Raw genomic sequence first — 57671 nt, forward strand, 5'->3', positions numbered from 1 at the left:
GCACATACCCAGCTATCGCTGGCTTTCCTACATAACATACTCTAAAAGTAATTGATAATCAGATTTATAGACTTTGTCAAAGTTTTGGGACTTTGACAAAGTTTATGATGCAAAAGCGATTTGTGCGAGCCGTACGGGCATTGCTAATTTACTAATTTACTAATTTGCTAATTCTCTAATTATATACACTTCTTGGCTGTTGTAAAACAATTGATAGAGTAGCTGGGTATTGCTGTAGAACATTAAATCTTGATAGGTTTCCAAATGTTCATCTCCGTTTTTTAAACAGTACAATGGCTGGTAGTCAATCGAGCCAAACATAGGGTTATTGCGCGAAATGAGGAGGTGAAAAACCACTCCTTTTGCTACTAAATCTATGTATAAACCTCGGTTATTTTCAGTTACATAAAGTGGATGTATGCTGTGATGCTTGCAGGTTGTTTCTTTGGTAAATCGCGCGCTAAAGTCACCGATAAGCGGGTTGTTTTCACCTTTAGAACGTTCGTTTTCAGGTATTTTTTGATAGGTATACTCGTTGGGTGACAGGTAAAAATACTGCCATCGTTCATTTCTGTAGAAGAATACTTTTTCTTTAGATTTTGAGGTGTTTAGCTCATCACTTTGGTCGGATTCCTGACTGCGAATCTCATAAATATAGTAGTAATCGGCGGTATTTTGCACTTCGTTGAAGAAGGTTCTCCGCTGTTTATCTGTCCACTGTGGTGAATGGTTTACTATAGTTATGGGTTTGAGTTGTGTATCGCCATCGATTGCCCACGAGAGGCTTTGGTTATCGTTGAGATTCACATAATGGCTACCCAAGAAAGCGTATTCAAAATCGCATTGGTTCGTTAGTTGCAGGCTATCGATGAGTATTCCTTGACGGTTAAACTTGTAGAAATGAGGGTAATAGACGTTTTGCATCAATACCAACTGGGCGTGTTCGTTTAGAAAGAGGAAGTTGTATTCCAAGTTCTTATCGGGATTAGGGGAGAGCAGGGATAGTGTTTTGCCGTTTTTGCGGTAGGGCGTATGAGTTTGTAGTGAGAGGTAGTTGTCGTACTTTTTAGGAGTCATCATAACAGAATAGACGTTTTCTAATTCGTTTTGAAGTGCCAATAACAAAAATAAAACGAGCCCTACCAGTATGCCTGCTAAGAGCCATTGGCGCGCCCAACGGTAGTAAAAGCTGTAGTAAAAAAGAAATAAGAATGAGAGTGCAACACTGCACAATACAGCACAAACGACCGCAACAAATGTATCAAACTCACTTTTTATCCAGAACGCAACAGCTACGCATACCACCATCACGCTGATGATGATAATGAGGTATTTTAGTGCTTTTTTATAAGGAGGGGTGTTCATATCAATACTAAATTTCAGGTTACAAAGGTAAAAAATAGTTTGCAAAATAGCAAGAATTGGTTCTTCAATAAAGGTAATTTTACTGATTTTTATGTAACCATTTTACCCATTTCTATTATTTTGAATTTGTTAAGGTACTACGTCATTAGTACGTCACATTTTTGTAAGAGTTTTATTTATAGTGAGTTATAAAAGTGTGTAAATGAATACTTTTTACGCGTATAAGTTATAATTGGCTATTTTTAAGCTTGCAATCTGTTAAAATAGTATTAAAAAGCAGCTGTGAATTGTTAAAATTGTTAAAAACACTACTATTTCACTACTTCAATGATGTGATAAAGTTAACATATCTTAAATTAATTTGGAGGGTTTATTTTCCCGTTTGTACCTTTGCACCAGATAAATAACCCACGCATAGTGCGTAATTTAATAAAAAGAAATAATATGAGAAAAAGAATTTTTGCTTTAATGGCATTTGTATCTTTAAGCCTTGCCTACGTAGGCTGTAAATCGGATGCCGATGACGGGGTAGGTGAAAAACCACGCCCAAGTACTGAAAACAGCTTCTATTTTAGAAATGGTAGAACTCACACCATTCATATAGAAGAAGGTTCCACCCGTTCTGTAACCATTGATGGTGCTACCAATAATTTTAATTTCGAAAGCCCTTCTACAGCTTTAACTGTAACTAAATACACCGATCCTCAACCTCATTTGGTAATTCACGCCTATGACAATGAGAGCGGTAGTCACGATATCCGCATTACGGATACCGACCCAGCTACTAATGCAGCTAAAACAGCTACCCTTACGGTTGTGATTGTAGAAAGAGATCGCGGATGGAGAGGTAACACCCTCACTATCGAAAATATAGATGGCGACCTTACTGAGGCAAACTCTAAAGATGAAGTAGAAGTTGAAGCCCCTGTGGGTTATGAGTATCAAGCGAGTAGTAAGGCTCCTGCCGCTGTGTTTGATACCCGTGTAACGATCACAGGCTCTGGCAACAAAGTGAAGGTGAAAGCTACAAACCACTACGATGAAAGTACGCCACTTACTTTCAAATTTACCAAAGCAGGTGAAGAAGATAAAACTGTGGTCATTAAAAAAGTAACCAAGTTCTGGGCTATAAACGGTACCACTGTAACTGGACTTTCTAATGCTACTTATGTTACCAAACGCAGTTTTGATATGCTTACAGTGCCTCCTAAAGTGCCTTATAAAGCAACTACAATCACTGAAGGAGGTTTTACCGCAAATATTTCACAAGTTCAAAATGATAATTATCTGTATGGTAATGCTAAAATTACCAAAATAGACCTAAATAATGTAACACAGGTAAGTTCTAAAGCTTTCTACGGCTCACAAAACTTAGAAACTGTGATTGCTAATAAAGTAGAGAAAATAGGAAGTTCAGCTTTTAGAGGTACTAAAGTAAGCAAATTTAATCTACCAGAATTAAAAGAATTGGCGTATGATTCATATGAAAGCTACCATGGTTCGGGATATATAAGTGATTTACACATAGGACAAGTATTTCCTTCTACTACTACCCATATCATTATAGGGTCTAAACTTACTAAAATAGGAGCTTGGGCTTTGTTGTTTACTGAAAATTCATTGAGAGAATTGCGTATAGGAGTAACAACCCCCAGCCAATTGACTGTTGCATCAGGTACTCTTAGGTATGGAAATAATTTTGGGACGTATGCTTATGCACAAAGTCCTATTGGTAATACAAATAATGCGACCTTGTATGTGCCAACAGCAGCTGTGGGAGACTGGAAGATACGCCAAACTTGGATAGCAACCAGTTTTGGAGATAGAATAAGAGGCTATTAATAGCTGTTTTTAAGGAACTCTGAGAATCTCGGAAAAACTCTGAGAATCTTGGAAAAACTCTGAGAAACCCTGAGGAACTCAGAAAAAAACCTTTGAGAATAAAAACAATTAAAAAAATCACAAGAAATGAACAAAATTAAAATATATACCATTGCTGCCATTACAGCGCTCAGTGCGAGTGCTGTAACAGCACAAGATAACTATCGCCCTTGGCTCGTAGGGGCGGGCGTGAGCACTGTAGACTTTAAGGTGCCCGAAAGAAGCGTAATGAAAGACTGGTTTGGGTATCCCGATATGAATATCGGCTTCCGCCTCAACGCCGCTCGCTACATCAAAAAAGGTATTACTGCCGAAGCGGGTTTTGCATACGCTAGCATTAAGAAAGACCAAAATTACTTCCCTGATGTAGAGGAAACTAAACTCGAAAACGCCAAAACTTACTGGGCGTTTGACGTACGCGGTCGTTATCACCTCAACCGTTTATGGGATGCGCTTCCTTGGCTCGACCCTTATCCACAAGTGGGTGTGGGCGTTGCTTCAGTAGATAGCGAAAGCAAATTTAAGTTTATCGCGGGTCTTGGGGTGAACTTCTGGTTTACAGATGTAGTGGGCGCCAATGTGAACACTGCCTACAACGTAGGGGGTGGCACTGGTCACGACTACTACCAATGGGGCGCTGGTGTAGTGCTTAAATTGCCTCTTACCGCTCGCGAAAACCCTATCGTAGACCACGTAGAACGCACCAAGGAACCTAAAGTAAAAGAGAAAAAAGACCGCAAACGCGTATCGGCAAACAAAGCGATTACTCGTGTAGAAACTCCTGAAGAACGCGAAGAGCGTACCAAACGCGTGGTAAAACAGATAAACCTTTATGCAAAGACTATCTTGTTTGACACCGATAAATCGGTAGTAAAACCACAAGCTGAGTTTATCTTGGACAATATTGCGGTGATTATGAACGAAAACCCCGATTTCAACTTCGTAGTAGAAGGGCATACTGATAACACAGGTACTCCTGAGCACAACCTCAAACTCTCACAAGATCGCGCTGATGCTATCAAGCAATACCTTTCACGCCACGGTGTGAGCAAAAAACGCCTCGAGGCTAAAGGTTATGGGCAAACTCGCCCTATTGAGAGCAACGATACTGAACGCGGTAAAGAGATTAACCGACGTGTAGAAATCAATGTTATCAAAGAACAACAATAGTTAGTGATGAAAAGTACCTTCCATATTCTCTTTTTTTGAATACTTGTTAAAATTAGAGGGTTCTTCACAATGCAATCATCATAAATGTTTTTTAATAAGGTAATTATATTTGCTTTTTGGAGAACTATGGGAGGGCTTTTTTTAATTAACAATTGACAATTAACAATTGACAATTAACAATTGGCAATTGACAGTTGGCTGAAAAGTTTTTTTCATAGGTGGCTTATTCACCACAAAATCTCATTTTAATTATACAATAATTGAAAGGCTCGGCGATGGGAATTGCTGAGTCTTTTTTTTGTAAAAAGTTCGATATTTAAGAAGCAGTGAAATATTTTTAATCTCCCACGAATTTCACGAATTTTCACAAAATAAGGACTATAAAGGACTCTTTACTTTACATTATCTCACGAATTTTCACCTGACGGTGAATTATAATGCTCTATTATTCCGAACTGAGATTTTTTAAGAATTTATCTAACAAGCAGTAAAATATTTTAAATCTCCCACGAATTTCACGAATTTTCACGAATTGGGGAGTGTGAAAGTCTTTATTTTTTATTATCTCACGAATTTTCACCTGACGGTGAATTATATCCGAACTGATGTTTTTTAAGGATTTATCTAACAAGCAGTGAAATATTTTTAATCTCCCACAAAGCCAGCGAGTTGGCGCAGCTGGGTATGTGAAACACGAATTTTCACGAATTGGGGAGTGTATAAAAGTCTTTATTTTTTATTATCTCACGAATTTTCACCTGACGCTGAACTATAATGCTCTATTATTCCGAACTGAGGTTATTTTTTATATTGGACTCACATTAAAAGTGTAAGCTATAGGTGTGGAAAACAGAAGTATAATAGGCTCATCTTTTGATGGGAGATGAGCCTATTGTTTTTCTAATTGTTGTTATAATAACGATTTGTGATTAGAGGGTTGTTTCCTTTACGGTTTTGTTACCAGGACGGTCGGTAGCCGTTACGACTACTTTATCGCCAGAGAGGGCGGCGTTAGTAGCGGTGGTGCTATAGACCCATTTGCCTTCTAAGAGGGTTGCTTCGCCTTGTTCAACAGGGGTATCATCACTGTTTATAATTGCGACTTTCACAGTGGTTACCTTAAAATTATCGGTGACGGTGATGGTTATTTTTTCGCCGCTGGCAGCCCCTTTATAAGCTGAGACATCTACGTTTTCAATCACTGGAGCTTTGAGGAAATCGGCGACAGCGAGGTTGTAAGCAGATACGCCTTTTCGTTTCTGAGCTTCGGTGGTATAGAGTACTTTGAGGGAATTGTCCTGCAAAGCGTTTTTACCGTAGGCGATAGCACTTGAGAATTTGGTTTGTTGAGCTATTTGTTTAGCGGTTGGTTTTTTGGTACGCACTGGGAATTTAGAGACGATGGTTTCACCATTGCGTTGACTGAAAACGATTTGTTTTCCGATTCGACCAGAAAGGCCTTCTGTTACGATGTTGTTAATACTTTTTGCCATTTTTGTTTGATTTTAAAGTTGTTAATAATTAGGGGTTAGGGGATAGTGAATAGGGGATAGTGCTGGACACGTCAGCCTGTCCAGAGGGGCTGACCACTATTCTATTTCCTATTCATTTCTGAACTTTATTTCCTAACTTTTACGGTGCAAAATTGCGGTGAATTTTGCGAGTGTGCAAAAAGTTGTAACGAGGGGTAACAGGGTTGTAACAGAGTAGTACAGATATGAGATTGATTTACAACAAATAATGTTCATACATCAGTTTGATGCCTTCTTGGAGTTCAACAGAGTGTTGCCACCCGAGTTGGTGTAACTTGCTGGGGTCGGTGAGTTTGCGCATTGTACCATCGGGTTTAGTGCTATCGAAGACTATTTTTCCTTGATAGCCAATGGTTTCTTTTATCATATAGGCGAGTTCTTTGATAGAAAGTTCCTTACCCGTACCAATATTGATATGGGTGTTGCGTACTTCTTTGGCATTAGCAGGATATGTATCTTTAAAATTGATGCGTTCCATTAGAAACACACAAGCATCGGCCATATCTTCACTCCACAAAAACTCACGCAAAGGAGTGCCCGTACCCCATAGCGTAACTGTTTTGGCTGTAATACCATATTTTGATAAGATTGTTTTTATTTCTTCTTGGTTGTTTTTACCACTTATTCCTTCTACCGGACGCTTGTTGAGGTCTGTTTTTACTGCTTCCCAATCATTTTTAAGCAAGGCATTTGCTAAGTGTATTTTGCGTACCATCGCTGGCAATACGTGAGAATTTTCGAGGTGAAAATTATCGTTAGGCCCATAGAGATTGGTGGGCATTACAGCAATATAATTAGTGTCGTATTGCAGGTTGTAACTCTCGCATAGCTTGATGCCCGCAATTTTGGCAATAGCATAGGGTTCATTCGTATATTCTAACGGAGAGGTGAGCAAACAGTCTTCTTTCATAGGCTGGGGTGCTTCCTTAGGGTAGATACAAGTACTCCCCAAGAACAACAATTTTTTCACCTTATTTTCGTAAGCCGAATGAATTACATTGTTTTGAATCATCAGGTTTTCGTAGATAAAATCGGCGCGATAGGTGTTGTTAGCCATAATGCCCCCTACTTTGGCTGCTGCCAAGAAGACATAATCGGGTTTTTCGTTTTTAAAGAATTGAGCGACGGCTTGTGCATCACGTAGGTCGAGTTCGGCACTTGTTCTGCCTATCAAATTGGTATATCCTTTTTGAGAAAGATTCTTCCAAATAGCAGAACCCACTAAACCTTTGTGTCCTGCAACATATATTTTAGCGTTTTTATTCATTGTTATTCAAAGTAATTCATTACAGTGAAGCCACCTTCTTTGAGGTAGGCATCGCGTTTGAAGAGTTTGATATCCGAGCGCATCATATCTTCAATCAGTCCTTTAAGGTCATACTCAGGTTTCCAACCTAAAACGGTTTGCGATTTGGTAGGGTCGCCGATGAGCAAATCTACTTCGGTAGGGCGGAAATACTGAGGGTCTACATTTACCACTTCGGGGTTATTGGCAATACGTTCGCGTATGGCACTGAGGTACTTTTCGCCTACTTTTTCGCTGAAAACAGAAGTATCTACTGCTGTGATATAGCCTTTTTCGTTTACGCCTTCGCCTTTAAATTCGATAGTGAGACCTATTTCTTTGGCAGCCATTGTGATAAAATCGCGGATGGCGGTAGTGATACCTGTAGCAATTACATAATCGCTGGGGGTGGGTTGTTGCAAGATGAGGTACATCGCCTTGATATAGTCTTTGGCGTGCCCCCAGTCGCGTTGAGAGCTGAGGTTACCCATATAGAACTTATCCTGCATACCCAACGCTACCCTGCTGAGAGCACGGGTTACTTTGCGGGTTACGAAAGTTTCGCCGCGTATAGGCGATTCGTGGTTGAAGAGGATACCATTAGAGGCGTGCATATTATAGGCTTCGCGGTAATTCACAGTAATCCAATAGGCATACAATTTAGCGACTGCATAAGGTGAACGCGGATAGAAAGGAGTGCGTTCACTTTGAGGTACTTCTTGCACTAAACCGTAGAGTTCGGAGGTAGAAGCTTGATAGATACGCGCTTTTTCGGTAAGCCCCAAGAGGCGTACAGCTTCAAGGATGCGCAAGGTGCCGAGACCATCGGCGTTACCTACGTATTCGGGTGTTTGAAAACTCACGTGCACGTGACTCATCGCTGCGAGGTTGTAGATTTCATCGGGTTGTACCTCTTGGACAAGGCGTGTGATATTCATACTATCGGTAAGGTCGCCGTAGTGTAGGATGAGGTTGCGGTGTTCTAAATGAGGGTCTTGGTAGAGGTGGTCGATACGGTCGGTATTGAAGAGGGATGATCGGCGTTTCATACCGTGTACTTCATATCCTTTTTTGAGGAGGTATTCGGCGAGATAGGCGCCATCTTGCCCTGTGATACCTGTAATGAGTGCTTTTTTTGTCATTTTATTATTGGTGTAATAAAGGAGATTGTTCAAGGGGCGAAGTTACGAAAAATATTGGAGATAAAGATACTTTTTGTAGATATTTTTTAGTAGGTATTGACTGCCCTTGCCCACGAATTACACGAATTTTCACGAAATTGGGAGTGCATAAAAGTCTTTATTTTTTATTATCTCACGAATTTGAGGCTGTCCTAAAAGTTTTTCTTGAGAGGGCGTTTGCAAAACGCCCCTACAATGTGACTAAAAGTAATTGATTATCAGATTTATAGACTTTGTCAAAGTTTTGGGACTTTGACAAAGTTTATGATTTATCGCCTACTCTCAAGTTTAAGGAGTTTTTCTCCATTTGCTATGAAAAGAGCTGCTATTTGTTGAGCTCCGTAGGTATTGAAATGATTGGTGTCGTACATTATTGGTTTTCCTGCTATACAACCATCATTAGGGATGTAATGAGAAAGGTCTATTATATGGAGGGTAGGGAATTCGGTTTTTAGGGTGGAGGCAAATCTTTCCCAACGTTTGTAATTTTTCTTGTATTTTTCTCCTCTAAGAGAGGTAAAGTATTGGATTCCTAGTTGCTTTTTGAGCTTTTGGTTTCTTTGAACATCATAATCAAAATTAGCTGATGAGTTTAGCACATAAACGTCTTTTCCTGCCGCTAACAAGGTGCGTATAGTAGTGATGAACTTTTGTGTATATGCAGGGATATTTTCTCTATCGGTAGTATATGAGTTTACTAAAAAGATAACATTGTACTGGAGGTAGTGTTCTTGCAAGTAATCGAGTGCCTTTTGGCATTCAGCTGTAGGTTTCCACCCTTGAGTGTTTAATAGCGATGGACAAGCTCCTGCTGATAGGACATCGGCTTTCCAACCTTCTTTTTTACCTACTATATCTATGAAAGGGGAAATGAGAGGTATGGCTATCGCCTACAAAAAGGATTTTTTTAGGATAAAGGCTTTTCGTATCACCTAATGTTTGCAAGGTATCTTTTGAGGAACTACATTTTTCACACACTACTGGTGGAAAGTGTGATGAAGTTTTTTGAAGCTCGGGAATTTTTGCTTGATACAGACTGTAACTAATGGCAATCACTACAATAAGAGGCAATAGGTATAAATACAAAAAGCTCTTCTTGAAAGTGTATTTTTTCTTTCTAAAAGGTTGTTCTACAAAATAATAGGTGATTATTGAAAGTAAGAACATTAGTATAAAAGCCCCTAAAGCGACCCCAAAAGGTAAGTCGCCTACTCCTAAAAAATACCTACACATTGCTAATATAACCCAGTGCCATAAGTATAAAGAGTACGAGAGTTTTCCTATCCACACTATAGGTGGTATTGAAAATAGTTTTTTCACATAGCTTCCTTTTTCATTAGCTACAATTAGTAGCGCTGTAGGGACACACAACAAGAGTGAAGTTACCCCTGGGAAATAAGGAGGAACAAAAATGCCTTTGATACACAAGCAAGCTATTACTATTACCAAAGTGCTACTACCTAATATATTAGACATTTGCACTGACAAATGATTACCTTTTAAGCACAAGATTACAGCCAGCAATGAGCCTGTGAGCAACTCTATCATTCGCAAATGAGGGAGGTAGTAAGCATCTAAGTGTATGCCTATTTTCTCTAATGGTAAGAAGGAGAGGCATAGCAAGAAAAACATTGTAGAGAGTAATACAGCTATGATATGTTTTCTGAGGAACTTACTTTTAAACACTAACCACAACAATAGAGGAAAAATGAAATAGAATTGTTCTTCTACAGATAGTGACCATATATGATTGAAGGGGCGTTCTTCGGTAGCAATATCAAAATAGCCTCCTACTCTTGCAAAATAGAAGTTAGACAGAAAGAAAACAGAAGCTACTGCACTGTTGGCAACGCTATAAAAATCTTTGGTTAAGAAGAGCCATCGTGTGAGCAATAACCCTACAACTATCACTACAAAACAAACAGGAAGAATTCGCCTGATGCGCCTATTGTAGAAATTGGCAAACGAAAAGTTGTTTTGCTCCATCTCACGGTAGAGAATAGTGGTAATGAGAAAACCTGAAATAACGAAAAAGATATCTACCCCCAAAAAGCCATTGGGCAAGAGCGTTGGACTTAAATGAAATAATACAACGGCTAAAACCGCTAAAGCGCGAAGTCCATCGATGTCGGGGCGATAAGTATTCTTTTTCAGCATAGTAAGTTTTTAGTCCTTTTCTAAGATTTGTTTTAAGGTTTCTCGATTGATTTTCTTTCTTTCCTTATCGAAAAACCAGCCGTACTTATTGAAGTAATAAATAGCGGATTTAATATGGGCTTTCAATAGTTTGATATTTTTATAGGATGCTTTTTGATATTCGTGTACAACAACAGCTTCGGGGAAGAAGATGGTTTTGTAGGCACGATGGATACGACGGTTGAGGTCGAAATCTTCCATATACATAAAAAAGTGCTCATCAAATAATCCTACATTCTCAAGGGCTTCGGTGCACAAGAACATAAAACACCCCGAAAGGATGGGGATGTTCATCGTTTTGCTATAACTAAAGGCGTGTAACTCAAAACGTTTGTTGCTTTTATCTCTCCACTTTTTGAAAGGGATGAAACGCCTAAAAATGAGGTCGAGAGGGGAAGGTAGGAGTTTGCAAAGGTATTGCAGCTGACCATTGGGATAGATGATTTTTGGCATTATATTGCCTACCTCGGGGTGCTCATTCATATAATGAGTGAGTTTTTCTAAGGTGCCTTTTTGTATGACAATATCAGGATTTAAGACTATGTGATAGGGCAGCCCTTGCTCCATAGATTTTTTGATAGCAATATTATGAGCTTTGCCGTACCCCATATTCTCGTTGTTGAAAATATAGTGTATTTCCTTATCGGGGTACATCGTTACAATGCTTTTGAGCTCATCGGTAGGCGAATTGTCGACAAGGAATAGCTGTAACTGCTGGGTTTGGCAAGCGAAGTAGCTATCGATTGCTTTTTTTAAAGGGGTGAGGTCGGTTTGATATAACACTATAGAGGCAGAGAGTTTCATTCCGATAATTTTTTAATGACGTCTAAATATTGGTACTCATAAGTAGTGTCAGGTTCTAAATAAGCGCCTTCCGACCATTCATTCCAAGCGTTGATGAATACAAATTCATTTCCTTTGGCAGCTTCGATAAGAGAGAGTTCTTTTAAAAAGTGTTCAAAATTGGCAGGAGTAGCGTTTACAAAGAATTTAGAGCGATTTTTGTATCGGGGAGTGTTATCCCAATCTACAATAATTGATTGATAGGTTTTATCTTGGGTTTGTTGTGCTAAGGCTAATAGGGCTTCACCAAAAGCTACGTAGTCTACTTTTTGGCTTTTTTCCATTTTAAATTTGAGTCGGCCTATCCAGAATTGCATTTTTTCAGGCAAACGTCTGAGTTTTTTTTCTATTGCAGATACCCACGATTTGCGTTGGAAAAACTTTTTGTTGAACAAATAGCGAGGTTGAAAGAGCATTTTAGCTTGGAAGCTGTTATACACTTCGTCTTCTCTATCGAGGTCATAGGATTTCATTCCGATAAAATAAATACCTTCAAAACCATTTTCACGGGCTTTTTGGTTGAAGAAATTCATCCATTGGGTTTGATGTTTATTGAGTTCGGGGCGATAGATACAAAAGACAGGTTTTTGGTCTATGGTAATATAACGAGGGTCTTTGAAAAAAGGTAACAAATAATCAAAATGTTGTTGCCAAAGATCTTTATCATTTAAATGTTTTTGTTCCATCAGTATTTCGGAGCTACCGATCCACTGTTTTGTCCAAGTTTCGTTTGCCCAAGTGATACAGAAGTTGAGGTCGTTGTTATGGTTTGCCAAAAACAACTCCATAGGCTTGCCTAATAATAGCTTGCCATCAAACCAATAGTGATAGAAATTGAAGCCTGCTAAGCCGTATTTTTTTGCCAATTGGGTTTGCCAAGCAATTACCTCAGCTTCAGTAAGGTTGTAGTAGTTGTTGTTTAAAGGGATTCGGGGTTGTCGTTGTTCTTCAGTATATTGTTGGGCGGCTTGTACCAATTCCCAATCGGTAAATTGGTGTCCCCACCATTGGTTGTTTTCTTCTATAGAGTGAAACTGAGGGAAATAGAAGGCTATATATTTCATTGTAGTGTTCTTTTAAGTTTGTTGTATATTTTTATTATTACATATTTTATTCCCAAATACTTATAGAGTATAGAAAGGAAATCACTTTTAAATTGTACATCTTTCACTTGGGTAGAAATTCCATCGTTGCTATATACGGCTATGGTGAGTTCTACATATTCAAATTTGTATTTTGACCAGAGTTTTAGGTTTAACTCATAATCGGCTAATAACTTGTATTTTAGATTGTACGGGTGTTGTTCTACTATTTTCTTAGGATAGAAAATTGCTTGGTGACATATATTTTGTTCTATGAGTTTGGCGGTTGTAAACGCGCCGTCGTATAGTGTTTGTGTGTTTTTTAAAAGTACATTGCCGTAATAGATGGTGTTCTCATTTTGCAATATTGGGGTTATTTGGTTTATAGTAAAGGTAATTTCATCATCGGCGCCTAAGAAATAGAGAAATTTTCCTTGAGCGAGTGCAATCCCCTTGTTCATTGCATCGTAAATTCCTTTGTCTTTTTCAGAAATCCACCTTAATTGAGGAATTTTTTGGGTAAAACTCTCTATAATAGTTAGGGTTTCATCGGTAGATTTACCATCTACGACTACCACTTCGCAGTGATGATTTTCCCCTAATTGTTGCTGTATAAGAGAAAGGCAGTGGGCTATATGTGAAGCCGAATTATATGTGGGGATGATGATAGAGAGTAGCATCAGGACGATGAATGTTTAGTGTTTGAAGCGCGAAGATACAAAAAATATTGTAAACGTTGTTGTTTTTTAAGAGAAAAGTGAATAGTGAAAAGTTTTGAAGGTGTTTTAAAAAAAGCTCTATTTGTGTGAGCGTTTGTGAAACACCTCTATATAACACAATTCAAATATAAGCGTGAAACTTTGGCTAATTAACGTGAGTTCGGCATAAATAATTATTTAACAATCAGCAAAATATTTTTAATTTCCCACGAATTACACGAATTTTCACCTGACGGTGAATTATAATGTTCTGTTATATCGAACTGGGGCTATTTTAGTATTTCTAAATATAAATTTCTAAATTTTTCAACCATTTTCTCTTTTGTAAACTCTTCTTCATATCTTTTTTTAGCACCTATTGATAGCTGTTGGTATTTCTTTTCATCAGTAAGCAATTCTATAATAGCTTCTGCTAATTTGTTAGCATCTTTAGGGGGCACAATAATTCCTGATACATTATTGAGGTTTACCCAATCAACCCCTGAACCTTTGATACTTGTAGAAATAACAGGTTTTCCAAAAGCCATAGCTTCGATTTGTACTACTCCAAAAGCTTCTGAGCGCTCGGTAGAGGGGAGGCAAAATATATCACAAAGTTGATAATAAGCACCTAACTCTTCAAAAGGGATTTTCCCTAAGAGTTTTACTTTGTCTTCCAAATTATAGGAATGTATTTGTTTTTGAAGTTTGTCTTTTAGTTCTCCTATACCAGCTATTAAAATAATTGTATCATCGGGTAAGGATTTTGAAGCTTCGATAAGGTATTCAATACCTTTATAATAAACTAATCTTCCTAAATAGAATACTATTTTTTTTTCTTTATATTCTTTTTTTAACTCATTAAGCTTTGTTTCATTTACTGTTAGTTCTTTATTGTCAATACCAATAGGAATGCAAGTTATTTTATCTTTATATTTTTTTAAGGTAGAAGATCCTTCTACATAAGTGGGGGTTGTAATGACTATTTTGTCTGCTTTTTTTAATAACCAAGTTTGTAAGGGGGCGTATAGTTTAAGTAGGTTTTTTTGTCGTATGATATCACTATGCCAATGTAGTATAATTTTAGCTTTAGGTTGGGTGAGAAAAACAGCTAAATTAGCCATTGGATTAGGTAAATGGATGTGTATAATATCATAATTATGTTGTATTTTTTTGAGAATTGGAATTATACTATAACTCAAAGGGGTAGAAGCTAATACTTTTATAGTATGAGCTGCAAATATTTTATAGTGTTCATCAAAAAAAGAATTTCCTTTTAAATGATTAGCACATAAAACATCTGTTTGAATACCTTTTTCATTTAGTCCTTCAACAAGATCAAAATGAACTTTTTCTACACCTCCTGAATGAGGAAGATAGAATTTTCCTATTTGCAATATTTTCATACTATATTTTCTAAAATGATTTGAGTAGTTTTTTTAAAATGAAAATGATTGTTTATAAAATTTTTTTGTTCTATTTTTTGAGGAGATAAGGACAATAATTTTTTTGCTAAATCTTCTGGACTTTCTTTATTAAAAAAATAGCAATTTTGGAATTCGGTATAAATTTCTTTAAAAACCTCAATATCAGACAATAAACAAGTTGTTCCTAAATAAAGAGCTTCTAAGGGAGGAAGCCCAAAACCTTCATAAATTGATGGTTGCACTAGCATAGAAGCCTCATTCATATAGTTATAGAGTTCCTCATCGGATATTCTACCTGTAAAAATAATATTTTGATCTTTAAGGAACTCTTCATTAGAGAGTTTGGTTTTAAATCCTTCTTTTTCGCCTACAATTACCAATTGTTTATCAAATCCTTTTTTTCTTGCGTATCTCCATCCTTTCACTAAGGTTTCTAAGCCCTTGTGAGGTTTGATATTGCCTACAAAGATAATAAATTCTTTGGAATTAGAAACTTTTTGTGGGAAATAATTTATGAGCTCATTTTTAATAGCACAAGGAGCTACAACAATATCTTTTGCTTTTTTGAAATGGAATGAAATTCTTTTTTTAGAGAATTCTGAAACAGTAAATATTTTTTTAGTTATTTTAACAGCTCTATTTAAATAAAATTTCCTTATATAGTAACCTATTTTTGAAGTAAGTTCTTTGATGTCTAAGAAAACAACATCGTGGATAAAAGCATAAATAGGTATTTTTATTCCTATTGGGATATTAAAATTAGGGGTTAAAAATACGTCGTAAGAGTTGATTTTTGCACAAGGGAAGCAAAATAATTCTTTTACTGAAAATATAGGTATATTTACTTCTTGAATTTCTACATTCTTTGCTTTATATTTAGATAGTATATTAAAATTTCCTAACAATAGGTAATTATTCTTCTGCTCAGCCAATAGATAAGGAAGAATACCTTGTAAATAAGTTCCAATACCTGAACTATTATACATTCTACAATCGATAGCTATTTTCATATTTATTAGAACAATATAGATTTATAAGGCACTAAAGCATTATTTGGGATGGCTAATGTTTTTATTATTTGAGAAAGAGCATATAAACACAAAAGGAATCCTATCAAAATTTTGGTTACTTTTCCTTTAAAAGCATTAGGCAAACAAGCTAAAAAGAAACACTCATAAAAGCGGTAATACAAAGAGAGCCTTGTAGCGATAATCTCTACCTCACTGAACAAAAGATAGATACTAATATTTAAGAGAGCACACCATAAGAATATATTTTTTGTTCTTTCAGAAAGGTGAACTCTATTGATAAAGAAAAAAGTAATGAATAATATTACAAATCTCACAAATGTACTGAATGAATAGAGAATATTAGCATTATAAGACTCATCATTTCGATAGGATATAATTCTTTCTATTAGGCGCAAATCAACCCCTATAATAGTACCTAATCCTTCTAATATAAAAGAGGTTACCCCTAAGTAAGCAGAGGGGACTATAATCCCTAATACTATCCAAAAGATGAGATTTGTGCATTTCTTTTTTATAATAAAGATAATTGGTAGAAAAACGAGTGCTGAGTAATGAAATAAAATAGCTCCTAAAAGCGACAAATAGAAATACCAATTTTTATTTACGGAGAGAAAATAGTAACTCAGAGCTATAAAACCTAAAGCAAGCCCTTGCCGAATACCATTCATTTCATATACTAAGAACCAAAAGCTTGAATAAATACAAATAGAAAGTAAGGGATATAAAGAGACTTTTTTAAAAGCGTATACCTTTAGGGATAATGAGATAAAGAAAAATAAGAAGAGAAAAAGGTGGAAATTACCTCCTATATATTTTATAAATTCAGCGAACCACTGAAACCCTATTTCAATATCGTCGGGGTTATTAAAAATATCTCGATAATGAGCAGTATCTGTACCTACTGTTATATCTCTTAATCCTGCGATGTATAGAAGCGCGAAAATAATAGGGATATAACTGAATACATATATATAGGTTTTGACTTCTTTAGAGAGTTTCTCTGTAAAGAAGAAGCGAGCTGTAAAAGCTAAAAACGAATATATAGGCACTAAAAAGTACATTTATAATTTAAATAATAAAAAACCTTTAATTCTCCCCTTTAAGCTTCCCCAATAGAACTTTTTATTAGAGGATAATACAATTCCCCCTATGCTACGGATAAGATATTTGAGGTACATTATAAAATAAGTATAGTGCTTTCTTCCTAAAATTTCTTTTTTAAATAGTGCTCCAAAGCCGAGCCCATAGGAATAAGCTCTTTGATAGTTGTTAGAAGCAGCGTTTTGAGGATGAAATACTTTAGCATTTTTTGCAAAAATAGCTATGTCTTTTTTATCTAATAGTTGCCATATATAATCAGTTTCCTCACCTGAAGAGAAGAAAGTTCCAACTCCAAGACGCTCATCAAATAATTTCTTCTTATCAAAGATTACAAACAAGTTAAAAGAAATAGCGTATTTAAATAGAGATTTACGACTTAGAACATCTGTTTTAGAGATAAAAATATTTTTAGTAATACTATCATAAGCCTCTACTAATGTAATTTTATTTTTTTTCTCTTTGAAAGTATATACAATTTCTTCTAAGAGATTTTCAGTATAATAACAATCATCATCAGGAAAGCCTATAATATCTCCAGAACATTCTTTAATACCAATATTTCTGTTATAAGAAAGCCCTTTTGTACTACTTCTAATGTATTTAATGCTTAAAATATTAGTATATCTATCAACAATATTCTGAACTTTATAGTGTTCATTCTGATCTACAATAATGAGTTCAAAGTTTTTATATGTTTGTTTTACAAGAGAGTCTAATAGTATGTTAATTTCATCTACACGCCCCAAAGTAGCAGTTACTAATGATATTTTCATAGGTTAATTTTCTTTATTTTCTCAATAAGGTTATTTATATGAAAATCTTCAGAATAGAAATGGCTAAATACTGTTGATTTGTAATTTTCTAACACATTAATAGCCTCAATATTTTTTTTCTCAAAAGAGATAATCTCTTCTAAAACTTCATCATTATTTGATATTTGAATTTGATATTGTGTATTTTTTAATCCTTCTTTAAAAGCAAAAATATAGTTACTGTATATTGGAATGACTCCATTAGCTAAGTAAGTATTCATTTTTGTAGGAGTAGCAACTCTATTCATTTCAATATCTTTACGGATAATAAATCCATATTTATAATGTTGTAATGCTTCAAACAACTGGTTATAAGGCAAGTGATCTATTAGGACATTTTCTAAGTTATATTTTTTTAAATAATCTTGAGCTTCTTTTTTTTCAGAAGTGTATAGAGTAAGTGTTGCATTTGGTATTTTAGTCTTAATTTCTTTATATATCTGTAACATTTCATCAATACATTGCCATTTAGACATAGTTCCTGCATATACAAATGAAGGAGTTTCGTATTTTCCTTTCACAAAAAAACTTTCCTCTATCAATTTCTGATTGAAACAAGGCATTACATAAAAATTATCCTTAAATTTGATTTTATATTTATTCTCATAGTGATATTTCATTCTATCGGAAACAAATAACGCAAAAGAAACTAATTTTAGTGATATATATTCAAAACATCGCCAAAGAATATATTTTAGCCATTTATCTTTTTTTGTATAATTTACTAATATTTCCTCAGGCATAATGCCTTGATACCAACATATTACTTTCTGTTTTCTATTTTTTAAGAGGAGTTTTATATGGGCTTTAGCATTGACAACAACTACTATTTCTGTTTTTTCTATTTGTTTAATATTATCTACTATAAGGACATCTTCTCCAGACTCTCTTTCCAAGGCCTTTTTAATAATATTTACATAGTGAATAGTAGCATCGTGTCTGTCTCCCTGCTCAAAAAATATTTTATATTTCATTTCTTTTCTTAAAAAATTCTACGATTCGTTCGCAAGCCTTACCATCGCCATAAGGGTTGTGTAAAGCACTCATTTTAGTATATTTCTCTTGGTTGTTAAGTAGTTGCTCGCATTCACCTACTATTTTTTGCTCATCGGTACCTACCAAGATTACTGTACCTGCACTTACTGCTTCAGGGCGCTCGGTAGTGTCACGCATTACCAATACAGGTTTGCCTAAGCTAGGCGCTTCCTCTTGTACGCCACCACTATCGGTAATGATAAGATGGGATTGGTTCATCAGCCAAACAAAGGCAGGATAGGCTAAAGGTGCTATGAGCTTCACATTTTCAATACCTGATAATATACGATAAACAGGTTCTTTTACATTAGGGTTTAAATGCACTGGATAGACTATCTGTACCTCAGGATTTTGTAAAGCGATTTTTTTCAGAGCCTGACAGATATGTATAAAGCCTTCGCCTTGGTTTTCACGCCTATGTCCTGTCACTAAGATTAGCTTTTTAGAGCTATTTAGTGCCTTTTTTAAAGCATCAATCTCTTCATCTTGTAATTTTTCTACTTTTTTAGTACTTTCTAAAAGAGCATCTATCACTGTATTGCCCGTTACCAAAATACTTTTTTCATCTACCCCTTCTCTTAATAAGTTTTGCTTTGCTTGCTGGGTAGGAGCAAAATGAAAATCGGCTATAGCTCCTGTTACTTTTCGGTTAATCTCCTCAGGGAAAGGTGCATATTTATTAAAAGTCCTAAGTCCTGCTTCTATATGGCACACTTTAGCTCCTGCATAAAAGCCTGCAATACTCGCCGCCATAGTGGTAGTAGTATCGCCGTGCACGAATATATAGTTAGGGCTACAATGCTCTAAAACAGCTTTTAGTTCTGTAATAATTGTAGCGGTAAGTGTATACAAATTTTGATTAGGCTTCATCACATTAAGGTCGTAATCCGCTTTTATCTCAAAGAAATCTAACACTTGATCCAACATCTCACGATGTTGTGCTGTTACACATACTTTTGTATCAAAAGTTGTTTCTTTTTGAAAAGCCTTTATAAGCGGAGCCATTTTAATAGCCTCGGGGCGTGTGCCAAATATAAAAAGGAGTTTTTGAGTCATTATCTAAATATTTTCTTTATTTTGTACCAAGCTATTCTAATAATAAAATAAAAACTATTTTTCCATCCTGAAACACGCCATTCTTCCAAATATAGAGAAATAACATTGGAAGAAAGACCTCCAGCCAAATATTTTGCAATTATCAGTTCTTTATATTTAAAAGAAAATCCTTTTTTATATAGTGTGTAAAAAAAATCATAATCAGCACAAATTTTATAATTTGTATTAAATAGATACTGCTGTTGAAGTTTAGTTTTCACAAATACACATTGATGACAAAAAGGAATACCTACTTTTATTCTTTTTAAAGAAGTTGTTTTCCGTGTTTCCTCTTTATCAGGATATACATATACTACATTTCCATAGATTACATCGGTATCATTCCAATCATTATCCTTAAATACTTTTTCTAATACTTGCTGATCATAAAAAGTATCACCTGCATTCATAAAGTTGAGCCACACCCCTGTAGCTTTTAGAGTTCCCTTATTCATAGCATCATAGATGCCTTTATCAGGTTCACTTACCCAATAGGAAATTTTATCCTCGTATTTTTTGATGATGTCAAGGGTGCCATCGGTGCTACCTCCATCTATGATGATATACTCTATATTAGGGTAGGTTTGGTTGAGTACCGATAGGATCGTATTTTCAATATCCTTCACTGCGTTATAGGCAACGGTGATGATGGTGATAAGGGGTGATTGTGTGTTATTTGACATAGCTCAATATTTTTCTAAATATCTTTTTTGCTATAAAACTTATATCTATTTTTTGATTTTTATTGTTCATATAAAAATCTAAAATATGATACATATTATACTTTTTAGCTTGTTTTTTTATATTTTTTCAGTAAGAACCATATTTTAGTATTCATTCTTATTATTAGATCAGGGCGATGATTCTCTACAAAATAAGCTCCAGCTAAAGCATAATACAGATATAATTTTTCTCTATCAGAAGCTATAGTAATAGAGTCGTTATGAGCTCTGAAGTAGGACAAAGGTTCGTTTACGAATGCGAATTTTTGGTATTGATTAGCTGTTAGTAAATACATCAACAAATCATTTCCTATAGCGTGCATAGCAAAATCACTTGCTACTTTGTTAGGTATATCGGCAAGTGTATTATTTTTTAAATCGTTTAATCTAAACAAAGCGCAAGCTGGAGAGACGGGATAATCTTTATCATCTATAATACTCTGTATATATTTTTCTGTGGGATATAATCCTGTTTTTCCTATTCTATAGAGAGAGACTTTATGAGGTTCTGTAATGTTAACTTTAAAAATTTTAGCACTTGTAAAAGCGAATCCTACTTCTTTATCTTCTAAAAAAGGAACTGTTTTTTCTAAGAAGGTAGGATCGATTAAGTCGTCTGACCAAAGAATTTTAGCATATTCTCCGGTAGCTTCGTTTATACATCTTAGCCAATTTCTTACAGGGCCTATATTGGTTTCATTTTGATAAATTTTGACACGATCATCAGTTTGCGCTAAAGCTTGGAGTATTTTCCAAGTGTTATCAGTACTTTTGTTGTCGACGATTACAATCTCGGTATTTGGGTAGGTTTGATCTAAAGCGCTTTTTACTGTTGCTTCTATCAGATTTTGCCTGTTGTACACTGGAATTAGTACGCTTACTTTTGGAGTATTCATTTTGTGATTTTTTGTATAAGTTTTTTAAAGATTTCAGATATACTATGAGTTTTTAGCACATTGATCATTATTTTTAGTTTGCTTGTTTTTTTTAAGATTAATTTTCTTTTTTGCTCATCTTTTTCAAAGTTAGGAATTATATAAAGAGGATGTTGTATAGGGAAAGATATTTTTCCGGTTTTTCGGTTTGCATTGTCATCCTCGGCGGAATGAGTATGAGTAGCTTCTGCTCCAAATCCTATGTTAGAAATCAGATTAACAGTTGGGATAATGGAAAGTCCATTATTTATCATTATGGTTAGTTTCCATTGATAATCCCAAGTATCAATACCTTTTAGATATAATTTGTCGTATATTTTAGAAAAGTAGAGATACTCATCTTTATTAGCGAACAGTTTTTGAAATATATTTTTAGCTTTCAGGTCGGGGTAATAAGAAATATCTTTGTCGTAATATTTCCAAGCTCTTCTCCAAGAAGCCCACCCCCAAATATGTTCATATTTAGAAAAATAGTATGTTTCTTTATCAGTAGAGAGATTTTCTACCAAATCATTTGTACCTGTTATAAGCCAAATTCGAGTGTCGTTTTGGTATTTAATAAGTAAATCTTGACAGAAATAGAAAAAACTATCATCTGGCAAACAGTCATCTTCTAAGATGATACCCATTTCTTCATTATTAAAAAACCAAGAGATAGCAGTACTTACGGCTTCTTTACAACCTAAGTTTTCTTGTCTAAAGAGGGTTTGAACCTTACAATCCCAATTGATATTTTCTAATACAAAGTTTCTTACTTGCTGTACGATTTCATTTTCAGCTTGCTTATGAGCTCTGGCACCATCGCTTGCGATATAAAGTTTTGAGGGTTTATTTTTTTTAATAGTTTCAAATACTTTTTTAGTAGTGTCTAATCTATTAAAAATTAGGAATAAAATAGGGGTGTTTAGTGTATTCATATTCTTTTTTGATATAATCGTTTGCTAAAAAAAATAACTTTTCTGAGGATTCTCCAAAAAAGATAGACTATTTTGTCATAGGGAGTAATGCTTTTTGTTATTTCGTTATATTTTTCATCTAAACGGGGGTCTTGGGTATTAAAAACTCTTTTTTGTTCCTCTATAACATTCTTTTTTATCAAATACTTAAAGAATGAGGGGTATAATTTTTTATAAAGAGGATAATCTAACAGTATAATATCTGTAGTTTTTTTGTATTCATCGATAAGTTTGAATGTATTTTCTGCTGTACTGCTTACATTTTCATCACATCTGTACATTAATAAAGGCACCCCTACTATTTTAAGTACTTTTGTTTCTTTAGTAATAGAATAACTGAACATATAATCCATCAAGGGATAATGTGTGTCGTCAAAGCCATTAAGCTTAACTGCTACTTTCTTATTAAAACAAACTCCAGAAATTGTAGAAAACACGCCAAAAATATAATCAAATGGTTTTAAGGGAATTACTCTATAATTTTTATTAGATTCTTGTATAGATATTTCTGAAATATGAGTAAAAAGAAAGTGTTGTACATAAATAGCATTTACATTATATTTATATAGTTTTAAAACATCATATATTTTTTCGATATAAGAAGGATTGATCAAGTCATCATCGTGAAGCATTACCACAAAGTTTGTTTGAGATAGTTCAAAAAGTTTGTTCCAATTACCTGTCATCCCTACGTTTTCTGTATTTTTATAGTAGAACAGATTGGGAATTGCTTTGTACTCTCGTAACAATTGTTCTGTTTCGCACTCTCGTTCTGGATTATTATCTACTACCATTATAGCAAAAGGGCAGTTTGTTTGCTGAGCTAAGCAACTTTCAAGGGTCTCTCTAAGCAAGTGAGCTCGCTTGTAGGTAGGGATTGCTATTGTAATCTGTGCTCCTTCAGGGACAACTCCTTGCTTTATAGCTATAGAGGGTATATGGGTTACGGCTGTATATCTCATTTGAAAATGTTTTTTAGTTTGTAATAAGTTTCTTGTATACCTAAATGAATGAATTGAAATATTGTGAGTTTAAATTCTCTGAGTACGACAAAAGGCCATTTCCAATTATTGTACACTGCTTGACAAAATCCTTGTACAAGGACTAAGCCTAAAATTCCCCAAGAGGTATATTTTAATACTATAAAACTTCCTATTGCGATTCCAATTCCTGCTAAAAGAGCAGGTTTGACAAAAGGAATATTATTCTTGCTGATAATAGCTGTTGCAAAATGTGAGTGATTGTTTTCTAAAAGTACAACTATTATATAAAGACAAAGAATCAATTTATTAGGCAGAAAAGCATTTGAGTGTATATATCCTAAAATTGTATTACCTAAGAATAGTAATATAATTCCTCCTAAAGTGAATAGTATGTAAAAAATAATTATACTAAAAGAGAACAAGCTTACAAAACCTTGTGAGTTTCCTTCTACACGTAAGGCAGCAAATTTGGGTTGAAAGGTAATAAAAAAAGTTGTTGCTACTGTTGAGAGTATATTTACCAATTGCATCATCAATCCATAAGAGGCTATTTCTGCGTTTGATAAGTATAAACCTGCTAAGAACATACTAAATTTTGTAATGGCATAAGCTCCTACAAAAACTAAGCCTAATTTTTTAGCATTGTACCATATAACATCAAAAGTTGCACTGATTTCTTCCTTGCTAATATTGTAAGGTTTTAACTGGGTTCTAAATTCTTCTGTAAAAAGAAATCGATAACACAACATTCTATTTACAAAAGGAGCTATAAAATTTGCCAATACAACTCCCATCAGTCCCCAACCTATATACAAAAATAAAAAAGTAAGCCCTATATAAACAATCCGAGAGGCGAGTAAAGCTATTTTAGTTTCTTTGATAGCACCTTTTCCCGTGAGTAGGAAATTGTAATATTCATAATAAATAGTAAAAGCAGTAGAGGCTGAAAAAATTATCCAAATAGGCAATGAGTGAGCTACTGAATGGAAGCCATCTGTAACCTTGTAAATATATAGACTTCCGACAGAGAGCATTACCAGTAGCACTAACAATGCTAAACGGAGATAGACATACTGACCTACTTTTACGAGAGTAGCTATTAATCGGTAGTTGATAGCCACTTCTGCAGAGGAAGCATCGTCTATTCCTTCTTTTTTTAGTGTTTGAGCACCTCCGTATACATAGCTTACATTACGACTAAATTGAGGTGAAAAGCCAAAGTCGAAAAGGAGTACTAAAGATGAAACTGTTAGAAAAATATAGTTGAGTGCAATTTCTTCTACAGTTAGCATTTTTAAAATAAGAGGTAGGGTAATGAGCCCAGAAGCTAAACTAAAGAACTGCGCTATATAATTCCAAAGTACATCTGTTTTAGTTATCTTTATCATCTGTTTCCTATTGTATTAGCTCCTTTAAAGCCACTTAATAAACTTTGGTCGCTCCAAAAATAATCCCATTCTCCAAATCTGCCTATACTAATGATAGCTACTGTTCTCAAATAATCTTGTATTAGAGCTACGTTACTCTTTCTATTGAAATCGAATACTACATTAGCGTATTTTTCTTCTCGATAATCGGTAATTGCAATGTCGTTAAGTTCCCAAAGTTTCATTTGTATACCTTTTTCGATAATGTGGTTTACCAAACTATCACCGGAAAGTTGTTTAGGTTTCTTTTTTGAAAAATAGGTTTCAAACTGTAAGGAGCTTTTTCCTTTTGGTACATTATAGGGTGATTTGAGCGAAGGAGAATAGGCTCTTGCAGGCAAAATATCCTGATCATAGATATAAAACCACAAATGTTTAGGTATATCAGGGCGATTGAATCCTATAGACACTAACTGACCTGAGGTTGCCAACAGTTTCTCACCAGCTTCAAGAATGCTTTTAGGAGCATCTTTTATAATTTTTACTATCTCAGGCAGAGGTAAAGAGCTAATAAGTTTTTCATAGTTAGTTTCAGAACCATCTGCAAAAGTGATTTTCTTGTGAATAGGGTCAATAAGAGCAACTTCTTTCTGTGTCTTTATAGAAGTGTTTGTAGCCATTGTATTTAGGAAACTTTTATAGCCTCCTTGTTGTGGATAGCGCATTTCTTGAGCGTAATAAAAGTTCTTTTCTTGCACTTCAAAAGCCCCTCTTAATAGTACTTCTAAAGATGGAATGCTAATTCGACTGCCTAACCAGTCGGTAGAAAGTTCTTTTGAAGGGAGTGTCCAATATTTATAAGTGTATTTTTCAGAAAAATGTTCTTTGAAATACGTCCCGAATTGCACCAATAGCCAATCTTCATAGTTCTGAATCGTATTAAGAGTAGGTTTAGCGACAAAATCTTCTATAATTCTTATTTTTTCATCTATAGACAAAGGGGCAAGGTTGTTTTGTACAGGATGTTTTAACCATAAGTTTTTATAATAATTAGATGATTCAGGCTTATGACTATAGAAAGCTGTATTGTTTTGGAAAAGGTTTTTTACTACTTCTGATTTTGTAAAAGAAAGATGGACAAACTTATCAAACAAGAAGCCTTCACCTATTGAGAAGTTATCACATAAGCCACCCCAAGAACTATTTTTCTCAAAGATAGTATGTTCAATACCTCTTTGTGATAAATGATATCCTGCCGCAATACCTGCTATTCCTGCTCCTAAAATTGCTACCAAAATTTTTAATTATTTATTTCCAATCCATTCTACCATTTTTTCTATTCCTCTTTTTGAGGTCATTTTAGGTTGCCATTGCAATATTTTTTGAGCTTTAGTATTATCGGCTACGAATACTAATTGATCGCTCTCTCTAAAGGGGAGCTCTTTATATTGCATTTTTATACCTAAAAGTTTTTCTAACATAGCAAAAAGTTCTAGTAGTGAAAGACTATTTTCAATACCTCCACCTATATTAAAGACTTGCCCTTTGGCTTGTTCTATATATTTGATACCTTGAAAATAAAGACTTACTACATCATCGGCATAAAGCACATCACGTACTTGCTTACCATTGCCTGAGATAGTAAATAGTTCTCGATTTGTACCTTGTTTTATCTCAATTGCTTTTTGCACAAACCAACCAATCCAACCTTGGTCGAAGGTAGCGTGCTGATGACTTCCATACATTGATGAATGTCTAAATACTATAGTTTTAAGTCCATAAATACGATGAAAATCCAATAAATATTGGTCGGCTGATCCTTTAGAACATCCGTAAGGCGAATGGAAATCTAAAGGATAAGTTTCAGGAAATCCTTTAGGATATTCTTGACAGGTATATCGCATCTGTTCTTCTTGAAAAGTAAGATTAGCGAAATCGCCATATACTTTATTGGTTGATGAGTATAAGATGTAAGCATCAGGACAGTATTTTCTAATAGCATCTAATAAGTTGAAAGTGCCCATTGCATTCACTTCAAAATCCAAACGTGGGTTTTCAATAGAAGTAGTCATTGCTACTTGTCCAGCCAAATGAAACACAATATCAGGCTGTTCTTTTTTGATCACAGTTTCTACATCGTTGGTGTTGCGTATATCATAAGGATAATAAGAGAATTTACCGAGCGTTCTGAGCCAATCTAAGTTTTGGGCACTACCATAACGGAAAAGATTGTCTAAAACTACCAATTCTTCTCCTCGTTTTAATACTTCTTGAGCTAAGTTGCTTCCTACGAAGCCGCAACCGCCTGTTATCAAATATTTCATTGTATCTCGTGTTTTACAAATCGTTCTATATTTTCTTCTAAACTTCTTTTAGGTTGCCACCCTAAAGAACACAACCTACTATTATCTACTTGGGGTTCCATAATCTCCCCCTCTCGGTAAGGAAGTGCTCCAAAATTCAACTGTGTTTTTATTGGTTTGCCTTTAAGTTTTTCTAATACCTCTTTGACAAGTATTACAAAAGTCTTTACGGGAGTGAGTACACCTGTACCTACCTCTATATCATTAAAATCTTTTAGTTGTGGTGCTTGTTCTAAACAAGTAAGGTAGGCACTTACCACATCGTCTATATAAATAAAATCACGCTTTTGTGTGCCTGCGGTGAGTGGGATGATGTTTTTTTCCTGCTGGAGTTCATTCAAGATCCAAGAGGTAAATTTGTCATTGCCATCTTGCTCTCCAAACATAAGTTCTAATTTTAAGTTCACTACTTGTATTTTATCAGACGCCAATTGCAACCACTCTTCAAATTGTTTTTTTGAAAGGGCATAAGCGTTTATTTGTTTACCTAAAAGTGTACTAGTATTAAGGAAATGTTTTGTGCTAAAATCTATTGCTGTACTAAGCAATTCTATCCCGAACATTAAGTTTGTTTTGAGTATCTGCTGTATACTCTCTCCTTTTCTACCATACACACAGGCTGTATGAATGATAGTGTCTATATATTGTTCTTCAAAGGCTTTTTGCAAAGGTACTTGGTCTATATCATAGCTTTTAAAGGTGTTTTCAAAACCTTTTAAACGCCACATATTAGAGGTAGAGCGTTTGAGTACTACTACCTCATAGCCTTTGTTTACAAATGCTTTCAGCAAATGACTGCCAAGGAAGCCTGTTGCGCCCGTTAAAAGTATCGTCATAATTATATTGCTATTTCAAATTCTTGCTCTATGTAGGATTGAAAAAACTCCCACGAAAGGCACGTTCAGCTTGCGCTGATGGGGGTTTGCCCACGAATTGCACGAATTTGCACGAATGCTTCAGCTTGCGCTGATGAGGGTGATATTGTAAAGAAACCTATTTTGTGCTAAAGTTAGAAATTTACTCCAAAATATTCTTCTAATTTTTCTGCGATATAGTCTAACTGTTCTTCGCCTAAAGCTGGATAAATACCTACCCAAAAGGTTTGATTCATTGTGATATCGGTATTAGTAAGGTCACCCACTACACGGTATTCCACTCCTTTGAAATAGGGTTGCTTAGTGAGGTTACCCGCAAATAGTAAACGTGTGCCTATCTTGTGCTGGTCTAAGAAGCGGAGCAAATCTACACGTGCGGTACCTGCATCTTCTTTAAGGGTGATAGGAAAACCAAACCACGAAGGGTCGCTATTGGGGGTTGCCTCTGGTAGGTATAGAAAATCAGTAAGGGTTTGGAGTCGCTCTTTGAGGTAGGCGAAATTTTTACGACGTTTTTCTATAAACTCCTCTAAGCGGTCTAACTGTGCTAATCCGCAAGCGGCTTGCATATCGCTAATTTTTAGGTTGTAACCTAAATGTGAATATACATACTTATGGTCATATCCAAAAGGCAAATCACCGTGCTGTTGCGAGAAACGGCAGTTGCAAGTGTTGTCACAACCTGGTGCACAATAGCAATCACGCCCCCAATCGCGGAAAGACTCAGCTATGGTTTTTAGTTCTGGATTGTTAGTAAATACTGCTCCTCCTTCACCCATTGTGATATGGTGAGCTGGATAGAAACTAAGTGTTGCAATATCACCAAACGTACCTACTTTTTGTCCGTTGTAGGTAGCGCCGAGTGCATCGCAGCAGTCTTCTACGAGCCAAAGGTTATATTTCTCACAAAGGGCTTTTATTTTTTCTAAGTTGAAAGGGTTTCCCAAAGTATGGGCAAGCATTATTGCCTTGGTTTTAGGGGTGATGGCTTGTTCTATAAGGTCGGCGTTTACATTGTGAGTATGTAGATCTACATCTACAAATACGGGTACTGCCCCAAATTGAACAATAGGGTTCACCGTAGTAGGGAAGCCTGCTGCTACCCCTATTACTTCATCACCTTTTTTGATAGCACGGTCACCTAATTTAGGTGATGTGAGCGCACTAAAGGCTACTAAATTAGCTGAAGACCCTGAGTTTACAGTGATGCAGTATTTCACCCCCAGAAAGGCGGCTAACTTCTTTTCAAAAGCGGCATTAAAGCGTCCTGTGGTGAGCCAAGCGTCGAGAGAGGCGGCGACCATATTTTGGAGTTCTTGCTCACCGATTACTTTTCCTGAAGGAGGGATTACCGTTTTTCCTGCTTCAAAGGGTTTGGGTTTGTAAGCCTCTTGGGCATATTGGGTTACTAATTTTGCTATTTCTTCTCTAATTGTTTCTAATGACATATTTTCTTTTTTTTGACCACGAATTTGTACGAATGTTTTTTAGTTTTTTTCGCCCACGAATCTCACGAATTTGCACGAATATTTTTCAGGTTGAGATGATGAGGGTTACCTACGAATTGGCACGAATGTTTCAGCTTGCGCTGATGGTTTTTTTGCCCACGAATCTCACGAATTTGCACGAATATCTTTCAGGTTGAGATGATGGGTTCTGACCTCTAAGTTCATAAATTTGCACGAATATTTCAGCTTGCAATGATATTTTTTTCGCCCACGAATCTCACAAATTTGCACGAATGTTTTTCAGGTTGCAATGATGGGGTTTCTATAACACTTTTCGGAAAATTCCTTCATTGATATCTACTTCGTTGAAATTGACTAATATTCCTAATTTTAAATTTGATAGTTTTAAATAGTTTAAAATTTGTTTGTGGTGTTTCGCACTTAGTTCTTCTACTGATTTAATCTCAACAATAATTCTATCTTCTACTAATAAATCTATTCTAAAAGCAACATCTTGTAAAAGATTACCTTTATAGTATACAGGAATAGGTACTTCTGTTTGTACTTTTAACCCTCTGCTCTCTAACTCAAATTTGAGTGCAGAAGCGTATACTTTTTCTAATAATCCTATACCTAATTGATTGTAAACTTCATAAATAGCTCCTACAATTTTATAGGAGAGTTCTTTTTCTATTATCATCATTTTGTTGTTGATACAATTTGTTTCAGGTTTTTTTTCGCCCACGAATCTCACAAATTTACACGAATATCTTTCAGGTTGCAATGATGGGTTCTGACCTCTAAGTTCATAAATTTGCACGAATACTTCAGCTTGCGCTGATATTTTTTTCGCCCACGAATCTCACGAATTTGCACGAATGTTTCCGATTGAGATGATAGGTTTTGACCTATAATTACAGAATTTGCACGAATACTTCAGGTTGCAATGATGGGTTTTTCGCCCACAAATCTCACGAATTTACACGAATATTTTTCAGGTTGAGATGATGGGTTCTGACCTCTAAGTTCATAAATTTGCACGAATGTTTCAGCTTGCGCTGATGGGTTTAGGATTCCATATAGCCTTTGATTTCGTAAAGGCAGTGGGTTTGCATATCTGCTCCTCGTAGCCACGCGCGATGCCAATGGACGATTTTTTCTAAAGTATCGGCGAGTCGCCATTGAGGATGCCATTTGAGTCGGGTGGCAGCTTTGGAACAGTCGAGTTTTAGAAAGTTAGCTTCGTGAGGCTGTTCGCTCTTGTCCCATTCATAACGAGCTCCTTCGCCCCAAAATTTTACCATTTTCTCTAATATCCATTGTACTGATTGGCAATCGTCGTCCTTAGGTCCAAAATTCCAACCTTCGGCAAAAGCTTTGCCCTCATTATACAATCGTTCAGCTAATACTAAATAGCCTGAAAGGGGTTCTAAAACGTGTTGCCACGGACGGGTGGATAGTGGGTTGCGGATGATTACAGGTTGTTGTTTTTCGAAAGCGCGCAAGATATCGGGTATCAATCTATCGTCAGCCCAATCGCCACCTCCTATCACATTACCTGCACGGGCTGAAGCAACAGCTGCGGTATCGTTAGTATAAAAAAACGAACGGCGATAGGCAGACACTACTAACTCAGCACATCCTTTGCTATTGCTATAAGGGTCGTGCCCCCCCATAGGTTCATTTTCGCGGTAGCCCCATTCCCATTCGTGGTTCTCATAACACTTATCGGTTGTGATGACTACCACTGATTTTAGGTTAGGAGTATGGCGAGCTACTTCTAAAACGTTTATAGTGCCCATTACATTGGTACTATACGTATCTACAGGTTCTTTGTAGGAAAGTCGCACTAAAGGTTGGGCTGCTAAGTGTAACAACACATCGGGGTTGAAAGCACGAATGCTTTGCGATAGCTGTTGCAGGTTGCGAATGTCGCCTATTTCAGTTTGCATATTATCGCCTACTTTAGCTACATCAAAGAGTGCGGGTTGGGTAGGAGGAGTTAAAGAAAATCCTTTTACCTCAGCATCCATCAGCTGTAGCCATAGGGATAGCCACGAACCTTTGAAGCCCGTGTGCCCTGTAACAAATACGCGTTTGCCTTTCCAAAATTGTGGATTTACTTTTCCTATTGCCATACTTTCCAAGGAGCTTTATTGTTTTGCCATAATTCTTCTAAGAGCATTTTGTCGCGAAGGGTATCCATAGGTTGCCAAAATCCTTCGTGTTTGTAGCTCATCAACTGTCCGTCGGCAGCTAATCCTTTGAGAGGTTCTTGTTCCCAAATTGTATTATCGTCTTTGATGCGCTCTATCACTTTGGGAGAAAGGACAAAGAAACCTCCGTTTACGAGAGCACCATCGCCTTTTGGTTTTTCTTGGAACTTCATAATCTGATTGTCTACTATATCTAAAGCTCCAAAGCGACCTGGGGGGTAGACAGAAGTGAGGGTAGCCTGCTTGCCGTGAGCTTTATGAAAAGCTAGTAATTTAGCAATATCAATATCAGCTACCCCATCGCCATAGGTAAAGCAAAAAGCTTCCTCATTGGCTATATAAGGCAATACTCTTCTAAGGCGTCCTCCGGTCATAGAGTGTTCTCCTGTATCTACGAGGGTTACTTTCCACGGTTCAGCACGTTTTTGGTGTACGTGCATCTCGTTGTTTGCCATATCGAAAGTGATATCCGATTGGTGCATAAAGTAGTTGGCAAAATACTCTTTGATGATATAGCCTTTATAGCCACAACAGATGATGAACTCATTGATGCCATAATGTGAATAAATTTTGAGGATATGCCATAAGATGGGCATTCCTCCTATTTCTACCATTGGTTTGGGTTTTACAACGGTCTCTTCACTGAGGCGTGTACCGAGACCACCTGCTAATATTACTGCTTTCATAGTGTTTTTATATCGAATTATTTTTTGACCACAAATATTTTCAGCTTGCGCTGATGTTTTTTTTTTCGCCCACGAATTTCACGAATTGGCACGAATATTTTTCAGGTTGTAATGATAAGGTTTTTGACCTCTAAGTTTATGAATTGCACGAATACTTCAGCTTGCGCTGATGTTTTTTTTTCGCCCACGAATTGCACGAATAGGCACGAATGTTTTCAGCTTGCGCTGATGGGGTTAAACAAAGGCATCGGCGAAGAAGTTTTCTTCTTTTAGTCCTTGTTCGGAGAGGAGTTTTTGAGCGCTTTGTATCATCACTTCACTACCACAAGCGTATACTTGTGCTTTTTGCCAATGGATAGGCTGCTGTAATGCTATTTCTTGTACATAACCTTTAGCCCCTTGCCACTGCTCTTCGCGAGAGAGTACGGGTATATAGGTGAAATTAGGTAGTGTTGTTTTGGGTTGCCAAAAGAGATCTTCTCGTTTTCTTCCTCCCCATAAAAGCCATATTTTTTTATGAGCTGTCAAATCAGGTGTAGATTGCAGCTGCTCTAAAATTGCTTTTATAGGTGCGATTCCAGTGCCTGTAGCTATTAAAACGATCTCCTCACAATTGGGATTATTGCGATAGAAAAAAGTACCCAGTGGGCCTTCCATTCGTAATAAGTCGTTAGGTTTGGCTTCGTTAAACCAGTACTGACTAAATAAACCTCCTTCATAATTACGGATAAAGAGTCTTAGTTCATTGCCTTCACATTGGCTATGACTGATAGAATAACTGCGTTTTTGTCCGTTTCTGATAATATCTACATACTGTCCAGGCAAGAACTGAAAGACTATCTTTGGGGGCAAGCGCAATACTACTTCTACAATATTAGGAGTAAGTACAGTGATGTTGTTTATTTTACAAGGTGTAACTTGTGGTTTAGGCAATTTTACTGCCAAGTCTTCTACATCTAATATTACTTCTGATCTAGGTACTACATTGCACGAGAGTACATAGCCCGCTGCTTTTTCTTCTGCGGTAAGCACTTTTTCGTCTTGCAAATTCTCAACTTTGCCTTGAAGTATTTTTACACGGCAACTCCTGCAACGTGCCTCAAAGCACGAATATTCTAAACTGATATCGTTATCTAAGGCGGCTCTTAGCAAAGAGGTATTCTCATCACAAGGATAAGATTTGTCGTTTTTTAAATGTATGGTATATGTTGACAAGATAGGTAATATTTAGGGCGCAAATATACAAAATTATTTTGGATAACACCTATGTTTATTTATGAAATAGGTTGAATGTGTAGTTTTTTTTAGAAGTTTTAGTATATTTGTTTAGTGGGGTGTTATACCAATGTTTTGAGGGTGAGTAGGTTGTTATCGGTAGAGGTTTTTGCTAAGTGTTGTACTCTTGCGGAGAGTGCTCGGCGTCGGTTGCGGTTGAACTCGGTGAGTTTGTGGTGGGATTTGGTGGTTGCTAATAGAAATGCGCAAAAGATTCCTATGACTATGAGTAGGAACAGCCCTGCATAGGCCCAGTGGGCGGTGTTGTGGCATTGGTAAGTGTGGAGTATTCGCAGGTGTTTTTCGTTAGTGAGATCTCCGCGTTTGCGCACAGCTTGTAGTTTTTCTTTCCACGCTTGTTGTAGAGCTTCGTCTTTCCAATTGACGTACCATAAGCTCCACTTGAACTGATAGTTAGGTACTGTTTGTGCTAAGTGTTTTTGCAAACGATAGGTGAAGACGAGCCTAACGAGAATGTAGTAGATAACTCCAAAAACGCCAGCTAAATAGAAGAGGATTTTGTTTTCGATATCGGTGTGGGCGGCATAGTATACAAATGAAGAGACAATAGTCACGGGTAGGAATAGGGCATTGTGGATGCTATCGGTTTCTTTTTCTACATAGTCGTCTCCTTTGAGCAAACGTTTAGGGGAGAATTGTTTGAGTGTTAAAAAGTTCATCATAAATGGTAAATGTTAAAAGGTGTTAAAATGTTTTTGAGGCGCGAAGGTACAAAAATATTTTAATTATTTACGAATTTATGAAAATATTTTTTAGGCAGAAAAGAGATTTTTTGTCTATAGGTTTGAAAATGAGAGGGTTTTATGAGTGCAATCTACACGGGTGATTTGGGAGCTATGGGAGCAGTGAAGTAAAGGTATTTTAACGATTACGTCACTGTTATTCCTATAGTTACGATAAATTTATCTTCTTCCCTTTTCTCAAGCTGTTAGTTCTTTAGTTTTTCTATAAAGTCTTTTATATGCTTCTTAGCTCTCCAGCCGAGGGCTTCTGTTTTTTTGGTAACAACTTCGGCTGTCATACGGTTGCCTTTGCGCTCGGGGAGCATTTGTATCTCGCCTCCAAACAGTTGGGCTATTTCGAGGACTGTATAGGTTTCAGGACTGCCAATGCCGTAGCCATCGCCTTTGCCCTTTTGTCCTACTAATAGCAATCCATCAACTATATCGTCTATATGGGTGAAATTGCGCTGTTGGGTACCAGGGCTCACTACTGTTAGAGGTTCGCCTTTCTTCATTTTCTCGGTAAAGAGGGCGATGAGGGTTGCGTATTTGCCTGTGCGTATTTCGCGCTTGCCATAGACATTGTAGAAATATACAATGGCATAATTTAAATTATACCAATTGCCATAGTTGATAATCAGTTCGGTATTAGAGGATTTGCTCCACGCATAAGGGCTTTGGTCTTTGCCAATCCCACCATCGCCAAACTTAGTGCTACTGCCTGCATATACTAATTTACAATTGTGTTTACGACAGAACTCTAACACTTTTAAAGTTCCTATTTTATTGAACAGAAGCACTTTATCGATATCGTCAAAACTTTGTTCTACACGAGAGTATTCTCCTAAATGGTATATCAAATCGGGAGTGAAATTGATGAGCTCGAAAATGTGTTCGGTACTACCTTCTATATAGGTTACTCCCGCCACGTGGTTGTCTCGGCTTCCGGTAAAGTAATTGTCTAATGAATAGACATCATTTTGAGGGTTGTTGGCTAAGGCTTCACAAAGGTTTGAACCTACAAAGCCAGCGCCACCTGTTACTAATATTTTCATTGTGCAAATGCAGAATTAAAATGTGATTTATCAGTGGTCTCAGAGAGGCTCAGAGAAATTCAGATGATACTGGTAATTTTATAAAACAGATTATCAGTTCATTAGACTTTGTCAAAGTTTGAGACTTTGACAAAGTTCATAAGAGATGTAATCTTTATTTATCTTGGTAGTGCCCTAAAAATTGAATTATAATTACACGTTTTTCTTCTTCTAATATTTCATAAACAAGCCTATCTTTTTTATTGAGTGTTCTGCTATAAACAACGCCTTCTTCTCCTTTAAGTTGTTCAGGAGCCCCTACTCCTTTTGTTGGAGTTTCTTGTAACTCTTGAATGATTCTTTCTATTTTTGTTTTTATAGCAGGAGTTCCTGACTTTTTGATAATTTTTAAATCATCTATTGCATCATCGGATATTTGCACTATAAAAGTTAGTTGGTCAGTGTCCATAGGTTATCTGGTGTTACAGTGGTAAGTGTTCCTTTCTGTTTTTGACTACGAGCTTTTTTTATTTTCTGAGCTGTAGTTTCAGAATAAGTATTCAAAGGCTTTCCTACACTCACCACTTTTTTTTTGATTTTGAATTTTTCAAAAAGGGTATCAAAGAGTGCGTATTCTGCCTCATTGTTAAATGTTAATTGTAATGTAACCATAATTAATTCTTTTTCTATAGGTGCTATGGGAGCTGTGAGAGCTATAGGAATTGTGGGAACTCTCACCTAACTATTAAACTCCTATTTGTATATATTTCCATCCTTTTTGGGGTAACTCAAAGGCGTTGTACTGGTTGCGACCATCGAAAATGACTTTTTCGTTTAGTAATTTGGCGATTTCATCAAAATCGGGGACGCGGAATTCTTTCCATTCGGTGAGTAAAAGCAAGGCGTCAGCTCCTTTTAGGGCTTCGTATTTGCTCTCTACATAAGTAACCTCAACATCTTTTAGGTAACATACTTTGGCTTCGTGAACGGCTTTGGGGTCGTAGGCTTGTACTTTGGCACCGCGTTTCACCAATTCTTTAATGATATAAATTGCAGGAGCTTCGCGCATATCATCGGTTTCAGGTTTGAATGAGAGCCCCCATACAGCAAAGGTTTTGCCGCTGAGGTCTTCACCATAGTGAGCGATTACTTTTTGAGCAATTACATATTTTTGACGGTTGTTTACATCGTCGACGGCTTCTATCAATTTGGCTTTGTAATTTACCTCTTCGGCTAATTTTTTTAAAGCTAATACATCTTTGGGGAAGCAAGAGCCTCCATAGCCACAACCGGGGTAAATAAAACTGTAGCCTATACGACTATCGGATCCTATACCGATACGCACTTTGTTCACATCGGCTCCTACACGCTCACAGATATTGGCAATCTCGTTCATAAACGATATTTTGGTGGCGAGCATTGTATTTGCTGCATATTTGGTCATTTCGGCCGAGCGGATATCCATTGTGATCATACGATCGTTTTGCATATAAAACGGATTGTAGAGTTCTTTCATTTTCTTGAAAGCGTATTCGTTATCCGATCCTATTACCACGCGATCAGGTTTCATAAAATCTTCAATTGCTTTACCTTCTTTTAAAAACTCGGGGTTGGATACTACGTGAAATTTGTAATTCACACCGCGTTTATCTAAGGCGGCTTGTACGGTAGCACGTACTTTATCGGCTGTACCTACAGGTACGGTAGATTTATCGACTACAATGAGCTCTCCTTGCATAGTTTCACCTATAGCTTGGGCTACTGAAAGCACATATTGCAAATCGGCTGACCCATCATCGCCCATAGGAGTTCCTACAGCTATAAAAGCGACCTCGGCATCTTTGATAGCCTCGGCTATATCAGTTGTGAAAAATAAGGTTTGATGAGCTACGTTGCTCAGCACCATCTCTTCCAATCCAGGTTCGTAGATAGGTATAATTCCTTGTTTGAGTTTTGCTATTTTCTCAGTATTGACATCTACGCAGGTTACCTTGTTGCCCATTTCGGCAAAGCAAGTGCCTGATACTAAACCTACATAACCAGTGCCTATGACTGCTATTTTCATATATGGATTTCTGTATTATATTTTTTGCAAAGATATGAATAATTTGTCAATTAGCAAATTTGTCAATTAGTAAATTTTAACAATTTGTAATGGGTTCTCCGTACAAATCGTAATCTGCAGCCTCTATAATTTTGACATCGGTAAAATCGCCTATTTTCACATAGTGTTTTTTAGCGTCGATAAGTACCTCGTTGTCGACATCGGGGGAGTCGTATTCGGTGCGTCCTACGAAATAGTTGCCTTCTTTGCGGTCGATGAGGCAACGGAAGGTTTTACCTACTTTCTCTTGGTTTAATTCCCACGATATTTGCGATTGCAATTCCATAATTTCATTGGCACGTTGTAGCTTTACTTCTTCGGGGACATCGTCGGTTAACTCGTAGGCTGTGGTATTCTCTTCGTGACTATAAGTGAAACAACCGAGGCGATCAAAACGCATTGCTTTAACAAAATCTTTTAGTTTTTGGAAATCTTCTTCGGTTTCGCCAGGGTAACCTACAATTAGGGTTGTGCGGATTGCCATTTCGGGGACTGCTTCGCGGAATTTTTTAAGCAACTTGGTAGTCTTCTCTTGGGTGGTACCGCGTTTCATACTGGTGAGAATCTTATCGGAAATGTGTTGCAGTGGGATATCTAAATAATTACATATCTTAGGCTCGGTTTTCATCACCTCAAGCACGTCCATCGGGAAACCTGTGGGGAAGGCGTAGTGAATGCGTATCCACTCAATCCCTTCAACTTTTACCAAGGCGCGCAAGAGGTCGGCAAGAGCGCGTTTTTTGTAGAGGTCTAAGCCGTAATAAGTGATATCCTGAGCGATGAGTATGAGTTCCTTCACCCCCTTGGCGGCGAGTTTTTCGGCTTCGGTTACCAAATCGTCAATGGGGGTAGAGATATGAGCGCCACGCATCAGTGGTATAGCACAAAAACTGCAAGGGCGGTCGCAACCTTCGGATATTTTAAGATAGGCGTAATTTTTAGGTGTAGTGGTGAGTCGTTCACCTATGAGTTCGTGTTTATAGTCGGCGCCGAGAACTTTGAGCAGAGCGGGCAATTCACTAGTTCCAAAATATTGATCGACATCGGGGATTTCTTTTTCTAAATCGGGTTTGTAGCGTTCGGAGAGGCAACCCATTACAAAGACTTTATCCACTAATCCTGCTTCTTTTTGTTGTACATAGTCCAATATAGTGTTGATGCTCTCTTCTTTGGCGTTGTTGATAAATCCACAGGTGTTGATAACCACTATGTTACCTTCTTTTTCGTGTACTACTTCCTTACCACCAGCCTTTAATTGCCCCATTAGCACTTCGCTGTCATACACGTTTTTAGAGCAACCAAGGGTTACCACATTGATAGTATTCTTTTTTATTGATCTTGTTCGCATTCTTCAGTTTGTTTCGGGGTGCAAAAGTACGGATAATTTGCTAATTTGCCAATTTGCTGATTATTTGTATCTTTGCGGCGAGGTTTAGGGGATAGGTGTCAGGGGATAGGTGTCAGGGAAATGAGTTTTTGGGGCTCTGAGAGTATCTGAGAAACGCTGATGTTTAGAAAGTCTCCCACGAATCCCACGAATTTTTACGAATTTGAGATTGCATAAAATTCTTTATATTATTTCAATATTATCTCACGAATTGGCAGCTGGCGCTGCTGGATTTACACAGATTGCATAAAACAATATGATATTTTTTTAACGGATGAACATAGCTTTTGATGCCAAACGGGCTTTTCATAACTTTCGCGGTTTGGGTAACTACAGTCGCGACTTGATTCGTATGCTCCAAGAGCATAAGGTTGGTCATTTGTACCTATTCAACCCTCAAAAACGCAAATTTTTAGGGGTGAAAATTGATGAAAATACTACTGAAATCACTCCTCAATCTTTCTTCTGGCGCAAATTTAAAAGCCTTTGGCGCAGCTTGAAAATCACTGATATAGCTAAAAAACTACCTATAGATATCTATCACGGACTTTCGGGAGAAATTCCCAAAGGTATCGCTCAGCATTTGCCGACGGTGGTGACGATTCACGACCTTATTTTTATGCGCTACCCCCAATGGTATTCGTATTTCGATAGAAAAATTCACTATAAAAAGTTTCTTTATGCTGCCCAAAACGCCCAGCATATCATCGCTATTAGCGAACAGACAAAACGCGATATCATCACTTATTTGGGTGTTCCCGAAGAGAAAATTACAGTGGTATATCAGGGTTGTCACAAGGCGTTTAAACAAATATATACTAAAGATGAAAAAGTGTCTATACGCCAAAAATACCGACTTCCTGAACGTTTTGTGCTGAATGTGGGGGCTATAGAGTCTCGCAAAAATGCTCTCGAAATAGTGAAAGCTATTGAACCTCTTGAAGATATGTCGCTCATATTGGTAGGTAAGCCCACTCAATACTACGAAGAGATAAAGAGGTATTGTGAGTCGCATAACCTCAGTGAGCGCGTGCAGTTGCTCAGCGGTGTATCAATGGAAGAATTGGCGATTATCTACCAATTGGCAATTGTGTTCTGTTATCCTTCAGTGTTTGAAGGTTTTGGCATTCCTATCATAGAAGCTTTATTTTCTAAAACGCCCGTTATCACTTCTAAGGGCAGTTGTTTTCCCGAAGCAGGAGGAGCTCATTCTATTTATGTGAATTTAGACCAAGCGGCTACCGAAATACGCGAGGCTATAGTGAAAATCACTACCGATGAAGCGTTGCGCACGACGATGATTACCGAAGGCTACCACTATGCACAACGCTTTACCGATGATGCTGTATTTCAAGAATTGATGAGAGTTTATGAGCAGGTGTTAGGGGATAGGTAATAGGTGTTAGGGTTCACTTGTGAAGGTACTGGCGGGCAAGTTGGCTTCGTTTACTAAATTGCCGTCGGTAACGGGGCTAAAGCCATAGCGCACAGCTTTGGGATTACTTACTTCTTCACTTGTCACTTTTACTTCTTCTCCTATAACTTCGGCTGTTGCCGGATAGAAAATTCCATTACCATCAGAAAGTTCAAACCCACGTAAGGTTTTACCATCGGCGGAGTGCATTCCTTGGGCATAATCAAAAGCAACTGTAGCGACTTTTCCATTGAAAGTTGCTGAACGGAACAAAGGTCCTGAAGGGAGTACTTTTTTGCCATACGTATCGCCTAAAGCCCATTGTGCTAAACGCTCGCCTATGGGTTGTTTGTTTTTGGGGTGTACATCGGTGGGGTGACCATAATCGTAGGATACTGCCATTCCACTGTGAGGCACTACCTTCATCAATCGGCGCTGACTTTCTCTAAACCAACCCCACGACGGACGGTTGATACTCGATAGCTGCACATAATAGAAAGGCAATTGCGAATTGTTAAACTCGGTACGCCAACTTTTTACTAACAGTGGAAACAACTTGCTATGTGCATCTTTGTTATGCGCATTGGATTCTCCTTGATACCAAATCACTCCTTTGATAGGATACTTCTCTAAAGGCAATATGCCCGCTTCAAATAGATAGGCAGGTTCGTAAGGGTGTCGCTGTAATTTATCGGTAGCTTTAGCGATATTCTCGCCTGCACGCTGGCGCACCCAATCCATTATAAAATCGTTTTCACGCCAATTGTTGAGGATACGCGGAAAGTCGTATTCCAATGTACGGCGGTCTATCCACGCTTCGGTAGGCGATCCTCCTACGGCATTGCAGATGAGCCCTATAGGCATATTCAACTCTTTTTGGAGGCGACGTCCAAAATAATAGGCTACAGCCGAAAAGGCACGTACGGTTTTGGGGCTACACACTTCCCATTGTGCAGGTTTATAGTACTGCAACTGATTGATAGAATCTAAAGCTGAAAGTTCCCAAGCATTAGCATTATCAGTGCGCCAACGGGCTTCCATATCAAACAATCGAATATTAGGGTTTTCGGCTTGTGGGATATCTCTTTCGCCTGTTGAGGCTTGGAACATTTCAAACTCCATATTCGATTGTCCTGAACAAAGCCACACTTCACCTGCTACTACATTCTTAAAAACACGTTTTTCTTTACCGGCAGTAATTTGCAAAGTGTAAGTTTCTTTGGCTGCAAGTGGTGCTAAGGTTACTTGCCATTTGCCATTGCTATCGGCAGTGGTGTTGAGTTGTTGATTTCCTATTGTTACAGTGATTTTAGTACCTGCATTGGCGATACCGTGCAAGGGCAGCGACTGCCCGTGTTGCAATACCATATTATCGGAATAGATTTCAGGGAGTTGCAAGCCGCCATAATCGCCTGTAATAGCTCCATAGACTACTTGCGCCAAGATAGCTGCCCCTTGTGCATTGGGGTGTACGGCATCGGGGAGCATTTGTGGGAAATGGTACAGCGGCTCGTGAAAATCGATGAGCTGGGCGTTTGTTTGCTGGGCAACGAGCGCAATGGCTTGTTGTATTTCGGCGTGCCAATCGCGTGTACCCGACTCAAAACGAGGGTGGCGATGTGATAGCGGACTCATACGTGCAATGACGATGCGCGCTTTAGGGTTTGCTTTTTTAAAAGAAGAGATAAGGGTGAGATAATCTTTTACAAAATCATTGCGGTGGTTAGGCCAATTACGTGGGTCGGTATCGTTGATACCCAAGTGAATAACGACGATATCGCCTGCAAAAGCAAGGGCTTTTTTGTATTCCTCTTGTTGGATGTACGGGCGATGCCCCTTGCTGAGCAAAGTCGCTCCTGAATGACCGAAATTTTCCACCTTATAACCTTTACCTAACAAGCGTTGTAGCACTGATGGGTAACTGTTTTGTTCGCGATTTTCGATGCCATAGCCGTAGGTAATGCTGTTACCTATGCAAGCTACTTTGATAGGTTTTCGCTGTCCCCAACCTAAAGAGCCAAGCACTAAGGCACTGATAAAGAGTAGTTGTTTTTTCATTTGGTTGCAAATTGAATGCTATTCAATTACAAAAGTACAAATAATTAGCGAATTGGGAAATTTTATTTCCAAAGAATCATTAGTGCTTGTGTTTTAAAGGTCTAAGTTTTGTTCTCTCATAAAAGTCTTTATTTTTTTATTATCTCACGAATATTCACCTGACGGTGAATGAGGGTGTCCGAAAAGTTTTATTTATGTGAGCGTTTGCAGCACATACCCAGCTATCGCTGGTTTTCCTACATAACATACTACAAAAGATATTGATAATCAGGTTTATAGACTTTGTCAAAGTTTTGGGACTTTGACAAAGTTTTGGGACTTTGACAAAGTTTATGATACAAAAATTTCAAATAATTGATTAGGAAATTTTATTTCCAAAGAATTACTAATGTTTCTTCAGAGGATAGGCGGGCGGTGTTGGCTGTTGTACTTCCTCCCTTATCGGCAAAAAGGACTGAAGGATTTACTCCTTTGGGACAACGCAATGCTACTGTGGTAGCTTGTGGACGTTTGTTGATGAGGATCGTAAGATATTGATTGCCTTTTTGCATTGTATACATTTGCACTCCTTTTTGGTAAGTTTCAAACTGAAAAGGGACTGTAGCTTGTGTTTCGGCGAGTAGCAAACGTGAAAGCGATTCTCCTTTACCACTGCGCAAAGCGCCCAACCCCAATAGCGATGGAAACCAAAAAGTCTCTCCCCTCATAAAGCGATGTCGCGTTGCCAACACACTATTCCCCTCTTGGGCGACTATTTGTCCTTGAGTATTGTAGATACTGCCTTTCCAAAGGTGGGCGGGCAGGAGTGCGTTTTGGTAATTTACACTGAAATCAGTAGGGAGGCATTTTACTTCTTTCAGCGCTCCCCCTAATACATCTTGTAGCGGAAATCCTGTGTGATGTAGGGCAAACATATTTTCGTCGTAGAACGCGCTGAGTCCTTCCATTATCAGTTTGCCGCCATTGCGTACAAAGTTGCGCAGGGGTTCCCAATAACGCGAAGGGAGGCTTATTTGTCCTGATAAAATAATGGTTTCGCCTTTGTAAGAGGGTTTGTTCCAGTTGAACTCATCAAAGCACTGAAACTGACTATTGATACCGTTTTCAAGTAGGGTTTCATACATTGCAAACGCCGATTTCATAGCTCCTCCCGTGTTTCTGCCCTCGTAATTATTGTTGGTATTATCATTTAGTTGTGCTTTCTTTTCTACCCAAAGTGTTTCGCGGGTATAGAGGATATGAATGTTGGCTACTACGGGTTTAAATTTGCTGATATTGATTTTTCGGAGTGTTTTGGCAACTTCGGAGGCAGCAATGAGTCGGTCGGTAGGTTGGTTTTGGAAATCTACGAGCGCCCATTCGCCTGCTTCATCGCCCACAGCACGCGGGTTTAAGCACCAAAACAAGATGTGTTCAGCACCGTTGCCAACGCTCGTCCACAGCCATTGGGTAATTTCTTCTTTGGTAGGGCAGAAGGCTTTATAACCGCTATAAGTGTTGTTGCCTCCTTGCAATTCGGTTACCCAAAAAGGCAATTCGCCTGCTCCCGAACGTATGATAGCGCAATTTGCCCCCAAAGCTGTAGCGTACTGATTTCTGTGAAACATAGTGTAATGCCAACTGGGGTGAGCAGAAGCGCCTAACGAATTGAGAAAGTTGCGCCAAGCGGGGAAGTTGTATTCGGCAATATTGCTGAATATTTGGTGAGAATTGACGTGCAAATAGGCATTAGGGTCGTATTTTTTCACCTCGTTGGCAATCCACTGCAGGTACCAAGTGTTGTAGTGCAACAAGAATTGTTGAGGGGTGAAATCTACTATTTGTGGGTAGCCTTTGCTGTTGTAGGCAGTAGGCTGTAATGTTTTGAGCCATTCACTTTTTTGGGTATTGGCAAAAGCGTCGTTAGGCACCCAACCTCCAGTGCCAGGTTCGTTCATCAGCACCCAACCATAGAGGGCAGGTGAGGTTTTGAAATGGGTTACTACTTGCTTGATATAGGTAGCAATTTCTTGTAGATGCGACTGCGAATAAGGGTGCTTAAAGCCTCCTAAAGAATTGTCGGGGGCAGCGGGGAAGAGCGTGCCTACAATCTTCACATTGTACCGCTCGGCTGCTTTAAAAGCCTTGTCGAACAGTGAGAAATCCCAAGTACCGTCGGGGCGCTTCATATAGTTTTCGAACATACGAATGCGACAACAGTTCATTTGGTGCTCGCTGAGGAGTTTGAACCAAGTATTTATCTCCTCATCACTCTGACCAGGTTCAATAAACACTTGTGCACCAATGGGTGATACATAGGGTTGCGCTTTCACAGTGGTAGTGATGGAGGCAATCCCAAGGCATAAAAGGTATATACAATTTTTTAAAAACATACAAATACTTTTTTGGTGGTACATTTTATGGTGCAAAGGTAAGACGATAAAGAATTTATCCACTTATCTTTTCTTTTATAAAACTTATCAAATTAACTTATACGCTTCACTTTTCACTTTCCCCTTTCAAATACTCTCGCGGTGAGACATTGTAGAACTTCTTAAACGAACGACTGAAGTTCGATAGCTCTTGGTAACCCACCTTATAGGCTACTTCCGAAATGTTCAAATTGCCTTGCTTCATCAGTTGGGCAGCAGCGGTCATACGTATTTGTACAATCACGTTGTAAGGGGTGGTGTTCATAATAGCTTTTACCTTTTTGAAGAGTTGGTTAGTACTCATATTTAGGGCATCGGCGAGGGCATCGATACCAAACTCAGGGTCGCTAAGGTGTTCCATTACAATGTTGTTCACTTTATCTACAAACTCTTTTTTCCAAGGTTGCCCGATGAGTTTTTCGCGGTACACATTCAGGTCGGATGAGGAGCTGTACTGTTCCCACAGCTTCTTGCGCGAAAGCAGTATATTTTCGATGCGCTTGCTGAGTATTTTAGCCGAAAAAGGTTTGGTGATATAGTCTTCCACACCCAAACTGTACCCCTCTACCACTTGCGATTCCTTGTCTAAGGCAGTGAGCAAAATGATAGGAATATGGTTTGTTTTTTCGTTGGCGCGCAGTTCTTTTACCATTGAAATGCCATCGCGTTTAGGCATCATAATATCCGATACGATAAGGTCGGGGATGTGGGTAATTGCCAATTCTAAGCCCTCTTCACCGTTGCGTGCCAATAGTACGTGGAAATGCTCGTTGAGAATGTGCTGTATATAATCGCGCATATCGTCGTTGTCTTCCACTACCAAAATAGTCTCTTCCTTGTCGGTTGCATTTTCTTGTGGAGCTATTTCTTTTACTGCTTGGGTAGTGTCTATCTGTTGCAAGGTGATAGAAGCCTCGTCGTGGAGTTGTGGCACATCTAAAATAGGCAACAATACCGTGAAGGTAGCCCCTTGCTTTTCTTCACTTTCTACCTCTATATGTCCTTGGTGTAGGTCGACGAGGTCTTTGGTGAAGGCGAGCCCTAAGCCAGCCCCTTCGTTGTGGAGTTCTTTTTGGCGTTTGCCTTGCAAGAAAGCGGTAAAGAGCTGTTTTTGTTCTTCTTTGGAGATGCCAATGCCCGTATCGGCTATCTTGATTTGCAAAAACTTCTGTTGGTTTTGTACCACAGTGGCAATAAGCACCGTGATTGCACCTTTTTCGGGGGTGTATTGGAAGGCATTTCCGATGAGATTGTAGAGAATTTTGTCTAATTTATCGGCATCAAAAGGCATCCACAAGCTGGGCATAGTACTCTTGATAGTGTATTGTATTTGTTTTTCTAAAGCGAGATAAGCAAAGGTTTCACTCACTCCTTTTACAAATTTCACTACATCGTCGTATTGCAAATTCAGCTCTAATTTGTTCTTTTCTAACTTTCTAAAATCAAGTAATTGGTTGATGAGGCGCATCAGTTTTTGGGCGTTGCGCAACATCATTGTATAGATCTCTTTGTGCTGTTTAGGAGAATTCTCATCATCTACCATTTGGTTTAGCGGACCTACAATCAGCGAAAGCGGTGTTTTGAACTCGTGAGAGATGTTAGAGAAAAAGTTGGTTTTCATCTCATTGATTTCGTACATACGCTGTGCTTCCAATTGCGAGATACGCAGGTTCTGCTTGTCTCTTTCCTTGATGGTGTAATACTTCACGATAAGCACAAGCAAGCCCAATCCCAGCAAGGCATAGAGGATATAAGCCCAAGTTGTTCGCCAAAGCGGAGGTGCTACTACTATCTTAATTGTAGTAGGTTTTTCGCTCCACACCCCGTCGTTGTTAGTGGCTTTTACTTTGAAAATGTAAGTGCCTGGGTTGAGGTTTGTATAGGTAGCGATGCGTTCAGAAGTGTCGTAAATCCAATCGCTGTCGAAACCTTCGAGCATATAGGCGTATTGGTTTTTGAAAGAAGCGCGATAGTTCAATGCCGAAAAACGGAACGATATTACTGATTGCCAATGTTTGAGGTGAATGCTTTGGGTCTCGTCTATTACCTCGGTGAGCACCCCTCTTTCTTCTGGTCGTACCGATTTGTTGAATATTTGAAAATCGGAAATAACTACTTTAGGTTGGGTTTGGTTAAGTGTAAGCTGTTGAGGATAGAAAGTATTAAAACCGTCTTTTCCTCCAATGAGTAGCTCGCCGTCTTTGGCTTGTGCAAAAGCTCCTAATTGAAAGCCCGAATTTTGCAAGCCATCGTACTCATTGAACACTTGGAACTGTTGGCTTTTTGGGGTGTATTTCAGTACTGCCGAAGGGGTGCTCATCCACAGATTGCCACTGTTGTCTTCTGCCAAACCGAAAATAGGGTCGCCATAGTCGGTGCCTTTACGACAAATGAGCTCAAAGCGTTCGGTTTTCTTGTCGAACTTGTGTAGCCCTCCTTTGGTGCCTATCCACAAGGTGCCGTCCTTGCTCTCGTGGATAGCCGTAATAAAGTCGTTGCTCAGGGCGTGTGTGTTGTTTTTTAGGGCTGTATAGGTGTGTTTGAGTTTTAGGTCGCGGGTGTAACAACGCAAGCCTTTTTCGGTGCCTACCCACAAAAGGAGGTCTTGGTCGCGGTGAATTACGTGGGTTTTATCTTCGGGGTAGATGATGTTTTTACTTTCGAATAGCGGGGTAAAAACACCCGTAGCGGGCTGGTAGTTGATTGCCCCCAATTCGGTAGCAAGCCAAAAGGAATTATCCCAATCTTTGGTAATTTGATAGACGTTGCGGTAGGTGTAGTTCGTACCGGTAGGCACTGGAATGGGCACCTGACTAAAACTGTTGGACGAAGGGTTGTACTTAATGAGGAAATTGGCGTAGTTGCCTATCCAAATATTCCCTTCGGCATCTTCACAGAAAGCTTGATAGAGCTGAGTATTGGGGTTGTAGGATTGGTTGCTAAAAGCAGTGAGTGTCTTTCTGTCGGGATTGAGTTTATCAATATGGTTTAAGCCTCCTATCCAGAGGTTGCCTTTGCTGTCCTTAAAGATAGCGCGCACTTGTTTTTCCGAAAGAAAATTCTTGTACCTCACCCATTTGAATTGGGCAGGGGTAGGGCTAAAATAGTAAATCCCTGAGGCGGTACTCACCCACATCAGCTGACTTTTATCTCGGTAGATGTGATTCACACTTTCATTAGCGAGTTGCGGGTTTTGCAAGTCGGTAATGGTGTGAGTGTTTTTGTTGAGAAGTTTGATGCCCTCGTTGGTTTCTATCCAAATGTTGTGCTGACCGTCATCGGCAACCGAAAGCACGTTCACATTATGCGTGCAATGGGTCGCGTCACATACGGCATAACGTTGGTAGTTTTTCGTTTTTTCATTTAAGCTATACAAACCACCGTGAGCTGAGGATACCCAAACCGTGCCTTCTGGGTCTTTGTAGAGATTGAAAATGTGCTTGCATACCTTCTCATCAGTGTCGTTTGTATGCCAATAAGGGTGTAGTTCAAATTGTTTTTCCTTGCGGTTAAAACGGTACACCCCGCCACCCCACGAACTGAGTATGAGCGTGCCATTGGTAGCTACCATACCCGTAAGGGCGTTATTCAGAGGTTTGGAAGTGCCTTTTTCTCGAATGTCGTAATGAGTGAAGACTCCTGTTTTGGGGTTGAGCATATCCAGTCCGCCGCGGTCTACGGCTATCCAAATCATACCCGCCTCGTCCTCTACTATGCCCGCTACATCGTTATAGCTAAGGCTTTTACTCCCTTTTTGATGTTTGTAGGTGGTGAAGATACCCGTGCGCAGGTTCAGTTTGCTGAGTCCTTCGCCTTTTAAGCCAATCCAAAGGTTGTGCTGACTGTCTTCAAACAAACACCTAATAGAGTTCCCTGCCAGGCTGTTCTTCTGGGTGCTATTGTGCTTATAAACAGTGATATCATAGCCGTCAAACTTGTGCAAACCGTCATCAGTGCCTATCCATATAAAGCCTTTTGAGTCCTGCAACATACTGGTAACCTCATTGCTTACCAATCCGTTGTGAGTGGTGATTTTGGATAGATACGCCCAGTCCTGCGCTGAGAGCAACGCAGGAATGCAAAGGAGTATGTAGAGTAGGTTTTTCATAGTTTTTTATTTACCATTTAACGCCCTTACTAATTCTTCTTCTCGTTCTCGTTCTTGTTCCTTTTGCCATTTCATTTCTTTATCTCTCCACTCTTTTTTGAGTTCTTCAGCCCAAAGTAATTCTTCTTTATAAGGACGTCTTACTTTTAGCCAGTCTCCCCCTCTATAATATACTTTTCCTTTTGGAAAAAAGTAATCATCATAAGTGCCAGCTACAATTCCTTTGCTTTTGATATAAGCAAATTGATAGATACCTCTATTAAAAATATTCGCAAATTGATAAAAATAATAGACAGTATTACCTTCTTTTTCTTCAATATTAGCTAAATAAATATGTTCCTGATGTTTAGGAATTTCTATAGGAGGATACTCATTCCAATCAAGAGGAAATTTGGTATTTACCTTTTTTTGATACACTTCTTTTAATAAAGTAATAGGTACTATAGGTTGATGGGTATTGATAATATAGTTTCCTGTAGCAATAATCATTTGCTCAGGAATATCTATACAATAAAAAGATTCTGCCATACACTCTTTACTTACATAATATGTATTCTTTACTTTTTTTACTAACTTCAGAGTATTAGGTATAGGTTTGATTTCCTTTTCACTAATTATGTCATAGCCAAGTACTTTTTTTTCCAATTCCTCAAAAAGCTTCTTAGTAGAAAATAAATTATTCTGAACCTTTTTTAAATCTATTTCTTGCCAATTGCTCTTGCTTTCAAGGTCGGGAAGTACTGAAAGAAGGATTATATACTGTTTATCATAGCGATTGAGAAAAACATTATATGCCTCAATAGTATTTTTAACCCCATAAGGGGAAGTGTCGAGCGTATACTGTTTTACCTTGTAGTTAGTTGTTAAACTATCCAATAATACATACTTTTCTTGTTGTGCTTGTACAGCACAACAAGAAAATAATACAAAATAAAGTATTTGTTTCATAACCTAAGGACATTTTGTACCATTTGTACCGTTTTTTTGTTCTTGAATAAATGTAGCATCAGTAGGAGATATGAAAAAATCTTCTACAATACCTTCTTTTGCTATAGCACGTGCTCTTTCTAATGTAAAATTAGGATTAAATGAAATAATACTTTGAGCTAATTTTTCTAAGAAAGCATCAAACCTACTATGGTCTGTTCTAAGCTTATATCTTCTTGTTTGTTGCCCATTTCCTACTGGATAATCTTGATATGTAACAGAAGGGTATTTTTGATTAAAAACAGTCTCTCCTAATTTCGCGTGTTCTGCATTTAGAAAAACGTGTATTACTTCGTGATAAATAGTAGCTAAAACATATTCTTGTGTTACTGTACCGAACATATTACTATTTAAGTAAATAATAGCTTCTATAGAGTTTTGTTTAACTTCAGGAAAAGAAGAGTAACCTGACATCCCAGAAAGAGGTTTTTCAGTAACAGTAATGTTATACTTATTATTTGTACCAAAAGTCTCTCTAAGAATCTTAGCAATATCGTTATTTAAGTTAGGGGCTTTAGCTAAAAGGGCTTTTGCACAAGGGTTATTAAGTTTATCTATAATATTATCCTCCTGTTTACCTTCACTATTATTGCCTCCACCACTATTGCCTCCACCACTATTATTAGGAGGATAATATACTCTAAGGCATTGTCTATCGTCTTCGATGGCATTGAATATGGAATCTTCTCCGTCCCAATCTATAGCATACATAATATCTAATTCATCCATTAAACATTCAAAATTAGGGTACATTGATATTATCAGAACTATTTCTTCATAATAATCTACTATTCTTCCTGTTACAACAACTTCTTCTAATTCGTGTACAGAGTGAATACAATTAGGATCTCCATCTAAATGCCCACAAGGATAACGCCCACCCGAAACAGGAGGCGGAAAATTTCGTGGAACACCTTCGTCTAAAAATCTCCATCTACTATGTATTGACTTATTATCTTGCTTTTTAGCAAAAGTAATAATCTGGTTATCCTTTTTCTTGATAAGAATAAGAAACTTAAAATCCTTTGAAAGGGTATCTCTATTAATTACCCTTGTAAAAATAAGAGGATCTTTTTTAACGAGTTCAATGTCTACTTTTTCAAGATTATTTACACCATAATCAGTTCTCAAAATAGAATCTACCTCTTTATTTTTTAAAGGTAAGTAATTATTACGGATATTATTAACAATCTCCGTATTATTGTTCTCAGGGGTGTTTTCATCTTTTTTACATCCTCCTGTAACCATAAAGACTCCTATTATTAAAATAGTTGTCACATTTTTTACAAGTTGTTTCATTATATTTAATTTTTAGAATTATTTAATAACACAAAAGTAAGTAAATAGTTTTAACCTAACAAACATTTAACTTTAAATATTTGTTGGGTTTTCTTTATTTCACCTGAATGCTAAATTCGTAATGATAATAGGGTTGGTTGAGCAAAAACTCTTTATGTACGCGTGGCGACCAGCTGTCATCTCCTCCTACACCCATTTGAGCCTCATCGATGTGCAAATAAGTGTGGTCTCCACGGCGCAGTTCTTGGGTTTCTTTGGATTGATTTAGCGCGTCATCGGAATAGTCTTGCACGTTGAAATTAAAGAGCTTAGGAGCGCTGATGTACAGTTCGGTAGTGCCCGAAAGGAGTTTGAGCCAACGGGTATCGGTATGATTGCCGTTTTCAGAAGGCATCACATAAGGGAAGTGCATATCCTTTACTGCACCGCTGTGAATATCCACAAATGCTGATTCTTTTCTATCGGCATAAGTTTCATAAGGACCTTTGCCGTACCATTCCACTTTGTTAAAACTCTTGTCGAGCGTTAGGAGCATTCCCACTCTTGCCAAAGGAGGCACAGAGGCAGGTACTTCCACATTTGTGCTGATATCTATACGTCCGTCCCCATTGATGAGGTAAGTCACTTGTTGGCTGATATTGCCCGCTTTGGTTTCAATGCGGTTGTGTGCTACTATCTTCACTTGAGTCTCCCCTATCGGTGTAGCTCTCATTTCGGTGGCAGTTACCGCAGCTTCTTTTAATCCTGCTTTGCGCCAAGCTGAGGCATAGGAGTGCTCAAAACCACCTTCGTCATTATCAGTAGGCACACGCCAAAAAGAGGGCACCATCTCTTCTGAAAGTAGTTTTTTTCCTTTATGTGTAAATTGACTTAAACCGCCTGTTTTTTTGCTGAATACGACTGTAAAATCGTCGTCTTTTACGGTGAAGTTTGTCGCTTCGTCAGTAAATGTTAGTTTTTTATCGGAGGGCTTGGTGGGTTCTCTCTCAACACGGTTAGGAAAAGCGAGTTGTTCTTTGGCTACTTCAAAATCTTTTGAAGCCCAAGCAGTTGCCTTTTTATTCTTAAAACGGAAGTTCATAAAGTATTCCTTGCCGTTTTGTACTAATTTTGTTTTGAAAGGTATTTGTAGGGCTCTTTGGCTTTGTGGGGCGATGTTCAAATCGTTGATTACCCCATTGGCGACAGGCTTGCCATTCTCGATAAGTTCCCATTGCAAATACACCTCATCGCTATTTACAAAGTAGTTGCTATTGCTGATGAGCACCAAACCTGTGTTGATATCAATATCCTTTACATTGAAATACTGATATACCTTTTTCAGTTCGTGCATTTCGGGTTGAGGAACGCCTGTCGCATTTACCAATCCGTCGTTCACATTCGCCTTGTCGATGTGATTGATGATGTTCCAATACTCTTTGCCGTTCTTATCTTTGCAACGCAACGCTTGATCTTTCCAGTCCCACGTAAAGCCACCTTGGTAGCGCTCATTGGTAGCAAAAAGCTCCCAATACTTGCGGAAGTTGCCTAAGCTGTTACCCATAGAATGGGCATATTCGCAAATAATCACAGGGCGTTTTGGGTCTTCGGTAAAGAGATTGTTCAGGTGGTTGAGATCGGTGTACATATTAGAGATGATATCGTAATGCGAGAGCACGCCTGCATAAGCAGGGTTTTTAGACTCATAATGCACAGGGCGCTTTTGAGGGTCGAGGGCTTTTATCGCTTCGTAAGCCGCATCGAAGTTCTTGCCCCAACCCGATTCATTCCCCATCGACCAATAGATGATACAAGGGTGGTTCTTGTCGCGAGCAACCATATTCACATTGCGCTCCACGATGTCCTTTTGCCATTCGGGGCGTTCGCCTATGTAGTAACCACTCTCCCACAATCCGTGGCTCTCGATATTGGCTTCGTCTACCACATATAAACCATATTCGTCGCAGAGGGTATACCACTCAGGCTGATTGGGGTAGTGAGAGGTGCGCACCGCATTGATGTTGTGCGTTTTCATCAGGATAATATCGTCAATCATCGATTGGCGGGTGATGGTGCGACCGTTATAAGGGTCGAACTCGTGACGGTTCACTCCTTTAAACTTCACAGGCTTGCCGTTCACAAGGAGCAATCCGTTGCTTAGTTCAACTTTCCTGAACCCTACATTTTGAGTAAACGATTGTAACACCTTGCCTTTGGCGGTGAGCAAACTGAGTTCCACTTTGTAAAGGTTAGGGGTTTCGGCAGTCCATTTCAACGGATTTTTTACGGCTATTTGGGTACTAACGGTAGCTTCTTTTCCCGCAGCAATATCCGCAACAGAGGCTTTTTCAGCACCTATCACATTGCCTTTACTGTCTTTAAGGGTGGTTTGTACCATAAGGGCATCGCTTACTTTTTCGCCTAAATTCTGTACCTCTACTTGCACCTGCAAGGTAGCATCGCGGTATTGTGCATCGAGCTGAGGATATACTGTAAAGTCACGCATACGCAACTCGGGGGTAGCAAAGAGGTATACATCGCGATAAATACCGCTGAGTCGCCAAAAATCTTGGTCTTCTATATAACTGCCGTCCGACCAGTTTAAGACTTCTACATACAGCTCGTTTTTGCCTTTTTTAAGGTAAGGAGTGATGTTGAACTCGGCAGGTAGCATTGCATCTTCGTGATAGCCCACTTGCTTACCATTGATGAACAACTCCATCGCCGATTGCACTCCCGCAAAGTGAATGAATACCTGTTCGCCTTTCCATTTGTTAGGCACTGTGAACTGCGTTCTATACACTCCCGTAGGGTTGTAGTCCTTAGGGGTGTAAGGAGGGTTCATCTCAAACGGATATTTGATATTGGTAAATACAGGAGGGTCATATCGGTTGCTTTGCAGTTGCCAATTTGAAGGCACTTTTATAGCGTCCCACTGGCTGATGCCATTGCCCAAAAAGAAATCGGCAGGCACTTGTGAAGGGTGCTTGAAGTAGGCAAACTGCCAATTGCCATTGAGGAGTACTTTTCCAGCCGGCTCATAGTGGCTATGACTTTTTTCGGTGTTGATACTGCTTACTGCTAAGTTTTCCCAATTGTGGGTTTGCGCTATGCTGAGGCTACTCGCCAAGGCAAGTACTGATAAGAATAAGGTACGTTGTATTCTCATAATCGTTTACTATTTTATGGTTTGTTATTCTTCTATTGTAAAATGTTGTTCATTATTATTATCGGCAGAATGTAAGCCCACCCACAGCAAGCACTCGCTGGGCTCAGTGTCCTTTTTTCCATTGATACCGTAAAAAGCAAGAGCTTCGGAAGGCAGTTCAAAACGGACTTGTTTGCTTTCACCTGCTTTGAGAGATATTTTTTGAAATCCTTTCAATTCCTTTACGGGGCGGCTAACACTTGCTACCAACTGTCGGGTATAGAGTTGTACCACTATTTTGCCCTCGGTTGTTCCTGTATTCTGCACAGAGGCATTTACTATAATGCTATCGTTATAACGTTTCATACTTTTTTTATTCAGATGCACATTACTAATAGCAAAGGTAGTATAGCTGAGTCCGTAACCAAAAAGATAAAGAGGCGTAATGGAACTATCCAAATAGCCTGCGTTATAATGAGGGTGGTGGTCTACTTCTTCATTATCTGTATATACAGGTCGCCCTGTGCTTTTGTAGTTATAGTAAATAGGGATTTGTCCCACACTGCGCGGGAAAGACATCGTTAAGTGCCCCGAAGGATTTACATCGCCTGCTATCACATCAGCAATGCCATTGCCCCCTTGCGTACCAGGAAACCACGCTTGCAAAATAGCTTGTACATTCTCGTTTTCCCAAGAAAGGTCGAGTGGTCGTCCGCTAAAAGTAATGATAACTATGGGCTTGTTTATGGCTTTTAGTGCTTCGAGCAATTGGCGTTGTGCTTGAGGCAAACGAATGTCGGTGCGCACCGCCGATTCTCCTGACCAGCCGCTCTGTTCACCTACGGCTACCAATACCCTATCGGCTTTGCGAGCCATAGCAACCGCTTCTTTGAGTTGTTCTGTTGAAATAGTTGTAAAACCACAGCCTTCGGCATAGAGGAGTTTTACATTTGTACCCTTGTATTTCTCAGTAAGCCCTGTGAGTAAACTCACGCTTTGTTTGCCGTCACCTAAGCACGTCCAACTGCCGTTTATATCACTTGTGTTGTTCATCATAGGCCCTATTACAGCAATAGTTTTACCGCTATCCTTTTTGATGGGTAACGCTTTAGCTTCATTTTTCAAGAGTACTACTGAGGAAGCAACAGCTTGTCGCGCTACTTTCAGATATTCCTCAGTAAAAGTATTTTCTTTGGCACGGGTTTCATCTAAGTATCGGTAGGGATCATCAAAAAGACCTAAAAGGAACTTCATTTCCAATATATGCCTTACTGCTTTATCAATTTGCGCTTCGGTTATTTTACCTTCTTTCACTAAGGTACTAAGGTATTTAATAAAGGTTGCCCCGTTCATATCCATTTCTATTCCTGCATTGGCTGAGAGGTTTGCCGCTTGTTTATCATCTTTGGCTACCCCGTGTCGCACCAACTCGTTAATGCCTGTGTAATCACTCACTAACAAGCCGTTAAAGCCCCATTCTTTGCGGAGCACCTCAGTAAGCAACCACTTGTCGGCGGTGGCAGGCACACCGTTTATCTCGTTCAAAGAAGCCATTATACTGCCCACCCCTGCGTTTAGGGTCGCCTCATAAGGAGGTAAATATACATTGCGCAAGGTGTGCATAGAGAGTTCAGCTGTATTATAGTCCTTGCCTGATTCGGCAGCTCCATAGCCGGCAAAGTGTTTACCACAAGCTAAAAGCGTGTGAGGGCTACTCAACATTTGCCAATTGTCACCTCCTTGAAATCCTTTTACGCGCGCTTCGGCGATGAGGCTTCCTAAATAAGGGTCTTCACCTGCGCCTTCCATTGCGCGTCCCCAACGAGCATCGCGGGTAATATCTACCATAGGGGCAAACGTCCAGTTGATACCATCGGCACTAGCTTCACGAGCAGCGAGTTCAGCTGTTTTGCGCATCAAAGCCAAATCCCACGAGCAAGACTCAGCTAACGGAATGGGAAAGATAGTTTTATAGCCGTGTATCACATCTTGACCAAAGAGGATAGGAATACCTAAACGTGTTTGTTCTACCGCTATTTTTTGCAATTTTCGTATACCTGCAACTGAAGTAGCGTTAAAAATACTTCCTACCAAGCCTTTTTCGAGGTAAGGTTGGTACTTATCAGCCATTACAGGGCCTGTAACCGACCAATCGGCTGAGAATTGCGTCATTTGTCCGATTTTTTCTTCAAGAGTCATCAAACGCAGTACCGAATCTACGCGCTGTTCTATATGTTTATCACCACTGAAACTCTTTTGGGTGAGTTTTTCATTATCAGATTTTAGGATAGCGGGTGTTGCGCAACCTATCATAAGTAACGAAATAAGCGTTTTAAAAATGTGTTTGCTATATCTCATAGGTTTTCTAAGATTACTACTATTGAACGTTTGAAGGCAGGAATTAAAGCCTTGTTACTTTCAATAGGTATATGTCGTTCCCATTTATCCGTCCAAGGATCGTATATACTGTAATGCGTATATTTGTTGTTGATGTGGCTGAGCGGTATTTCGAAATTGTGTTTTATCTCGGCAGGGATTCCATCGCGGAGTTCTGTTTTCCAATTATTAGCAAGGTCTCTGCACCACAGAATTGTCTTGGTTTTTCCTTGTAAGCCATAACAATTTACATTCATTGAGCTAAATGAAAAAGGTTTCATCGCTTCTTTCACAGGGTCAATGCCTTCAATAGCATTTTTGAAACGCCCAAAGTGATACCACAATTGGTTAGGCTCTATGTAATGATCCCAATGCCAAGTATTGCCCGAACCTGCACTACCTCCAAAGAAAGGTGCAAAGATAAAATCGTGTAACAAAACGCCCTCTGTGTCTTTCGGATAAAGCGACGAAGGTCCTGCGTGGTTAGGGTTTACAGCTCCTATCTCATTGATGATAACAGGCTTGGGGTCGTTTTTGGTAAATGTCAAGCCCATAGCTACGGCATCGGTTGCTAAAGCACTCACAGCTCCTTTCACTATCGGGTATTGATGCCACTTGTCGCCCTCGTCCAAATAACGGTGAATGCTCAAAAACTCGTTGTCAGATATTACTGCCAGCTTTTTGTAGTAGTCTTCCATATAAGGGGCGTGCATACTGCCTAAGGTTTGGGTAACCAACTGATTAGGACATAATTTTTTCACCTTGCCGAGCATCTCTTCGGTAAAAGGAAGCCACTCTGCTTCGGGTACTGCTGAATCCATTTCGTTCCACAGCTCCCAGCCATATACATACGGGTGGTTTTGGCACTTTTGAGCAAGTGCTTTGAGGCGTTTTAAGTAGGATTGTTTACCTTTTTTGCTACTTACATACTCGCTTACATTCTTGAACTTGGAAGCTAGCGAACGGCTGTTACACCAAGAAGCCTCAGGTGAGATGTTATTAGAGATAGTACGCAAGTGATGCAGGGTGAATTTAAGGTAAATATGATACTTTTCTGCAAGTT

45 protein-coding genes (1 of these 45 running past the window's edge) are annotated in these 57671 nt (G+C 38.3%); 3 read left to right on the forward strand and 42 right to left on the reverse strand.

Annotation, left to right across the window (positions count from 1 at the left end; translation table 11 throughout):
- Window positions 1-159: 159 nt before the first annotated feature.
- Window positions 160-1365, reverse strand: a complete 1206-nt coding sequence (locus JMN12_RS06310) for a hypothetical protein (RefSeq protein ID WP_203138079.1) — start codon at window positions 1363-1365, stop codon at window positions 160-162.
- A 444-nt stretch (window positions 1366-1809) separates the two neighbouring features.
- Here JMN12_RS06310 and JMN12_RS06315 point away from each other — a divergent pair, with 444 nt between their 5' ends.
- Window positions 1810-3207: a leucine-rich repeat protein gene (locus JMN12_RS06315; protein WP_203138081.1), complete on the forward strand. Its 1398-nt coding sequence runs from the start codon at window positions 1810-1812 to the stop codon at window positions 3205-3207.
- A 126-nt stretch (window positions 3208-3333) separates the two neighbouring features.
- The gene (locus JMN12_RS06320; protein ID WP_203138083.1) at window positions 3334-4416 is read left to right on the forward strand and encodes an OmpA family protein; all 1083 of its coding nucleotides are present in this window, start codon (window positions 3334-3336) and stop codon (window positions 4414-4416) included.
- A 929-nt stretch (window positions 4417-5345) separates the two neighbouring features.
- Here the strand turns inward: JMN12_RS06320 and JMN12_RS06325 are convergent.
- From JMN12_RS06325 to rimO, 33 genes are all read right to left on the reverse strand, one after another.
- Window positions 5346-5909, reverse strand: a complete 564-nt coding sequence (locus tag JMN12_RS06325; RefSeq protein WP_088593479.1) for a hypothetical protein — start codon at window positions 5907-5909, stop codon at window positions 5346-5348.
- Window positions 5910-6144: 235 nt separating this feature from the next.
- On the reverse strand, window positions 6145-7215 hold the full coding sequence (locus tag JMN12_RS06330; protein ID WP_203138085.1) for a GDP-L-fucose synthase family protein: 1071 nt from the start codon (window positions 7213-7215) through the stop codon (window positions 6145-6147).
- Between the two features lie 2 nt (window positions 7216-7217).
- A complete protein-coding gene (gene gmd, locus JMN12_RS06335; protein WP_203138090.1) occupies window positions 7218-8375 on the reverse strand; it encodes a GDP-mannose 4,6-dehydratase in 1158 nt (385 codons plus the stop codon).
- A 308-nt stretch (window positions 8376-8683) separates the two neighbouring features.
- Window positions 8684-9301, reverse strand: a complete 618-nt coding sequence (locus tag JMN12_RS15225; RefSeq protein ID WP_317193616.1) for an SGNH hydrolase domain-containing protein — start codon at window positions 9299-9301, stop codon at window positions 8684-8686.
- Window positions 9258-10571, reverse strand: coding sequence for an acyltransferase family protein (locus tag JMN12_RS06340; RefSeq protein ID WP_238423833.1), 1314 nt, complete (start codon window positions 10569-10571; stop codon window positions 9258-9260). Before JMN12_RS06340 ends, JMN12_RS15225 begins: the two co-directional genes overlap by 44 nt.
- A 9-nt stretch (window positions 10572-10580) precedes the next feature.
- Window positions 10581-11414, reverse strand: a complete 834-nt coding sequence (locus tag JMN12_RS06345; RefSeq protein ID WP_203138091.1) for a glycosyltransferase family 2 protein — start codon at window positions 11412-11414, stop codon at window positions 10581-10583.
- Window positions 11411-12517 (reverse strand): glycoside hydrolase family 99-like domain-containing protein, encoded by a 1107-nt coding sequence (locus tag JMN12_RS06350; protein ID WP_203138092.1) that lies wholly within the window; start codon window positions 12515-12517, stop codon window positions 11411-11413. The genes JMN12_RS06345 and JMN12_RS06350 overlap by 4 nt, the downstream gene beginning before the upstream one ends.
- On the reverse strand, window positions 12514-13215 hold the full coding sequence (locus tag JMN12_RS06355; RefSeq protein WP_203138093.1) for a glycosyltransferase: 702 nt from the start codon (window positions 13213-13215) through the stop codon (window positions 12514-12516). Before JMN12_RS06355 ends, JMN12_RS06350 begins: the two co-directional genes overlap by 4 nt.
- A gap of 308 nt (window positions 13216-13523) precedes the next feature.
- Window positions 13524-14639 (reverse strand): glycosyltransferase, encoded by a 1116-nt coding sequence (locus JMN12_RS06360; protein WP_203138094.1) that lies wholly within the window; start codon window positions 14637-14639, stop codon window positions 13524-13526.
- Window positions 14636-15670 carry a glycosyltransferase family 4 protein gene (locus JMN12_RS06365; RefSeq protein WP_203138097.1) on the reverse strand — a complete coding sequence of 345 codons (1035 nt, stop codon included), beginning with the start codon at window positions 15668-15670 and terminating at the stop codon, window positions 14636-14638. Before JMN12_RS06365 ends, JMN12_RS06360 begins: the two co-directional genes overlap by 4 nt.
- 5 nt (window positions 15671-15675) lie before the next feature.
- Window positions 15676-16752, reverse strand: a complete 1077-nt coding sequence (locus tag JMN12_RS06370) for an EpsG family protein (protein WP_203081074.1) — start codon at window positions 16750-16752, stop codon at window positions 15676-15678.
- Window positions 16753-17565: a glycosyltransferase family 2 protein gene (locus JMN12_RS06375; RefSeq protein ID WP_203081075.1), complete on the reverse strand. Its 813-nt coding sequence runs from the start codon at window positions 17563-17565 to the stop codon at window positions 16753-16755. It abuts the gene before it with no gap.
- Window positions 17562-18578: a hypothetical protein gene (locus JMN12_RS06380; protein WP_203081076.1), complete on the reverse strand. Its 1017-nt coding sequence runs from the start codon at window positions 18576-18578 to the stop codon at window positions 17562-17564. The genes JMN12_RS06375 and JMN12_RS06380 overlap by 4 nt, the downstream gene beginning before the upstream one ends.
- Complete coding sequence (gene wecB, locus JMN12_RS06385) at window positions 18568-19695, reverse strand: non-hydrolyzing UDP-N-acetylglucosamine 2-epimerase (protein ID WP_203081077.1); 1128 nt, start codon at window positions 19693-19695, stop codon at window positions 18568-18570. The genes JMN12_RS06380 and wecB overlap by 11 nt, the downstream gene beginning before the upstream one ends.
- The gene (locus JMN12_RS06390) at window positions 19695-20417 is read right to left on the reverse strand and encodes a glycosyltransferase family 2 protein (RefSeq protein ID WP_203138099.1); all 723 of its coding nucleotides are present in this window, start codon (window positions 20415-20417) and stop codon (window positions 19695-19697) included. Before JMN12_RS06390 ends, wecB begins: the two co-directional genes overlap by 1 nt.
- Window positions 20418-20521: 104 nt before the next feature.
- Entirely contained in the window at window positions 20522-21352 is an 831-nt protein-coding gene (locus tag JMN12_RS06395; protein ID WP_203138101.1) for a glycosyltransferase family 2 protein, read from the reverse strand.
- On the reverse strand, window positions 21349-22308 hold the full coding sequence (locus JMN12_RS06400; protein ID WP_203081080.1) for a nucleotide-diphospho-sugar transferase: 960 nt from the start codon (window positions 22306-22308) through the stop codon (window positions 21349-21351). Before JMN12_RS06400 ends, JMN12_RS06395 begins: the two co-directional genes overlap by 4 nt.
- Window positions 22305-23309 carry a glycosyltransferase family 2 protein gene (locus JMN12_RS06405; protein WP_203081081.1) on the reverse strand — a complete coding sequence of 335 codons (1005 nt, stop codon included), beginning with the start codon at window positions 23307-23309 and terminating at the stop codon, window positions 22305-22307. Before JMN12_RS06405 ends, JMN12_RS06400 begins: the two co-directional genes overlap by 4 nt.
- Window positions 23306-24718 carry an O-unit flippase-like protein gene (gene wzx / locus JMN12_RS06410; RefSeq protein WP_203138107.1) on the reverse strand — a complete coding sequence of 471 codons (1413 nt, stop codon included), beginning with the start codon at window positions 24716-24718 and terminating at the stop codon, window positions 23306-23308. Before wzx ends, JMN12_RS06405 begins: the two co-directional genes overlap by 4 nt.
- On the reverse strand, window positions 24715-25992 hold the full coding sequence (locus JMN12_RS06415; protein WP_203138108.1) for a protoporphyrinogen/coproporphyrinogen oxidase: 1278 nt from the start codon (window positions 25990-25992) through the stop codon (window positions 24715-24717). The genes wzx and JMN12_RS06415 overlap by 4 nt, the downstream gene beginning before the upstream one ends.
- 9 nt (window positions 25993-26001) lie before the next feature.
- Window positions 26002-27021 (reverse strand): NAD-dependent epimerase/dehydratase family protein, encoded by a 1020-nt coding sequence (locus tag JMN12_RS06420; RefSeq protein ID WP_203138109.1) that lies wholly within the window; start codon window positions 27019-27021, stop codon window positions 26002-26004.
- Window positions 27018-27896 carry an NAD-dependent epimerase/dehydratase family protein gene (locus JMN12_RS06425; RefSeq protein WP_203138110.1) on the reverse strand — a complete coding sequence of 293 codons (879 nt, stop codon included), beginning with the start codon at window positions 27894-27896 and terminating at the stop codon, window positions 27018-27020. The genes JMN12_RS06420 and JMN12_RS06425 overlap by 4 nt, the downstream gene beginning before the upstream one ends.
- A gap of 173 nt (window positions 27897-28069) precedes the next feature.
- The gene (rfbH, locus tag JMN12_RS06430) at window positions 28070-29383 is read right to left on the reverse strand and encodes a lipopolysaccharide biosynthesis protein RfbH (RefSeq protein WP_088593458.1); all 1314 of its coding nucleotides are present in this window, start codon (window positions 29381-29383) and stop codon (window positions 28070-28072) included.
- A 322-nt stretch (window positions 29384-29705) separates the two neighbouring features.
- Window positions 29706-30083, reverse strand: coding sequence for a GxxExxY protein (locus JMN12_RS06435; protein WP_034555318.1), 378 nt, complete (start codon window positions 30081-30083; stop codon window positions 29706-29708).
- A 367-nt stretch (window positions 30084-30450) separates the two neighbouring features.
- Complete coding sequence (gene rfbG, locus JMN12_RS06440; RefSeq protein WP_203138115.1) at window positions 30451-31521, reverse strand: CDP-glucose 4,6-dehydratase; 1071 nt, start codon at window positions 31519-31521, stop codon at window positions 30451-30453.
- A complete protein-coding gene (gene rfbF / locus JMN12_RS06445) occupies window positions 31512-32285 on the reverse strand; it encodes a glucose-1-phosphate cytidylyltransferase (protein ID WP_015781976.1) in 774 nt (257 codons plus the stop codon). The genes rfbG and rfbF overlap by 10 nt, the downstream gene beginning before the upstream one ends.
- Window positions 32286-32519: 234 nt before the next feature.
- Window positions 32520-33500, reverse strand: coding sequence for a 2Fe-2S iron-sulfur cluster-binding protein (locus JMN12_RS06450; RefSeq protein ID WP_203138117.1), 981 nt, complete (start codon window positions 33498-33500; stop codon window positions 32520-32522).
- Window positions 33501-33622: 122 nt separating this feature from the next.
- Complete coding sequence (locus tag JMN12_RS06455) at window positions 33623-34243, reverse strand: hypothetical protein (RefSeq protein WP_088593455.1); 621 nt, start codon at window positions 34241-34243, stop codon at window positions 33623-33625.
- 266 nt (window positions 34244-34509) lie between these two features.
- Window positions 34510-35358, reverse strand: coding sequence for an NAD-dependent epimerase/dehydratase family protein (locus JMN12_RS06460; RefSeq protein ID WP_009413015.1), 849 nt, complete (start codon window positions 35356-35358; stop codon window positions 34510-34512).
- Window positions 35359-35512: 154 nt separating this feature from the next.
- Window positions 35513-35806 carry a Txe/YoeB family addiction module toxin gene (locus tag JMN12_RS06465; protein ID WP_088593453.1) on the reverse strand — a complete coding sequence of 98 codons (294 nt, stop codon included), beginning with the start codon at window positions 35804-35806 and terminating at the stop codon, window positions 35513-35515.
- Window positions 35788-36009, reverse strand: coding sequence for a hypothetical protein (locus JMN12_RS06470; protein ID WP_088595252.1), 222 nt, complete (start codon window positions 36007-36009; stop codon window positions 35788-35790). Before JMN12_RS06470 ends, JMN12_RS06465 begins: the two co-directional genes overlap by 19 nt.
- A 73-nt stretch (window positions 36010-36082) precedes the next feature.
- The gene (locus tag JMN12_RS06475) at window positions 36083-37402 is read right to left on the reverse strand and encodes a UDP-glucose dehydrogenase family protein (RefSeq protein WP_203138119.1); all 1320 of its coding nucleotides are present in this window, start codon (window positions 37400-37402) and stop codon (window positions 36083-36085) included.
- A gap of 76 nt (window positions 37403-37478) precedes the next feature.
- Window positions 37479-38789 (reverse strand): 30S ribosomal protein S12 methylthiotransferase RimO, encoded by a 1311-nt coding sequence (gene rimO / locus JMN12_RS06480; protein ID WP_203138124.1) that lies wholly within the window; start codon window positions 38787-38789, stop codon window positions 37479-37481.
- Between the two features lie 313 nt (window positions 38790-39102).
- Here rimO and JMN12_RS06485 point away from each other — a divergent pair, with 313 nt between their 5' ends.
- On the forward strand, window positions 39103-40224 hold the full coding sequence (locus JMN12_RS06485; RefSeq protein WP_203094219.1) for a glycosyltransferase family 4 protein: 1122 nt from the start codon (window positions 39103-39105) through the stop codon (window positions 40222-40224).
- Between the two features lie 6 nt (window positions 40225-40230).
- Here JMN12_RS06485 and JMN12_RS06490 read toward each other — a convergent pair whose 3' ends face one another.
- The 8 genes from JMN12_RS06490 to JMN12_RS06525 form a co-directional block, all read right to left on the reverse strand.
- On the reverse strand, window positions 40231-42300 hold the full coding sequence (locus tag JMN12_RS06490) for a GDSL-type esterase/lipase family protein (RefSeq protein ID WP_203138125.1): 2070 nt from the start codon (window positions 42298-42300) through the stop codon (window positions 40231-40233).
- Between the two features lie 368 nt (window positions 42301-42668).
- Window positions 42669-44735 (reverse strand): beta-galactosidase, encoded by a 2067-nt coding sequence (locus JMN12_RS06495; protein ID WP_203138126.1) that lies wholly within the window; start codon window positions 44733-44735, stop codon window positions 42669-42671.
- Window positions 44736-44778: 43 nt separating this feature from the next.
- Window positions 44779-48819, reverse strand: a complete 4041-nt coding sequence (locus JMN12_RS06500; RefSeq protein WP_203138128.1) for a two-component regulator propeller domain-containing protein — start codon at window positions 48817-48819, stop codon at window positions 44779-44781.
- A 6-nt stretch (window positions 48820-48825) separates the two neighbouring features.
- Window positions 48826-49767, reverse strand: coding sequence for a hypothetical protein (locus JMN12_RS06505; protein WP_203084519.1), 942 nt, complete (start codon window positions 49765-49767; stop codon window positions 48826-48828).
- A gap of 3 nt (window positions 49768-49770) precedes the next feature.
- Window positions 49771-51105 carry a hypothetical protein gene (locus tag JMN12_RS06510; protein ID WP_203084518.1) on the reverse strand — a complete coding sequence of 445 codons (1335 nt, stop codon included), beginning with the start codon at window positions 51103-51105 and terminating at the stop codon, window positions 49771-49773.
- Window positions 51106-51199: 94 nt separating this feature from the next.
- Window positions 51200-54253 carry a glycoside hydrolase family 2 TIM barrel-domain containing protein gene (locus JMN12_RS06515; RefSeq protein WP_203138129.1) on the reverse strand — a complete coding sequence of 1018 codons (3054 nt, stop codon included), beginning with the start codon at window positions 54251-54253 and terminating at the stop codon, window positions 51200-51202.
- A 24-nt stretch (window positions 54254-54277) separates the two neighbouring features.
- The gene (bglX, locus tag JMN12_RS06520; protein WP_203138130.1) at window positions 54278-56590 is read right to left on the reverse strand and encodes a beta-glucosidase BglX; all 2313 of its coding nucleotides are present in this window, start codon (window positions 56588-56590) and stop codon (window positions 54278-54280) included.
- Window positions 56587-57671: the 3' portion of a cellulase family glycosylhydrolase gene (locus tag JMN12_RS06525; protein WP_203138131.1), read on the reverse strand. It continues 319 nt past the right edge of the window; only the last 1085 of its 1404 coding nucleotides appear in the window; its start codon lies beyond the right edge, outside the window — the gene reads right to left on this strand; its stop codon occupies window positions 56587-56589. The genes bglX and JMN12_RS06525 overlap by 4 nt, the downstream gene beginning before the upstream one ends.

The organism is Capnocytophaga genosp. AHN8471 (assembly GCF_016806945.1).
Taxonomy (GTDB): domain Bacteria; phylum Bacteroidota; class Bacteroidia; order Flavobacteriales; family Flavobacteriaceae; genus Capnocytophaga; species Capnocytophaga periodontitidis.

Bases quoted from the DNA above. Each gene is read 5' to 3' on its own strand.
- JMN12_RS06515 (WP_203138129.1), bottom strand. From the start codon at position 54,253: ATGAGAATACAACGTACCTTATTCTTATCAGTACTTGCCTTGGCGAGT.
- JMN12_RS06400 (WP_203081080.1), bottom strand. From the start codon at position 22,308: ATGAATACACTAAACACCCCTATTTTATTCCTAATTTTTAATAGATTA.
- rfbH (WP_088593458.1), bottom strand. From the start codon at position 29,383: ATGTCATTAGAAACAATTAGAGAAGAAATAGCAAAATTAGTAACCCAA.
- JMN12_RS06420 (WP_203138109.1), bottom strand. From the start codon at position 27,021: ATGAAATATTTGATAACAGGCGGTTGCGGCTTCGTAGGAAGCAACTTA.
- JMN12_RS06465 (WP_088593453.1), bottom strand. From the start codon at position 35,806: ATGGACACTGACCAACTAACTTTTATAGTGCAAATATCCGATGATGCA.
- JMN12_RS06315 (WP_203138081.1), top strand. From the start codon at position 1,810: ATGAGAAAAAGAATTTTTGCTTTAATGGCATTTGTATCTTTAAGCCTT.
- JMN12_RS06455 (WP_088593455.1), bottom strand. From the start codon at position 34,243: ATGATGAACTTTTTAACACTCAAACAATTCTCCCCTAAACGTTTGCTC.
- gmd (WP_203138090.1), bottom strand. From the start codon at position 8,375: ATGACAAAAAAAGCACTCATTACAGGTATCACAGGGCAAGATGGCGCC.
- JMN12_RS06375 (WP_203081075.1), bottom strand. From the start codon at position 17,565: ATGAAAATATCATTAGTAACTGCTACTTTGGGGCGTGTAGATGAAATT.
- JMN12_RS06370 (WP_203081074.1), bottom strand. From the start codon at position 16,752: ATGTACTTTTTAGTGCCTATATATTCGTTTTTAGCTTTTACAGCTCGC.
- rfbG (WP_203138115.1), bottom strand. From the start codon at position 31,521: ATGGCAATAGGAAAAGTAAATCCACAATTTTGGAAAGGCAAACGCGTA.
- JMN12_RS06350 (WP_203138092.1), bottom strand. From the start codon at position 12,517: ATGAAATATATAGCCTTCTATTTCCCTCAGTTTCACTCTATAGAAGAA.
- JMN12_RS06490 (WP_203138125.1), bottom strand. From the start codon at position 42,300: ATGAAAAAACAACTACTCTTTATCAGTGCCTTAGTGCTTGGCTCTTTA.
- JMN12_RS06395 (WP_203138101.1), bottom strand. From the start codon at position 21,352: ATGAATACTCCAAAAGTAAGCGTACTAATTCCAGTGTACAACAGGCAA.
- JMN12_RS06330 (WP_203138085.1), bottom strand. From the start codon at position 7,215: ATGAATAAAAACGCTAAAATATATGTTGCAGGACACAAAGGTTTAGTG.
- JMN12_RS06435 (WP_034555318.1), bottom strand. From the start codon at position 30,083: ATGATAATAGAAAAAGAACTCTCCTATAAAATTGTAGGAGCTATTTAT.
- JMN12_RS06505 (WP_203084519.1), bottom strand. From the start codon at position 49,767: ATGAAACAAATACTTTATTTTGTATTATTTTCTTGTTGTGCTGTACAA.
- wecB (WP_203081077.1), bottom strand. From the start codon at position 19,695: ATGACTCAAAAACTCCTTTTTATATTTGGCACACGCCCCGAGGCTATT.
- rfbF (WP_015781976.1), bottom strand. From the start codon at position 32,285: ATGAAAGCAGTAATATTAGCAGGTGGTCTCGGTACACGCCTCAGTGAA.
- JMN12_RS06355 (WP_203138093.1), bottom strand. From the start codon at position 13,215: ATGCTACTCTCTATCATCATCCCCACATATAATTCGGCTTCACATATA.
- rimO (WP_203138124.1), bottom strand. From the start codon at position 38,789: ATGCGAACAAGATCAATAAAAAAGAATACTATCAATGTGGTAACCCTT.
- JMN12_RS06460 (WP_009413015.1), bottom strand. From the start codon at position 35,358: ATGAAAATATTAGTAACAGGTGGCGCTGGCTTTGTAGGTTCAAACCTT.
- JMN12_RS06425 (WP_203138110.1), bottom strand. From the start codon at position 27,896: ATGACGATACTTTTAACGGGCGCAACAGGCTTCCTTGGCAGTCATTTG.
- JMN12_RS06390 (WP_203138099.1), bottom strand. From the start codon at position 20,417: ATGTCAAATAACACACAATCACCCCTTATCACCATCATCACCGTTGCC.
- bglX (WP_203138130.1), bottom strand. From the start codon at position 56,590: ATGAGATATAGCAAACACATTTTTAAAACGCTTATTTCGTTACTTATG.
- JMN12_RS06340 (WP_238423833.1), bottom strand. From the start codon at position 10,571: ATGCTGAAAAAGAATACTTATCGCCCCGACATCGATGGACTTCGCGCT.
- JMN12_RS06345 (WP_203138091.1), bottom strand. From the start codon at position 11,414: ATGAAACTCTCTGCCTCTATAGTGTTATATCAAACCGACCTCACCCCT.
- JMN12_RS06470 (WP_088595252.1), bottom strand. From the start codon at position 36,009: ATGGTTACATTACAATTAACATTTAACAATGAGGCAGAATACGCACTC.
- JMN12_RS06365 (WP_203138097.1), bottom strand. From the start codon at position 15,670: ATGAAAATAGCTATCGATTGTAGAATGTATAATAGTTCAGGTATTGGA.
- JMN12_RS06475 (WP_203138119.1), bottom strand. From the start codon at position 37,402: ATGAAAATAGCAGTCATAGGCACTGGTTATGTAGGTTTAGTATCAGGC.
- JMN12_RS06485 (WP_203094219.1), top strand. From the start codon at position 39,103: ATGAACATAGCTTTTGATGCCAAACGGGCTTTTCATAACTTTCGCGGT.
- JMN12_RS06320 (WP_203138083.1), top strand. From the start codon at position 3,334: ATGAACAAAATTAAAATATATACCATTGCTGCCATTACAGCGCTCAGT.
- JMN12_RS06360 (WP_203138094.1), bottom strand. From the start codon at position 14,639: ATGAAAATATTGCAAATAGGAAAATTCTATCTTCCTCATTCAGGAGGT.
- JMN12_RS06380 (WP_203081076.1), bottom strand. From the start codon at position 18,578: ATGAAATATAAAATATTTTTTGAGCAGGGAGACAGACACGATGCTACT.
- JMN12_RS06510 (WP_203084518.1), bottom strand. From the start codon at position 51,105: ATGAAACAACTTGTAAAAAATGTGACAACTATTTTAATAATAGGAGTC.
- wzx (WP_203138107.1), bottom strand. From the start codon at position 24,718: ATGATAAAGATAACTAAAACAGATGTACTTTGGAATTATATAGCGCAG.
- JMN12_RS06500 (WP_203138128.1), bottom strand. From the start codon at position 48,819: ATGAAAAACCTACTCTACATACTCCTTTGCATTCCTGCGTTGCTCTCA.
- JMN12_RS06310 (WP_203138079.1), bottom strand. From the start codon at position 1,365: ATGAACACCCCTCCTTATAAAAAAGCACTAAAATACCTCATTATCATC.
- JMN12_RS06325 (WP_088593479.1), bottom strand. From the start codon at position 5,909: ATGGCAAAAAGTATTAACAACATCGTAACAGAAGGCCTTTCTGGTCGA.
- JMN12_RS06405 (WP_203081081.1), bottom strand. From the start codon at position 23,309: ATGAGATATACAGCCGTAACCCATATACCCTCTATAGCTATAAAGCAA.